This is a genomic window from Neobacillus rhizophilus (genome assembly GCF_018343535.1).
In the GTDB taxonomy this organism is placed as follows: domain Bacteria; phylum Bacillota; class Bacilli; order Bacillales; family Cytobacillaceae; genus Neobacillus; species Neobacillus rhizophilus.
Genome location: NZ_JAGYPF010000002.1, coordinates 1,068,516 through 1,124,359, shown reverse-complemented (window position 1 = coordinate 1,124,359; position 55,844 = coordinate 1,068,516). Strand labels below are relative to the sequence as shown.

68 protein-coding genes and 1 pseudogene (1 of these 69 only partly in view) are annotated in these 55,844 nt (G+C 41.1%); 16 read left to right on the top strand and 53 right to left on the bottom strand.

The window, feature by feature from the left end:
- Positions 1-157, top strand: partial view of a nuclease-related domain-containing protein gene (locus tag KHA99_RS13240; protein ID WP_213117902.1) — the 3' end only. The gene continues 677 nt to the left of window position 1, outside the view; 157 of the gene's 834 nt are visible here — the last part of the coding sequence; the start codon falls outside the window, past its left edge; its stop codon occupies positions 155-157.
- 385 nt (positions 158-542) lie between these two features.
- Here KHA99_RS13240 and KHA99_RS13235 read toward each other — a convergent pair whose 3' ends face one another.
- From KHA99_RS13235 to KHA99_RS13200, 9 genes are all read right to left on the bottom strand, one after another.
- The gene (locus KHA99_RS13235) at positions 543-941 is read right to left on the bottom strand and encodes a cytosolic protein (RefSeq protein WP_213117901.1); all 399 of its coding nucleotides are present in this window, start codon (positions 939-941) and stop codon (positions 543-545) included.
- 59 nt (positions 942-1,000) lie between these two features.
- Positions 1,001-1,174, bottom strand: a complete 174-nt coding sequence (locus KHA99_RS13230; RefSeq protein WP_213117900.1) for a hypothetical protein — start codon at positions 1,172-1,174, stop codon at positions 1,001-1,003.
- A 74-nt stretch (positions 1,175-1,248) separates the two neighbouring features.
- Positions 1,249-1,401, bottom strand: coding sequence for a hypothetical protein (locus KHA99_RS13225; RefSeq protein ID WP_213117899.1), 153 nt, complete (start codon positions 1,399-1,401; stop codon positions 1,249-1,251).
- 19 nt (positions 1,402-1,420) lie between these two features.
- Positions 1,421-2,641: a tetratricopeptide repeat protein gene (locus KHA99_RS13220; protein WP_213117898.1), complete on the bottom strand. Its 1,221-nt coding sequence runs from the start codon at positions 2,639-2,641 to the stop codon at positions 1,421-1,423.
- 148 nt (positions 2,642-2,789) lie between these two features.
- Positions 2,790-4,049 carry a S8 family peptidase gene (locus KHA99_RS13215; RefSeq protein ID WP_213117897.1) on the bottom strand — a complete coding sequence of 420 codons (1,260 nt, stop codon included), beginning with the start codon at positions 4,047-4,049 and terminating at the stop codon, positions 2,790-2,792.
- Between the two features lie 212 nt (positions 4,050-4,261).
- On the bottom strand, positions 4,262-5,200 hold the full coding sequence (locus KHA99_RS13210) for a magnesium transporter CorA family protein (protein ID WP_213117896.1): 939 nt from the start codon (positions 5,198-5,200) through the stop codon (positions 4,262-4,264).
- An 18-nt stretch (positions 5,201-5,218) separates the two neighbouring features.
- Entirely contained in the window at positions 5,219-5,344 is a 126-nt protein-coding gene (locus KHA99_RS31200; RefSeq protein ID WP_261363791.1) for a hypothetical protein, read from the bottom strand.
- A 129-nt stretch (positions 5,345-5,473) separates the two neighbouring features.
- Positions 5,474-6,364 carry a cation diffusion facilitator family transporter gene (locus KHA99_RS13205; RefSeq protein ID WP_213117895.1) on the bottom strand — a complete coding sequence of 297 codons (891 nt, stop codon included), beginning with the start codon at positions 6,362-6,364 and terminating at the stop codon, positions 5,474-5,476.
- Between the two features lie 33 nt (positions 6,365-6,397).
- Positions 6,398-6,535: a hypothetical protein gene (locus tag KHA99_RS13200; RefSeq protein WP_213117894.1), complete on the bottom strand. Its 138-nt coding sequence runs from the start codon at positions 6,533-6,535 to the stop codon at positions 6,398-6,400.
- A gap of 139 nt (positions 6,536-6,674) precedes the next feature.
- On the opposite strand from KHA99_RS13200, the gene KHA99_RS13195 reads away from it, so the two are divergent.
- Entirely contained in the window at positions 6,675-6,884 is a 210-nt protein-coding gene (locus KHA99_RS13195; RefSeq protein ID WP_213117893.1) for a YozQ family protein, read from the top strand.
- Between the two features lie 62 nt (positions 6,885-6,946).
- Here the strand turns inward: KHA99_RS13195 and KHA99_RS13190 are convergent, their stop codons facing one another.
- Entirely contained in the window at positions 6,947-7,705 is a 759-nt protein-coding gene (locus tag KHA99_RS13190; protein WP_213117892.1) for a TraR/DksA C4-type zinc finger protein, read from the bottom strand.
- A gap of 231 nt (positions 7,706-7,936) precedes the next feature.
- Here KHA99_RS13190 and KHA99_RS13185 point away from each other — a divergent pair, with 231 nt between their 5' ends.
- Together KHA99_RS13185 and KHA99_RS13180 are read left to right on the top strand one after the other, a co-directional pair.
- Positions 7,937-8,098, top strand: coding sequence for a hypothetical protein (locus KHA99_RS13185; protein ID WP_213117891.1), 162 nt, complete (start codon positions 7,937-7,939; stop codon positions 8,096-8,098).
- Positions 8,099-8,132: 34 nt separating this feature from the next.
- Positions 8,133-9,497 carry an amino acid permease gene (locus KHA99_RS13180; RefSeq protein WP_213117890.1) on the top strand — a complete coding sequence of 455 codons (1,365 nt, stop codon included), beginning with the start codon at positions 8,133-8,135 and terminating at the stop codon, positions 9,495-9,497.
- A 43-nt stretch (positions 9,498-9,540) separates the two neighbouring features.
- Here KHA99_RS13180 and KHA99_RS13175 read toward each other — a convergent pair whose 3' ends face one another.
- From KHA99_RS13175 to yugI, 10 genes are all read right to left on the bottom strand, one after another.
- A complete protein-coding gene (locus tag KHA99_RS13175; RefSeq protein ID WP_213117889.1) occupies positions 9,541-10,164 on the bottom strand; it encodes a LysE family transporter in 624 nt (207 codons plus the stop codon).
- 91 nt (positions 10,165-10,255) lie between these two features.
- Entirely contained in the window at positions 10,256-11,275 is a 1,020-nt protein-coding gene (locus KHA99_RS13170) for a glycosyltransferase (protein ID WP_213117888.1), read from the bottom strand.
- Between the two features lie 18 nt (positions 11,276-11,293).
- Positions 11,294-12,967 (bottom strand): DUF6044 family protein, encoded by a 1,674-nt coding sequence (locus tag KHA99_RS13165; RefSeq protein ID WP_213117887.1) that lies wholly within the window; start codon positions 12,965-12,967, stop codon positions 11,294-11,296.
- 122 nt (positions 12,968-13,089) lie between these two features.
- The gene (locus KHA99_RS13160) at positions 13,090-13,248 is read right to left on the bottom strand and encodes an aspartyl-phosphate phosphatase Spo0E family protein (RefSeq protein ID WP_249366612.1); all 159 of its coding nucleotides are present in this window, start codon (positions 13,246-13,248) and stop codon (positions 13,090-13,092) included.
- 190 nt (positions 13,249-13,438) lie between these two features.
- Complete coding sequence (locus KHA99_RS13155) at positions 13,439-13,846, bottom strand: YugN-like family protein (RefSeq protein ID WP_213117886.1); 408 nt, start codon at positions 13,844-13,846, stop codon at positions 13,439-13,441.
- A gap of 99 nt (positions 13,847-13,945) precedes the next feature.
- Positions 13,946-15,295 (bottom strand): glucose-6-phosphate isomerase, encoded by a 1,350-nt coding sequence (locus tag KHA99_RS13150; RefSeq protein ID WP_213117885.1) that lies wholly within the window; start codon positions 15,293-15,295, stop codon positions 13,946-13,948.
- A 196-nt stretch (positions 15,296-15,491) separates the two neighbouring features.
- Positions 15,492-16,655 (bottom strand): iron-containing alcohol dehydrogenase, encoded by a 1,164-nt coding sequence (locus tag KHA99_RS13145; RefSeq protein ID WP_213117884.1) that lies wholly within the window; start codon positions 16,653-16,655, stop codon positions 15,492-15,494.
- Between the two features lie 123 nt (positions 16,656-16,778).
- The gene (locus KHA99_RS13140) at positions 16,779-18,050 is read right to left on the bottom strand and encodes a Glu/Leu/Phe/Val family dehydrogenase (RefSeq protein WP_213117883.1); all 1,272 of its coding nucleotides are present in this window, start codon (positions 18,048-18,050) and stop codon (positions 16,779-16,781) included.
- A 79-nt stretch (positions 18,051-18,129) separates the two neighbouring features.
- Complete coding sequence (locus tag KHA99_RS13135) at positions 18,130-19,329, bottom strand: ornithine--oxo-acid transaminase (protein ID WP_213117882.1); 1,200 nt, start codon at positions 19,327-19,329, stop codon at positions 18,130-18,132.
- A gap of 182 nt (positions 19,330-19,511) precedes the next feature.
- Positions 19,512-19,913, bottom strand: coding sequence for a S1 domain-containing post-transcriptional regulator GSP13 (gene yugI / locus KHA99_RS13130; protein WP_213117881.1), 402 nt, complete (start codon positions 19,911-19,913; stop codon positions 19,512-19,514).
- 229 nt (positions 19,914-20,142) lie between these two features.
- Between yugI and KHA99_RS13125 the strand changes: the two genes are divergently transcribed.
- On the top strand, positions 20,143-20,364 hold the full coding sequence (locus KHA99_RS13125; protein ID WP_213117880.1) for a helix-turn-helix domain-containing protein: 222 nt from the start codon (positions 20,143-20,145) through the stop codon (positions 20,362-20,364).
- A gap of 138 nt (positions 20,365-20,502) precedes the next feature.
- Here KHA99_RS13125 and KHA99_RS13120 read toward each other — a convergent pair whose 3' ends face one another.
- The gene (locus KHA99_RS13120) at positions 20,503-20,766 is read right to left on the bottom strand and encodes a DUF1871 family protein (protein WP_213117879.1); all 264 of its coding nucleotides are present in this window, start codon (positions 20,764-20,766) and stop codon (positions 20,503-20,505) included.
- Between the two features lie 92 nt (positions 20,767-20,858).
- Here KHA99_RS13120 and KHA99_RS13115 point away from each other — a divergent pair, with 92 nt between their 5' ends.
- Positions 20,859-22,022 carry a MalY/PatB family protein gene (locus tag KHA99_RS13115; RefSeq protein WP_213117878.1) on the top strand — a complete coding sequence of 388 codons (1,164 nt, stop codon included), beginning with the start codon at positions 20,859-20,861 and terminating at the stop codon, positions 22,020-22,022.
- A gap of 46 nt (positions 22,023-22,068) precedes the next feature.
- Here the strand turns inward: KHA99_RS13115 and KHA99_RS13110 are convergent, their stop codons facing one another.
- The 7 genes from KHA99_RS13110 to KHA99_RS13080 form a co-directional block, all read right to left on the bottom strand.
- Positions 22,069-22,446 carry a PH domain-containing protein gene (locus KHA99_RS13110; RefSeq protein WP_213117877.1) on the bottom strand — a complete coding sequence of 126 codons (378 nt, stop codon included), beginning with the start codon at positions 22,444-22,446 and terminating at the stop codon, positions 22,069-22,071.
- 73 nt (positions 22,447-22,519) lie between these two features.
- Positions 22,520-23,932 (bottom strand): NADP-dependent phosphogluconate dehydrogenase, encoded by a 1,413-nt coding sequence (gene gnd / locus KHA99_RS13105; RefSeq protein WP_213117876.1) that lies wholly within the window; start codon positions 23,930-23,932, stop codon positions 22,520-22,522.
- A 149-nt stretch (positions 23,933-24,081) separates the two neighbouring features.
- The gene (locus KHA99_RS13100; protein ID WP_372447600.1) at positions 24,082-25,284 is read right to left on the bottom strand and encodes an alanyl-tRNA editing protein; all 1,203 of its coding nucleotides are present in this window, start codon (positions 25,282-25,284) and stop codon (positions 24,082-24,084) included.
- A gap of 214 nt (positions 25,285-25,498) precedes the next feature.
- On the bottom strand, positions 25,499-25,837 hold the full coding sequence (locus KHA99_RS13095; RefSeq protein WP_213117874.1) for a hypothetical protein: 339 nt from the start codon (positions 25,835-25,837) through the stop codon (positions 25,499-25,501).
- 160 nt (positions 25,838-25,997) lie between these two features.
- The gene (locus tag KHA99_RS13090; protein ID WP_213117873.1) at positions 25,998-26,552 is read right to left on the bottom strand and encodes a superoxide dismutase family protein; all 555 of its coding nucleotides are present in this window, start codon (positions 26,550-26,552) and stop codon (positions 25,998-26,000) included.
- 96 nt (positions 26,553-26,648) lie between these two features.
- Positions 26,649-26,858 carry a hypothetical protein gene (locus tag KHA99_RS13085; RefSeq protein ID WP_213117872.1) on the bottom strand — a complete coding sequence of 70 codons (210 nt, stop codon included), beginning with the start codon at positions 26,856-26,858 and terminating at the stop codon, positions 26,649-26,651.
- Between the two features lie 81 nt (positions 26,859-26,939).
- Complete coding sequence (locus tag KHA99_RS13080; RefSeq protein ID WP_213117871.1) at positions 26,940-27,680, bottom strand: peptidylprolyl isomerase; 741 nt, start codon at positions 27,678-27,680, stop codon at positions 26,940-26,942.
- Between the two features lie 126 nt (positions 27,681-27,806).
- Here KHA99_RS13080 and kapB point away from each other — a divergent pair, with 126 nt between their 5' ends.
- Positions 27,807-28,187, top strand: a complete 381-nt coding sequence (gene kapB / locus KHA99_RS13075) for a kinase-associated lipoprotein KapB (protein ID WP_213117870.1) — start codon at positions 27,807-27,809, stop codon at positions 28,185-28,187.
- 36 nt (positions 28,188-28,223) lie between these two features.
- Here kapB and kapD read toward each other — a convergent pair whose 3' ends face one another.
- The 10 genes from kapD to KHA99_RS13025 all read right to left on the bottom strand — a co-directional run bounded on the left by kapD (position 28,224) and on the right by KHA99_RS13025 (position 35,269).
- On the bottom strand, positions 28,224-28,847 hold the full coding sequence (gene kapD, locus KHA99_RS13070; protein ID WP_213118006.1) for a 3'-5' exonuclease KapD: 624 nt from the start codon (positions 28,845-28,847) through the stop codon (positions 28,224-28,226).
- A 171-nt stretch (positions 28,848-29,018) separates the two neighbouring features.
- Complete coding sequence (locus KHA99_RS13065) at positions 29,019-29,399, bottom strand: hotdog fold thioesterase (protein ID WP_213117869.1); 381 nt, start codon at positions 29,397-29,399, stop codon at positions 29,019-29,021.
- A gap of 116 nt (positions 29,400-29,515) precedes the next feature.
- Positions 29,516-29,746 carry a hypothetical protein gene (locus KHA99_RS13060; RefSeq protein WP_213117868.1) on the bottom strand — a complete coding sequence of 77 codons (231 nt, stop codon included), beginning with the start codon at positions 29,744-29,746 and terminating at the stop codon, positions 29,516-29,518.
- Positions 29,747-29,847: 101 nt separating this feature from the next.
- Entirely contained in the window at positions 29,848-31,356 is a 1,509-nt protein-coding gene (locus KHA99_RS13055) for a leucyl aminopeptidase (protein WP_213117867.1), read from the bottom strand.
- 65 nt (positions 31,357-31,421) lie between these two features.
- Positions 31,422-31,799, bottom strand: coding sequence for a DUF309 domain-containing protein (locus tag KHA99_RS13050; protein ID WP_213117866.1), 378 nt, complete (start codon positions 31,797-31,799; stop codon positions 31,422-31,424).
- 89 nt (positions 31,800-31,888) lie between these two features.
- Positions 31,889-32,497, bottom strand: coding sequence for a stationary phase survival protein SpsC (gene spsC / locus KHA99_RS13045; RefSeq protein WP_213117865.1), 609 nt, complete (start codon positions 32,495-32,497; stop codon positions 31,889-31,891).
- Positions 32,498-32,616: 119 nt separating this feature from the next.
- Positions 32,617-32,940, bottom strand: a complete 324-nt coding sequence (locus KHA99_RS13040) for a YuiB family protein (protein ID WP_213117864.1) — start codon at positions 32,938-32,940, stop codon at positions 32,617-32,619.
- A 134-nt stretch (positions 32,941-33,074) separates the two neighbouring features.
- Positions 33,075-33,203 carry a YuiA family protein gene (locus tag KHA99_RS13035; RefSeq protein ID WP_213117863.1) on the bottom strand — a complete coding sequence of 43 codons (129 nt, stop codon included), beginning with the start codon at positions 33,201-33,203 and terminating at the stop codon, positions 33,075-33,077.
- A 154-nt stretch (positions 33,204-33,357) separates the two neighbouring features.
- Complete coding sequence (locus tag KHA99_RS13030; RefSeq protein ID WP_213117862.1) at positions 33,358-33,849, bottom strand: NUDIX domain-containing protein; 492 nt, start codon at positions 33,847-33,849, stop codon at positions 33,358-33,360.
- Between the two features lie 202 nt (positions 33,850-34,051).
- Entirely contained in the window at positions 34,052-35,269 is a 1,218-nt protein-coding gene (locus KHA99_RS13025) for an NAD(P)/FAD-dependent oxidoreductase (protein ID WP_213117861.1), read from the bottom strand.
- Positions 35,270-35,710: 441 nt separating this feature from the next.
- Between KHA99_RS13025 and KHA99_RS13020 the strand changes: the two genes are divergently transcribed.
- Complete coding sequence (locus KHA99_RS13020) at positions 35,711-36,706, top strand: NAD(P)/FAD-dependent oxidoreductase (RefSeq protein WP_213117860.1); 996 nt, start codon at positions 35,711-35,713, stop codon at positions 36,704-36,706.
- A 49-nt stretch (positions 36,707-36,755) separates the two neighbouring features.
- Here KHA99_RS13020 and KHA99_RS13015 read toward each other — a convergent pair whose 3' ends face one another.
- Positions 36,756-37,823, bottom strand: a complete 1,068-nt coding sequence (locus KHA99_RS13015; protein WP_213117859.1) for an NAD(P)/FAD-dependent oxidoreductase — start codon at positions 37,821-37,823, stop codon at positions 36,756-36,758.
- 261 nt (positions 37,824-38,084) lie between these two features.
- Here KHA99_RS13015 and KHA99_RS13010 point away from each other — a divergent pair, with 261 nt between their 5' ends.
- Together KHA99_RS13010 and KHA99_RS13005 are read left to right on the top strand one after the other, a co-directional pair.
- Complete coding sequence (locus KHA99_RS13010) at positions 38,085-38,324, top strand: YuzB family protein (RefSeq protein WP_213117858.1); 240 nt, start codon at positions 38,085-38,087, stop codon at positions 38,322-38,324.
- A gap of 136 nt (positions 38,325-38,460) precedes the next feature.
- A complete protein-coding gene (locus KHA99_RS13005) occupies positions 38,461-38,826 on the top strand; it encodes a HesB/IscA family protein (RefSeq protein ID WP_213117857.1) in 366 nt (121 codons plus the stop codon).
- A gap of 50 nt (positions 38,827-38,876) precedes the next feature.
- Here KHA99_RS13005 and KHA99_RS13000 read toward each other — a convergent pair whose 3' ends face one another.
- On the bottom strand, positions 38,877-39,203 hold the full coding sequence (locus KHA99_RS13000) for a YuzD family protein (protein ID WP_213117856.1): 327 nt from the start codon (positions 39,201-39,203) through the stop codon (positions 38,877-38,879).
- A 256-nt stretch (positions 39,204-39,459) separates the two neighbouring features.
- On the opposite strand from KHA99_RS13000, the gene KHA99_RS12995 reads away from it, so the two are divergent.
- The gene (locus KHA99_RS12995; protein WP_249366610.1) at positions 39,460-39,702 is read left to right on the top strand and encodes a NifU family protein; all 243 of its coding nucleotides are present in this window, start codon (positions 39,460-39,462) and stop codon (positions 39,700-39,702) included.
- Positions 39,703-39,777: 75 nt separating this feature from the next.
- On the opposite strand, the gene yutH is transcribed toward KHA99_RS12995, so the two are convergent.
- Complete coding sequence (gene yutH, locus KHA99_RS12990) at positions 39,778-40,788, bottom strand: spore coat putative kinase YutH (RefSeq protein WP_213117854.1); 1,011 nt, start codon at positions 40,786-40,788, stop codon at positions 39,778-39,780.
- Positions 40,789-41,084: 296 nt separating this feature from the next.
- On the opposite strand from yutH, the gene KHA99_RS12985 reads away from it, so the two are divergent.
- Positions 41,085-41,585 carry a phosphatidylglycerophosphatase A family protein gene (locus tag KHA99_RS12985; RefSeq protein ID WP_213117853.1) on the top strand — a complete coding sequence of 167 codons (501 nt, stop codon included), beginning with the start codon at positions 41,085-41,087 and terminating at the stop codon, positions 41,583-41,585.
- A gap of 155 nt (positions 41,586-41,740) precedes the next feature.
- On the opposite strand, the gene KHA99_RS12980 is transcribed toward KHA99_RS12985, so the two are convergent.
- The 3 genes from KHA99_RS12980 to KHA99_RS12970 form a co-directional block, all read right to left on the bottom strand.
- Positions 41,741-42,505 carry a TIGR01457 family HAD-type hydrolase gene (locus KHA99_RS12980; protein WP_213117852.1) on the bottom strand — a complete coding sequence of 255 codons (765 nt, stop codon included), beginning with the start codon at positions 42,503-42,505 and terminating at the stop codon, positions 41,741-41,743.
- 65 nt (positions 42,506-42,570) lie between these two features.
- Positions 42,571-43,008, bottom strand: coding sequence for a DUF86 domain-containing protein (locus tag KHA99_RS12975; RefSeq protein WP_213117851.1), 438 nt, complete (start codon positions 43,006-43,008; stop codon positions 42,571-42,573).
- Between the two features lie 27 nt (positions 43,009-43,035).
- Positions 43,036-44,337, bottom strand: a complete 1,302-nt coding sequence (locus KHA99_RS12970) for an EAL domain-containing protein (RefSeq protein ID WP_249366609.1) — start codon at positions 44,335-44,337, stop codon at positions 43,036-43,038.
- Positions 44,338-44,510: 173 nt separating this feature from the next.
- On the opposite strand from KHA99_RS12970, the gene KHA99_RS12965 reads away from it, so the two are divergent.
- Positions 44,511-44,777, top strand: a complete 267-nt coding sequence (locus tag KHA99_RS12965; RefSeq protein ID WP_213117850.1) for a DUF3055 domain-containing protein — start codon at positions 44,511-44,513, stop codon at positions 44,775-44,777.
- Between the two features lie 58 nt (positions 44,778-44,835).
- Positions 44,836-45,129, top strand: a complete 294-nt coding sequence (locus KHA99_RS12960; RefSeq protein WP_213117849.1) for a cytosolic protein — start codon at positions 44,836-44,838, stop codon at positions 45,127-45,129.
- Between the two features lie 109 nt (positions 45,130-45,238).
- Here the strand turns inward: KHA99_RS12960 and KHA99_RS12955 are convergent, their stop codons facing one another.
- Positions 45,239-45,514 (bottom strand): YutD family protein, encoded by a 276-nt coding sequence (locus tag KHA99_RS12955; RefSeq protein WP_213117848.1) that lies wholly within the window; start codon positions 45,512-45,514, stop codon positions 45,239-45,241.
- Positions 45,515-45,626: 112 nt separating this feature from the next.
- On the opposite strand from KHA99_RS12955, the gene KHA99_RS12950 reads away from it, so the two are divergent.
- Positions 45,627-46,268 carry a YhcN/YlaJ family sporulation lipoprotein gene (locus KHA99_RS12950; RefSeq protein ID WP_284036256.1) on the top strand — a complete coding sequence of 214 codons (642 nt, stop codon included), beginning with the start codon at positions 45,627-45,629 and terminating at the stop codon, positions 46,266-46,268.
- 47 nt (positions 46,269-46,315) lie between these two features.
- Here the strand turns inward: KHA99_RS12950 and lipA are convergent, their stop codons facing one another.
- A complete protein-coding gene (gene lipA, locus KHA99_RS12945) occupies positions 46,316-47,236 on the bottom strand; it encodes a lipoyl synthase (protein WP_213117846.1) in 921 nt (306 codons plus the stop codon).
- Positions 47,237-47,413: 177 nt separating this feature from the next.
- Here lipA and KHA99_RS12940 point away from each other — a divergent pair, with 177 nt between their 5' ends.
- The gene (locus KHA99_RS12940) at positions 47,414-48,397 is read left to right on the top strand and encodes a M23 family metallopeptidase (protein ID WP_213117845.1); all 984 of its coding nucleotides are present in this window, start codon (positions 47,414-47,416) and stop codon (positions 48,395-48,397) included.
- Positions 48,398-48,425: 28 nt separating this feature from the next.
- Here the strand turns inward: KHA99_RS12940 and yunB are convergent, their stop codons facing one another.
- The 7 genes and pseudogenes from yunB to KHA99_RS30795 all read right to left on the bottom strand — a co-directional run bounded on the left by yunB (position 48,426) and on the right by KHA99_RS30795 (position 55,048).
- A complete protein-coding gene (gene yunB / locus KHA99_RS12935) occupies positions 48,426-49,211 on the bottom strand; it encodes a sporulation protein YunB (RefSeq protein WP_213117844.1) in 786 nt (261 codons plus the stop codon).
- Positions 49,212-49,303: 92 nt separating this feature from the next.
- Positions 49,304-49,606: a YunC family protein gene (locus tag KHA99_RS12930; protein ID WP_213117843.1), complete on the bottom strand. Its 303-nt coding sequence runs from the start codon at positions 49,604-49,606 to the stop codon at positions 49,304-49,306.
- 67 nt (positions 49,607-49,673) lie between these two features.
- Positions 49,674-51,023, bottom strand: a complete 1,350-nt coding sequence (locus KHA99_RS12925; RefSeq protein WP_213117842.1) for a bifunctional metallophosphatase/5'-nucleotidase — start codon at positions 51,021-51,023, stop codon at positions 49,674-49,676.
- 10 nt (positions 51,024-51,033) lie between these two features.
- Positions 51,034-51,855 (bottom strand): sulfite exporter TauE/SafE family protein, encoded by an 822-nt coding sequence (locus KHA99_RS12920; RefSeq protein ID WP_213117841.1) that lies wholly within the window; start codon positions 51,853-51,855, stop codon positions 51,034-51,036.
- A gap of 36 nt (positions 51,856-51,891) precedes the next feature.
- Complete coding sequence (locus KHA99_RS12915; protein WP_213117840.1) at positions 51,892-52,737, bottom strand: DUF72 domain-containing protein; 846 nt, start codon at positions 52,735-52,737, stop codon at positions 51,892-51,894.
- A gap of 372 nt (positions 52,738-53,109) precedes the next feature.
- A protein-coding gene (locus KHA99_RS12910) for an IS3 family transposase (RefSeq protein WP_213117572.1) occupies positions 53,110-54,272 on the bottom strand; the annotation gives its coding sequence in 2 pieces (ribosomal slippage) (positions 53,110-53,993 and positions 53,993-54,272; 1,164 coding nt in all).
- Positions 54,273-54,391: 119 nt separating this feature from the next.
- Positions 54,392-55,048 (bottom strand): annotated as a pseudogene (locus KHA99_RS30795) (N-acetylmuramoyl-L-alanine amidase).
- Positions 55,049-55,844: the final 796 nt, after the last annotated feature.

Below are 55,844 nucleotides of genomic sequence, written 5' to 3'. Positions count from 1 at the left end.
TCAAAGGTCAGATCTACTAACCGGGGTTCAGTGCCCTTATTGCGGTTATCTTCCACTAATCCGTAAAAAACAAAAATGGTGGTGCCCTCGCTGCGACAAATATTCAGCTGATGCCCATATGAATGCATTGATGGACTATTTTTGCTTTATGATATGAAAATTACTAGTAAAGAATTTCGTGCGTTTACACATTTAAAATCAATTCATACCGCGAAAAGACTTCTTCATTCTGAAAAACTAAATCATACTGGAGAAAACAGGTATAGAATTTATTTTCCTAAATCATTCCCATGGTAAGAATTCAATTCGCCAATAGAAGTGTCGGATTCGCCAATAGGATCTTATAATTCGCCAATTGAAGTCCTTAATTCGCCAATAGACTCGAAAAATTCTCCAATAGAAATTTTTTAGAAGGAAATTTCCCTTTTTTAAGTGCTAAAATTTATAATTTTTCAAAGAAAAATACCCTTTTCAAAGACTAATAAACAAGTTTTAGACCAAAAACATCAAAAGGACGCCAAAAAATCGGCGTCCTTTTAATGTTAAACCTCCAAATCCCTGCCTTCACCCGCAATATGAAATAGTAAATGCGCTAAATGATGAACCGGGCCGTATGCTTCTTCGTCCTCTTCATCTTGTTCATCATTAAATTCAAAATCATTCAGGTAGAGGGCCATAAATTCGTAAAAATCCTTAAGCTGGAAGGAGTAGCAGGCAACTGGATCCTCGTTGTCTTCTTCATACTGGAGCACCATGTAGGAGATGTCCCCGTCTTTGTCTGCTCCATCGAAAAAAATGAACAAGCCAATGTTTGTGTCCAGTTCAAATAGATGTCTTGTACCGCCTTCTGTCGCTTTTTCAAATTCCTCTTGATTTAATTTTTGAACCTGCATCGTATCAACATTATCTTCTTGATGAAAACTTACCACAAAAGATTTCATTAAAATACCTCCTAAATAACTACCAAAAATTTAAACACATATGAATAGCATAACCATTTTTATTGGTTTTCTTTCGAGTCTTCCTGATAGTGTTCATTCAGGAAGGGATTTTCTGTCGTGGCAAAATTCACAGATAATAAGCTCATTTCCGGATCTAATCCGTAAAGCCCTTTAACAGACTTGTCTTCTGCCTTTCCGCTTTGAAACTGCGGCTCTTTGTTCCTATTGGTCATAAGAAACACCTCTTCAAAAAATTTATTACTTATTATGCACAAAAAAAACCCCTGATTAATCAGGGATTTTCCTATCAACCGATTGGCGGTTGGATTGGAGGTGGTGAAGACATGTAAGTAGAAATTGCTACATCATTGCTAGTCTTTTGAACTTTCCCATTGTCAGAAAATGTGAAGAGCCCTAACACCGAAACGGATAGAACAAATCCAATAATAAACTTCTTCATAAATTTGCCTCCTCTTTTTCTATGTAATTTTATTTAAATAATTGACAGCTTCCAAAACCATATCCTTTTCAAAATAATAATCAGCAAGCATTTTATAATAATGGGTAAGGTCCTCTTGGGAATCATTTTCCTCTTCTAAAAAAGGTATTACTTTTGATTCCAAGTATTTATAGCCCTTTATCGGAGAAGACATAAGCTGCAGATAATATTCGCTTAAAAGTCTAAATTTCTTTACCCCTAGATCCTTTGCAAGAGAATTTACTTCTTGAAAGCATTCTATCGATTTTTCCTTTGCCCCTAAAAAGTAATTAATTTCTCCAATGGAATATAAAGTAACGAGGTAGTGCTGATTAATATTCGGCTGCAGTTCCAAACTTTTTTCATAATAGAACAGCGACTCATTAAGATGCTTCATTTTAAATTGCAAATGCCCCATATTATGGTAAATTTGCGGAAGTAACTGTTCTTCTTTTAGTAATTTGGCATTTCGGATAATATGTTGGAAACATTCTTCCGCTTCTTCATATATATTTGAGTTAGTATAATTGATCCCTAACAGCATAAGGGTATGAAGAATCCGGATAAAGTTATGTTGATTCATAAACATTTGCAGCGCAAGTTTACCAAAATGAATGGCATGGCCCGACTGCTCAAGAGAACTCTTTACCAGAGCCCGATGATAAAGGAATTCCCCATCCGATGCCTGATAGTTATTTTCAGTATGAAGGGTATCAAATATGTCATCAGCATTTTTATATTGACCCTTCCACATTAAAAATACCGCATTATAATAACGAAATAAATACTCTTCATGTTGGGAAAAATTTTTCTTTTGCTTATACAATAAATCTTTTTGGTGTTCGGCTTCGTCCATTTTTCCCTTAAATAATAGATACCTATATTTATATAAACCCCAAATGTGGATATACTTAGAAAACGGAATTAAATGTTCTATCTGTTTTAGTTTCTGATAAGTTTCCTCTATTTCTTCTTTTAAATAAAAGTTAATCCTGTTACTAAATTCCCGAATAAGGATTTTTATTTTTTCCTCATTTTCCTCCATCTCTTCCATGCTTATATCCAGTCGTTCAAGCAGAAGGGCGATGGTCTCCTCGTTTGCTTCTTTGGAGTTGTTCTCTATTTTACTTAAATGGGGAACCGAGCATATCCCTTTAGCAAGCTCTGCCTGGGTGATTCCTCTCTGGGTACGATAGTATTTGATCAGTGCTCCAAATTCCATTATGTCACCAGCTTGCCTCTCTTTTTTACACTATTTTACATCAATAATTTCCATTCTGAAATATATTTTTTCAGACTATTATTAAATAACAAAAAACATGGTCTTCACAGTATCAAAGCGGCGGGGACCTGAGCCCCCGCCACTATTATTATTTTACTCTAGGGAATCCGAAGCCTGATGCATAATCGTCGCCCGTTGCGGAACCAGAGCCGCCTTTAATATCATATAATTTTGCCCGGTTTTGCAGTTCAGCGCGAAGCTGGGTATGGGACCAGGATGGGTTTGCCGCCCATAGCTTCGCTGCAAGCCCGGAAACATGCGGAGTTGCCATTGATGTTCCGCTAATCGTGTTATAGCCGCCATCCTTCCACGTCGATTCAATCGCTCTTCCCGGCGCAGAAACTTCGACATCGCGTTCCTGAATGATATAATCACCTGCTGTTACAGGATTTCCGCGTGATGAGAAGTCCGCGACGCGATAGGTGCCATTTTCCTGAACATTTTCCAAGGCAGCAACAGCCACCGCATTTACAAGAGCGCCTGGGTAACCGATGGTGTTTGAACCAGGTCCATCATTTCCGGCGGCGGCGACAACAAGCACTCCTTTGCCATATGCATAATTAACCGCATCCTCAATAAGGGTGCTCTTTGTACTTGAGCCGAGCGACATCGAAATAATGACCTTTGAACCAAGACGAACCCCTTCATCAGCTGCCTTGCGAATGGCTCCGGCAATATCATCCGAATACCCCGATCCGCGGTCACTTAACACCTTATAAGCCCACAGCTTGGAATCTGGGGCAACTCCATAGATCCCTGTGCCATTACTGCCCCCGTTAGCGAGGATAGTCCCGGCGACATGGGTTCCATGCCCGTTGCCATCATTACAGCTTCCCTCAACTAGAGGGGACTTATTTTGCGAAAAGTCCTTGCATTGTTCAATATTAGCCGCCAAATCGTTATGATTAATAACCCCTGTATCTAGTACCGCTACCTTTATTCCACTTCCGCCGGATGTCGCTAAAATAGTGGCATCATTATAAATTGCCTCTATTCCCCATGGCGTCCTGTCACTTGGACCCGTGGCAATCCCTCCTCCCGGTTTTGCCTTAGCCTCCGGTTTATCTGCGAGCTGAATTTCTGGAAGATTTTCAATCGTTAAGTTTTTATTTTTTAAAAGCGCTTGGTATTGCTGGGAATTAACTGTTGTCGTAAAGCCCTCCACTCCAAAATCCCAGCGGGCACCATAATTGGCTTTGGCTTGTGCCTTTTCCGCTGCCGGGCCTTGAATGAATACCCGATAAGACTCCTGACTGCTTGTTTGCTGTCCAAAGGCACCTGAAGCAAACGTCGAAATTCCCATGACTGCACTGAGTAGAACAGTCCCCAATAATCGTCTTTTTTTCATCCAGAAACTCCCCTCGAAAAGTATGTACAGCGTTTAGCGCTGATACAAAAAAACTATTCGGGGAAATCACAACCGATAACAGGTAGTCAAGCCATCTCATGTTGGGAAAATTTTTTATTTTTTTAAAAATTAACAGTAAAAAATTACAGTCTTATTAACAGTTAGCTCTTACAACATAAAACCGCCCATCTTCCAAGGGGCGGTTTTGTCTTTTAAAAATATTTCTTTTTCCAAAAAATATAGGCCGTTAAACAGGCTAAACATGCCGAGAGGATCAATGGAATTGCAAATGCATAGGTGTTTTTCTCGAATGGAAGCTCTACGTTCATCCCGTAAAAACTCGCCACCATCGTCGGCAGTGCGAGAATAATAGTGATGGATGTTAAAAACTTCATAACGATGTTCAGGTTATTTGAAATAATTGAAGCAAATGCATTCATCATTCCCGATAAGATAGAATGATAGGTTTCCGCCATCTCAATCGCCTGCGTTTTTTCAATAATCACGTCTTCTAATAAATCCTTATCTTCCTCATACATTTTCAAATAATTAAAGCGCAAAATTTTATCCATAACGACCTTGTTTGACTTTAGAGAAGTAGTGAAATAAACCAAGCTTTTTTCCAACGCAAGAAATGCGTAAAGTTCTTTATTTTTCAAGGATTGATGAACAACCCGCTCAATCTCATTGGTTTTCTTATTGATTTGCTTTAAATATCGAAGATAATAAGATGAAATGACAAATAATATCTGCAGGGCAAAACGTGTTTTTTTGAAGGTGTAAAATTCCTTTACCCTGTTTTTCCGGAATTCATCAATAATTGGAGAATCCTTCAAAGAAACGGTAATAATATTATCATCGGTCAGAATAATGCCGATTGGGATTGTCTCGTAAACGGCAAGACCTGATTCATCATGGACGATATAAGGAAAGTCGACGATAATGTAGATTCTGCCATCGTCACGCTCAATCCTTGGGCGCTCTTCATCGTCCAGCGCGTCTTTGATAATGTCGATGTCGACCTGTGCGTCATTTGAAACTTTGGCTATTTCTTCTGCTGTCGGGGCGTACATATTTACCCAGCAGCCCTTTGAAATGGCATCCACCTTTTCTAACATTCTTGTTTCAGTGCTTTTAAAAATTTCCAACATGCCAAAACCTCCTCACTCTCATTTTTGAGGAAGCCAACCGCCTTTTTTTAGAGTTGATATTCTTGCAGCAGCCAATTTCATCAATTCAAAAAACACATTGACTTCCCCGTTCCTTTCAGGGTCCGGGTCTATGGAATAACTCAAAAATATCAACTCCTTCTCTGTAGTTATCTTTATTTTTTAAGGGTACCGCAAGATGCAGCACCCTATACCAATCCTATCATAAACCCAAATTTCCGAAAGTACAAATCAGTTTTTTTTGGTAAATTATTTTTATTCCGGAAAATAAGGGTTTAAATGAATAAGCACTTCTTCGATATTGTCATGCTGATCCATCAGCTTTACCTTGATGGATCTGGCAAGATCATGCCCTTCCTTAATGGTTTTATAATGGTCAATGGAAATCCGTAAATCAACCAAAATGTAATGACCGAGTTCTCTAGCCCTAATTCGGTCAATCCTCCTCACATCGGAAAATTCATGGATAATAGCAATATATTCTTGAATGGTTTCATTGTTAATATTCCGCTCCAGTAAAATATCGAATGCTTCAGTTAACATTTCTTTGGCAATTTTAAAAATGAGATAGGCGACAAAAATACTTGCTACCTTATCACCGTACTGCAGGAGATGAATCGAAAAGCGTTCACCGATGATGGACAGCAGAACACCAATGGCAGCCGCAAGCGAAGCAACAATATCGGCTTTGTGATCAAACGCAATTGCTTCAATCGCTTTTGAATTATTCTGTTTGGCCACGTTCATGGAACTTCTATATAAAACCACTTTTGCAACGTAAGAAAATACCGCCACCCACATCGCCAAAAGGCTCGGTGATTCGACTTCCTTGAAGAAACCTGTAATCCCTTCGTATACAAGATAAATAGACACAAGTAACAATAAAATACCCACAATTCCTGAAACAATGACCTCTGCTTTCCCATGTCCATATGGGTGCTCCTCATCGGCAGGTTTATTGGCAATTTTGATGACCAGCAGAACAATAACGGATGCAAAAACATCGGCAGCTGAATGGATTCCATCGGCAAATACGGCATCACTATGGCCATACCAGCCTATTATCATTTTTCCTAAAGTAAGGATAATATTACTTATTACACTTATCCAGGCAATTTTTTTTGCCAAAGCTTCTCTTGATCCCATAACAACCCCCTAAAACAATCCCAAGCTGTTCCTCTACTCTTCATGCACGTCTTTTTCTTTTTTAATCATTTCGATTTCTTCGATTACCGAGATTCTGTTAATTTCATCATGCAAAAAGTGAAATGCCTGATCCAATTGTTCCTGCGATGGAAATTCAGTTCTCTTCTTCATATATAGTGCCCCTTCCATGGATTTATTTTATAGGAGTAAGACTAAAATAAAAAGAAACAATACAGATGTAACACGAAAAGCGAATGCGCCTTGATCAGGCGCTGCAGCTAGACAATTATAACAAAAAGGAGAGAGATACATGGTGAAAAAAGACCCAAAAAAAGGAACTGAAGTGGCGGGCAGCTTCTTTCATGCAAGTTATTATCAAAATAGCGATCCACTTTCCTCCGGTTTTGCCACGACACATGAGCAGGTTAGCGATGTCTATGCTGAGGGTGAAATCGGTGCCGTCGTCGAAAATGAAGACGGTGCAGACATTCCGCTGAATAATAACAATAAATCAGAGTAAATATCAGAGAAAACAGCTCTCGTTTGAAAGCTGTTTTCTTTTTTTAAGAATCAGGTCCTTTGCTATCTATCGTCCCGATCCACATACGGGTCATGTTCGTAAGCCGGTAAATCCCCGAAACTTGTCATGATCCCTTCTTCATCAAGTGAGTCCTCATATTTTTCATGCTGTGGATTCGGATAAACGGTGATATTTTTTCCATACATATCATTGCCGACAAAATTTTCATAATCCTCGACATAGCCGATATTTTCATCTGCCTCAACATACACGTCCTGATAATTATCCTGCGGGAAGGCCAGGTCGGATGGCGTGTCCGACGTTCCCCATTGTGCAACAGTCTGCCAGGAATCCTCCGCATCAAAGGCAACGCTCTCGTCCTTTTCATCCATATCAAATTTACCAAATGGAGGCATGAGGACACCTTCTTCGACAGGACGTTTATGAGAGGTCACCTGATCCGGGCTATGCTCAATGCAGTACGTAGTGTTCGGCAATGCTTCCAAACGCTCAAGCGGAATCTCCTTATCGCATACTTCACATTTACCGTATGACCCATTTTCCATCGCCTCTAAAGCCTTGTTAACATTGTAGAGCTCTAATTTATAATGTTCCAGTAAAGCATTATCTTTTTCCCGCTCATATAGCTCCGTTGCTTCATCAGCCGGATGATTGTCGTAGGAGGACAATTCGCCCGTTGATTCATGAGCATGGCCTCTTTCTAAACCTAAGTGGTCATTTTGCTCCAAATGTGCCTCCAGCCCACTCTTTTCCTCTAATAATTGCAAGCGCAAACCAGCCAGCTTTTCTGTCGATAACATCCAAATCTACCCCTTTCATTAGAAAAGCGTTTGTTATAAAAAATCTATATCATGCCTGATGTGTCCAGTTTTGTCTAGTTCCTCTTTAGTTTCATTTGTTTCGCGGCGGTTTATGTAATAAAAATTTAATTCCATAAAAAAACAAACTGAACATCCTTTGAAGATTGAATAAGAAACAAGCAAGAGTATATCTTAAGAAATATATTTGAGCATTAGAAAAGAGGGATTAATTTGGTAAATGAAAACTTTGATAAGTTTAAAAAGGCGCAAGAAAAACACCAGGGAGAGTATTTAGGGTCGGATAGAAGACAAATGCCTGGCCTAAATGATGAAGACTATAATAACCAAAGCATTACTGGCAAATCACCAGGTGCCACTGGGCGCAACGTATAGCCGGGGCCAAGATCAGTATAAAAGGAGATATTATATGGGTAAGTCAACGTCTGGCTCAAAGGAAACTACTTTGCGCTGGTGGCAGCTTTCCTTGTTTGGGATTGGCTGTACAATCGGGACAGGTTTTTTCCTGGGCTCGAGCTTGGCAATTAAGATGGCGGGACCGTCCATTTTAATTGCCTATTTAATCGCTGCGCTTGGCACCTATTTAGTATTTGATGCCCTATCAAAAATGACCGCCAAAGAGCCGCTTGAGGGCGGCTTTCGGTCTTATGCCAAAAAGGCTTACGGCAGATGGGCTGGGTTTAGCAGCGGCTGGGTATATTGGTGTTCAGAAGTTTTGATTATGGGGAGCCAAATGACCGCTCTATCTATTTTTTCGCGATTCTGGTTCCCAAACATTCCCCTCTGGGTATTTGCTGCCGTTTACGCCATCCTCGGATTGGCCGTCATTCTTATTGGTGTGGGCATTTTAAATAAGCTGGAAAATGTTCTTGCTGTCTTAAAGGTGGCAGCCATTTTAATGTTTATCATTATTGCCCTGTTGGCCATATTTGGCGTGATTGATGGTGACCGTCCGATTCAGTATCCTAACAGCAAAAAGGATTTCTTTCCGGGCGGAATGAAAGGACTGTGGTCTGCTGTTATTTTTGCCTATTATGCCTTTGGTGGCATTGAAATTCTAGGTTTAATGGCAACTAAATTAAAAGACCCTAAGGAAGCTCCAAAGGCCGGCAGGGTTATGCTCTTTTCCCTAATGGTCATCTATGCCCTATCGATAGGGATTGCCGTCACCATGGTCAATTGGCAGCAATTCAACGCCAAGGAAAGCCCGTTTGTTATTGCATTGGATGCTTACAACCTTTCGTTTGTGCCGCATATCTTTAACGGTGCTTTAATAATTGCCGGCTTTTCCACCATGGCTGCTTCACTTTATGGAGTTACCAGTGTTTTAGTTACCCTTGCAAAAGAAGGGGATGCTCCGGCAAGCTTTGCAAAGGAAGGAAAGCTAAAGATTCCGCTGCCTACACTAATTCTTACAATGATCGGCATTACTGCATCTGTCTTGTCAGCATTACTGATGCCAAATCGAATCTATGAATATATAACGACTGCAGCCGGATTGATGCTGCTTTATAATTGGATGTTTATTCTTGCTTCACCAAGAAAAATTCTTAAAATAACTGCTAAAGATAAAATAAAATATTTTCTTGGAATCCTGTTGATTCTAATTGCGGTAAGCGGCACCTTATTCCATACCTCAAGCAGACCTGGTTTCTTCATCAGCATTGCTTTTGTTGGAGTGATCGGTGCAATTACCTTAATCATGAGAGTGAAATGGAAAAGAAGTGAGAAGAACAAAAAGAAAACCATCCTTAAACCATGGCCGACAGCTTAATCCGTCAAAAAGGCGGCAAAATGCCGCCTTTTCCCTAAAGTGATTAAAATAAAATACTTATCGCCTGAAAACCAAAATACATGCCGAACGCTATTAAAGATAGACCTGAAAGTATCGAAATTACCACAAGAAGCCTTGATGTTAAAAAATTTCGAAAGCTGCTGGCCACACTCGCCATCATAATGTCCCAAATCAACAGCCCAATAAAAATGGCGCTGCTGTACAATACAAGCCTCCCCGCATCATAAGAAGCGGCCGTTTTCGCAAGAACAGAGCCGTAAATTCCCAACCAAAATAGAATCGTTAAAGGATTGGAGATTGACATAAAAAAACCGGTAAAAAAGGATTTTAAAAGTGGCTCCTTTCCACGATAATGATTCATATGGATTTTCCCAACATTAAGGATCGTTTCCACCCCCGTATAAATGAGCACAAAAAAGCCAAAAAGCCACAGAAAGGTCTGCATAAACTCGGTATCGAGGAACTTTACTACTCCTATGTAAACGACTAGCATATATACGCCATCGGCAACTACCGCACCTACTCCAATCAGCCATGAGTGCATAAAACCGCTCCGGATTCCCCTGTCAATTTGCGCTGCATTAATCGGACCAATGGGAGCAGCCAGTGATAGCCCTAGTAAAATATAACTTAAAAATACATTCATTTGATCTTCTCCCCCCAAAAAGCCTGTCTATAACATATGTATTCAAGGGAGGGAGGTTGTACGACAAAAAAAAAGAGGGTAGGCCCTCCTCTTATTTTAGGTTTACAGGAAATAGTTCTTCATCATTGGTGGTGTTCAGTAAATGACGCCGGGGAATCGGCAGATTTAACGTATCGATATCAACAATGTATTTAGGGCGCTGCTTCGTTTCCTTATATATTTTTCCAATATATTCCCCGATTAGACCAATCGCAATTAACTGCAGCCCGCCAATTAACCAGATGGAGGTAATCAGCGAAGTCCAGCCTGTTTCGGTATTGCCTAAAAATTTTAGAGTCAAGAAATAGCCGCCAAAGATTATACTCATCAGAAAAGAAACAAAGCCAATTACCAGCACAAAGCGGATCGGCGAAACAGAAAAGGAGGTAATCCCATCAAAGGCAAATGCCAGCATTTTTTTTAACGGATATTTAGTCTCTCCTGCCTGCCTTTCGAGCCTGTCATAATACACCACATCCGTGTGAAACCCGAGAAGCGGCACGATTCCTCTCAGGAATAAATTCACCTCTTTAAAACGCTCCAGTTCATGTAGGGCCCGTTTACTCATCAGCCTGAAATCAGCATGGTTATAAACAAGGTCAACACCTAATTTTCTCATCATTTTATAAAAGCCTTGGGCCGTGCTTCGCTTAAAAAATGTGTCCGTTTCTCGGCCTTTTCGTACACCGTAGACAATCTCGCTGCCTTCATTAAATTTCATAACAAATTCGCGGATGGCTCGAATGTCATCTTGAAGGTCCGCATCAATCGAAATGACGCAATCAGAAAAATCTTTGGCCGCATGGAGCCCAGCCACAAGTGCGTTTTGGTGACCGACATTGCGGGCCAATTTTAAGCCGCGGACATATTTATTTCGCAGCCCCTCTTTATAAATCAGTTCCCATGTTTGATCCTTACTTCCGTCATCTACAAACAAAAGCTTGCTTTGCTTTGAAACAAGCGAATCGGCAATCAGCTCCTCAAGTTGCTGCTGAAGCTTCACCATTGTTTCCGGCAAAACTTCCTCCTCGTTATAGCACGGTACAACAATAGTAAGGATTGGTTCCATCATCTGCTAATACCCCCGATGTTAAAATGTCTTATACAAGTAAATTTTCCAGGCAGACGTTTTGGTGACAAACACCTTTTCAAGTGTCAGCTGATTTTTAGCAGCATTATCGATCGGGATAGCTGAAAAAATATAACGCCCGCCCATTTCCTTAAAAACAGCCGTGTTTAATTCCAAGTTTTTTAGATGCCGCTTGGAATCTTTTTTTATCATATATCTCTTTCCAAGCTGTGCCGTATAAATATAGCAGCGCCCGCCCCATTGGTCGAAATACTTTTGAATGGTTTTATTTTTAGCCAATTCCTTTTCAATTATTTTCCTAAATTGATGTTTGTAGCTTAATGGATAAAAATTATTATAGGTATCAAGTGTGTAAAACCCATTAAACTGGGCGATTGCCGGATGGATGCCAATACTTGCGACCCGATACTCCTCCTGGGGCAGCGCAATATAATCTTTAATTTCCGCGAATAAATCCTCGGCATAAAACTGCTTCACTGTCGGTTTGTCGCGGTAAATGATTTCATCATTGAATAGTCCCAGCACCAGAAGCTGCATTATCGCTAAACACTGGGCTGTTTTCGCCCAATTGACTCCCTGCATGGTGATGATTTTAAGGGCTAACGCAAAGCTTGCATAGATCACCATCGGCCGTAAAAAATGATAACGGGCGAAATTAAAGGTATCCATAAAGTGGAATTTTTTTGTCAAAGGCAGCCAGCCCTCATAAAACCAGAACGCATACCATAACGACAAGAAGAAATTTAGGGCAAATAAAAAAACAAAGATTCTTTCCTGCCTCCACAGCTTTTTTGAAACAATAAAATAAAAGGCGAAAAAAGTAGCTGGCAGGATGATTAAAGTATGAACCGTCATTACATGGGTGTGTCCCAGTAGATAATTTTTAAAGGTGAGCCGGACAGCACGCCAAAAGGGCAGTTGCGCATGGAAATATTCGTCGCGGCTATTCGGTTCTCCTTTAAATAAAAAAGAATAGACTAAACGATACTCAACAATTGCAAAAACAAATGTCATATAAACAATCGCAAACAAGAAGCGAAGGTTCCAGCCCTTTTTACGAAGACAATCTACTAGCCAAAAAACCCCCATCGCACTTAAAAAAAAGAAAAATCCCAATACGATGCTGGCGTAAAAAGGCAGGAAGGTTAACACCGCATAATCCTTTAAAGACCCTTCACCGCTGCGGATATTTAAAAACGCCCACAAGGCCAGCGGCATGCCTAATGTACTTAACATCCCAGATGGCCAGAACGGCGTCATCGCAAAGGCCAGGGCTGCGGAAATGTTTAATAGAAGCCAGCGTCCATCAGGAAGAAAATGATTTTTTAACAGCAAATACATCCCGAAAAATGCCGTGACTCTCGTTAATGCCTGACTTAATGCATAGGCCGTCATCGTTGGCAGCAATGAATGTAGCCAAACAATGACACTGTACTCCGTTCCAAAGGCATTCCTCGAAAGGAGCCCATTAATAATTTGCGGAACTGCCCCCTCAACACCGCCGAATATTTCGCCGCTCCTTGCCAAGACCTTATACCAGGCGATGTTGGAGTCCAAATTATCGTGAACCCGAATATGGGCATTTTCCTGCAGAATAAATAACGGAGAAAGATAGACTGCTAAAACAAGCAAGGCAAAGATGATATATCTTTGCTCTTTTTTTGTTTCTATCATCACTTTTTGCACCTCAAAAACATGGTTGTAATTTGTTTTCAATTTTCCCTTTTAAACTTTGCATTTTGGCTGGAAATTATTCCATAAAAAAAACCTTCCGGCAAATGGAAGGCTTTTTTGTATTAATGTTTTACACTTTTCCTGTCATATGTATTTAAAAGTTGGTCCAGTTGCTGACTGCATTGGACTACATTTGGATTGGAGTACCCATAAAGATGCGCTAATTCAATCATTTCCTGTCTCGTTTTTTCAATAATGGATAACAAAGAATTCTCCCTCATCATCATGCTCCAACCCTCAATTTCATAATATAACAATAGTATTAAACATAATTTACAAGTTTTCCTAGATATATACAAGTACCTTAATGCAAAGAAAATAGTTTATTTTGTGAAGATTTTGTGAATGTAAATTCTTATGAATAAGGAGAGAGGCAATTGTGCTCCTCTTCTCCTCATTAAGCGAATCAACCTAATCTGATAGCAATAATGATTCCAGTTCCGCTACAAGTGATTCCCCAGCGTTCAAGGCATGATCTGAAAGACTGGCATCTTTATCGGTCGGCTCTTGAAACTGATTAAAGGAACCGGAAAATGTGCCGGAAGTTCCTTGTTCATCAATTCCTTCCTCATATTGGTGGGAGAGCAGAAACGGCCTGCCAAGTTCAACCGTGCAGCCATTTCTATCGAGGTTGCCATCAACCGCTGTAAATGGCAGCCTTAAAAATTGATAGCCATCTTGATCATCTATTTTGTAATCAAAGGAACCATGGTCATAATCCCAATTCCCGCCAATAGAATAGCCGATAGGTTTTAATTTTTGTTCAAGCTTATACAAATCAAACTGTTTTCCTTCAACTTTAGACGGCAATTCCTTCAAAACATATCACCCCTTTTAGACATTAAGGTTAGTATTCCCTTTGCTAATAAATTCATAAAAAAGAGTGCCGATTTTTATCAGCACTCTATACTTTAATTATTATTTTAAACGTTTTTCCAACTCTGCCTTTTTCTTTTCAAATCCAGGCTTGCCTAAAAGAGCAAACATATTCACTTTATAGGCTTCCACACCAGGCTGATCAAATGGGTTGACGCCAAGCAGGTAACCGCTCATGGCACATGCCTTTTCAAAGAAATAGACAAGATAGCCAAATGTATACTCATCCATTGCCGGAATCGACACAATTAAATTTGGAACGCCTCCATCGGTATGGGCAAGCATGGTTCCTTCAAATGCCTTGTTATTAACGAAATCAACAGTTTGACCTGCTAAATAATTAAGTCCATCAAGGTCGTTATCAAATTTCTCAATAGTCAGCTCATGACGAGGATTTTCTACCTTGATGATGGTTTCAAATAGGTCACGGCGCCCTTCCTGCACATATTGACCAAGGGAATGAAGATCCGTTGAAAAATTAGCCGATGATGGATAGATGCCCTTTTGGTCTTTTCCTTCACTTTCTCCGAACAACTGCTTCCACCATTCTGAGAAATATTGCAGCCCTGGCTCATAATTTATCAGCATTTCAATGGACTTACCTTTATTATAAAGAATGTTTCTGACGGCTGCATATTGATAAGCCTGGTTGTCCTCAAGCTCTGAATGGCTATAGTCCTCCTCAGCTTTGGCAGCGCCATCCATCATTTTCACAATATCCGCTCCGCTCGCAGCGATTGGCAGCAAGCCCACAGCTGTTAACACTGAATAGCGGCCACCGACATCATCAGGAATGACAAAGGTTTCATAGCCTTCTTCGTTCGAAAGTGTTTTCAAAGCTCCTCTCGCTTTATCGGTTGTCGCATAAATTCGTTTGCGTGCTTCATCCACACCGTATTTTTCTTCGAGTAGTTTACGGAAAATACGGAAAGCAATCGCCGGCTCTGTGGTTGTTCCGGATTTGGAGATCACGTTAATCGAGAAATCCTTATTTTCAAGAAGGTCCATAATATCCCGCATATAAGAAGAGCTGATATTATTGCCGGTAAAAATAATTTGCGGGGTCTTCCGCTTATCTTTTGGCAGGGCATTGTAAAAGCTGTGCTGAAGCATTTCAACTGCAGCTCTTGCTCCTAAATAAGAGCCGCCAATCCCGATAACAAGGAGAACATCGGAATCTGTCTTGATTTTTTTAGCTGCTTTTTGGATCCGTGCAAATTCCTCTTTGTCATAGTTAGTTGGTAGGTCAATCCACCCTAAAAAGTCACTGCCAGCTCCGGTTTTTTCATGAAGGGAATGGTGGGCCACTTTAACGGCATCCCTTAAGTATGTAAGTTCATGTTCTCCAAAGAAGGAGAGAGCTTTTGAGTAATCAAAACGAACATGTGTCATGCATGATCCTCCATTATTTTATATTTCATAAATCACTTTATCGAATAAGGGGTGGATTAGCAAGGAAAGCCCCCTGTTGTAAGCGTACCCAATTTTGATGATTTTTTTACAAAATTGGACATTTTTCGTCTTTTGCTTTTATTTTTGCGTTTTGCCCGCAGAAAAAGGCCCGGGCAGTAAGCCCGAGCCACTCTTCTTATAATGCTGCACGATAAATCGCCAAGCAATCTTCTCTATTCAATTTTGTAAAGTTGCCAAATTCCCCGTTGGCCATGGCACGGTCTGCCATCAAGTCAAGCTTGCTTTCATCGATGTCATAATCAGCTAAACGAGCAGGGGCACCGATGCTATTCCAGTACTCCCGCAGCTTACGAATACCTTCAAGGCCTGCTTCCTCAGCGCTTTTCCCTTCAGAATTAACGCCAAGAACTCGTTCGGCAAGCTGCTTGAAACGCTCAGGCTTGACTTTGAGATTGTGCTCCATCCAATGCGGGAAAAGAATCGCAAGGCCGCCGCCATGCGGAATGTCATAAACTGCCGACACTGCGTGCTCTAAATTATGGGTTGCCCAATCGCCGCGGTAGCCCATATTTAAAATACCGTTTAAGGCCATGGTGCCGCAATAAAGAATGGTTGCCCGGTGATCATAATTCTCGAGGTCTTCCAGCAATTTTGGTGCTGTTTCCATAACTGTAATCAACAGAGATTCGCACATGCGGTCCTGAAAATCCGTTTCCTCAGTAAGATGGAAATAATGTTCAAGAACGTGGGACATCATGTCAACAATTCCGTAAATGGTTTGATTTTTTGGAACGGAATAAGTATGAACTGGATCAAGAATAGAGAATTTCGGAAATGTTACCGCACTTCCCCAGCCGTATTTTTCATTTGTTTCCCAATTTGTAATGACGGAACCCGCATTCATTTCCGAACCGGTTGCAGCCAGTGTCAGCACGGTGCCGAACGGAAGCGCTTCCTTAGCAAATGCTTTTTTAATGACTATATCCCAGGCATCGCCGTCATATTTCGCTCCGGCAGCAATTAATTTGCTGCAATCAATTACACTTCCGCCGCCTACTGCCAAAATGAAGTCTATTCCTTCTGTTTTGCAGATTTCTACCCCTTTTCGGGCCGTTGTTATACGTGGGTTGGGTTCTACTCCAGGAAGTTCAAATACCTCTGCCCCAATCTCATTTAGAATTGTCACGACCTTGTCATATAGACCAGTACGCTTGATGCTTCCGCCCCCATAAACAAGCAGGACCTTTTTCCCATAGCGCGGAACTTCTACTTTTAGCTGTTGAAGCTGATCTTTCCCAAAAATTAATTTGGTTGGATTTTGAAAAATAAAATTATCCATTTTTTTGAACACTCCCTTCCATTTTTATTATTATGGATATTAAGTTTTTTTGCAAAATTGGCGCCCAGCATATCCCTGGAGACAAACGAAATACCCGCCAGCAGGCGGGCATTCCTTTCTTCATTAAACCCATCCTCTATAAAGAGATGCCTCGGCCATTTTTTGGATCCCCGTCATACAGGCAGCCAAACGCATATTAATATTTCGGCTTTGCGACAAGTCATAGACCGTGTTAAACGATTGGACAATCTTTTCTCGCAGTTTATCTAAGATTTCTTCTCTGCCCCAATAGTATCCTTGTTTATTTTGAACCCATTCAAAATAAGATACAATTACACCCCCGGCCCCAGTTAAAACATCGGGCACCAGAAAAATGCCGCGCTCAGTAAGGATTCTGGTTGCCTTAATGGTCGTTGGGCCGTTTGCCACTTCAGCCACAATCCTTGCTTTTATGGCATGTGCATTTTGGGCCGTAATTTGATTGGAGACAGCAGCAGGAATCAATATATCACAGTCCTGCTCTAGTAGTTCTTCATTTGTGATGACACCGTCAAAAAGAGTTGATATCGTGCCAAAGCTGTCACGTCGTTTAAGAAGGTACTCTATATTTAAGCCGTCCGGTTCATATAGGGCACCATATACATCCGAAATGCCGATTATATCTGCTCCTGCTTCATGCAGAAACTTGGCAATAAAACCGCCGGCATTGCCGAACCCTTGAATGATGACCCGGGCTCCCTTAAGTCTTATCCCCTGCTTTTCGGCTGCTTCTTCAATGCAGATCGCTGCCCCCAATGCTCCGGCTATATCACGGCCTTCTGAACCCCCGAGCACGAGCGGCTTCCCAGTAATGAATGCAGATGAACCATACTGTTTAAGCTTGCTGTATTCATCAAGCATCCATGCCATAATTTGGGCATTCGTGTAAATATCCGGGGCCGGAATATCTTTGGTCGGCCCGACAATTTGGCTGATTGCGCGCACATAACCCCGGCTTAACCGTTCAAGTTCTCCCATTGACATGGTTCTTGGGTTACAAAGGACTCCCCCTTTTCCTCCTCCGAAGGGGAGACCTGCAATCCCGCATTTTAGACTCATCCAAATTGCCAATGACTTTATATCATCTTCACAAACGCGGGGATGAAACCGAATTCCCCCAATTGTTGGCCCAAGGGCATCATTATGCTGGGCTCGGTAGCCTGTGAAAATTTTTGTCGATCCATCATCCATCCTCACTGGAATTCTTACAATGAGCGACTTCATTGGCTCAGACAGCAAATCAAACATCTCCGATTTAAACCCTAGTTTATCTAATACTTCTCGAAAGACCATTTGTGTAGATGTAAGCAGGCTTAATGTTTCTTTTTCTTTTCCATCTCCAACCGTATTCCCCATAACTGCACCCCTACTATATCAAAAAGTCCCCATATGATCAGCGGGGGGTAAAGCCCCACTGCTTTCATGCATGATGTCGTTATCCTAATATTTTTTGAATTCGTTCAATTGCCCAGTCGAGTTCTTCTTTTGTAATGACCAGTGGTGGAGCAAAGCGAATGACGTTGTCATGGGTTTCTTTACACAATAGACCCTCGTCTTTTAATTGCTCACAATATTTTCTAGCAGGTTCAGAGAGTTCCATACCAATAAACAGGCCGCGCCCGCGAATTTCCTTAATTTTTGGATTCTGGATTTCCCTTAGTTTCTTAACGAAATATTCTCCTAGCTCCAATGACTTTTCCGCTAGTTTCTCTTCTTGAAGAACGTCGAGTGCTGCGATTGATACTGCGCATGCCATCGGATTCCCGCCAAAAGTCGATCCGTGTGAGCCCGGATTGAAGACTCCTAAAATCTCGTTATTGGCTACAACACAGGAGATTGGGAATACACCTCCGCCAAGTGCTTTTCCGAGTATATACATATCCGGTTCAATGCCTTCCCATTCACAGGCAAACATTTTTCCTGTCCGTGCCAGACCTGCTTGAATTTCGTCGGCAATGAACAGAACATTATTTTCCTTACAAAGGTCATATGCTGCCTTGATATATCCTTCAGGAGGAATAATAATACCCGCTTCACCTTGAATTGGTTCAATTAAGAAAGCAGCAGTGTTAGGTGTAATCGCCGACTTTAAAGCCTCAATATCGCCGTATGGAACTAGTTTAATCCCCGGAAGCATTGGGCCAAAACCACGTTTGTATTCGTCGTCAGAAGACAAAGAAACTGCCAGCATCGTTCTGCCATGGAAGTTTCCAACGCAGCCGATGATTTCAGCTTGAGTATCAGGAATCTTTTTGACATCATAGCCCCAGCGCCTTGCTGCTTTTACAGCGGTTTCCACTGCTTCAGCACCAGTATTCATTGGGAGAGCCATTTCTTTGTTTGTCATTTTACAAATTTTTTCGTACCAAGGTCCAAGCTGATCGTTATGGAAAGCACGGGAAGTCAGCGTTACCCTATCCGCCTGTTCCTTTAACGCTTGAATAATTTTGGGGTGGCGGTGGCCTTGATTGACCGCTGAATAAGCGCTAAGCATATCCATAAATTTATTGCCTTCCGGGTCTTCCACCCAAACTCCTTCAGCCTTATGAATCACGATCGGCAGGGGATGATAATTATGTGCGCCATACTTCTCGGTTTTTTTAATAATTTCTTGCGAATTTATATTTGCAGGCATTTATTAATCCTCCGTTTTCAGGCAATTTTAGTTACATACATCTTTATTGTAGCCCAGCACGATAAAAGAATGAATTTGTTCACAAAAATTTTTATAATCTTCTTTAACTGACTCAATAGCGACGGTTAACAGAAAAAATAAAGCCTAGACCCGTTATATGCTGAGTCTAGGCTTTAAAAATACTATTTTTTAATTTCTTCTCGTTGAGATTGGTCAATCCATTCCTGGAGCTTTTCTTTTAATGTGTTGAATCCTTGCTGTCCATCGCCTTCTTGGATAATGGCAGCAGCAGCCTGGCGCTTACGCGGCTTTTTAGGGCGTGCCGCTTGTTGAATAGGTGCTTCTTCTGTAGCTTTGATGGACAGGCCAATTTTTCCAGCCCCTTCATCTACCGACAAAACTTTAACCTTTATTTCGTCGCCTACTTTTAAATGGTCGTTTATATCCTTCACATATCCGTGCGTGATTTCAGAAATATGAACAAGACCCTGTGTATTTCCGTCCAAAGCAACAAATGCCCCATATGGTTGAATACCTGTTACTTTACCTGTTATAATACTACCGGTTTCAATTTTTCCTGACATGAAAACACTCCTAAGTAAATAAATTATATATCCCTTTTATACGCATTATAAAATTATACCACATCAGCTAGTCATAATCAAAAACTAATTTCCAAAAAATAAACAAATTCTTCAATATTTTCAAATTGTCAGAATATCGTAACATCATTTTGCAATGAGATTAAAAAAAAGAATAGTTACCATGATATAATAATAGACAGCAAACTATCCAAAAATAGGGGTGAACAGTATGAATTCAATCGGTCATATTATTAAAAAGGCCCGTGAAAGACGCCACATGACCCAGGAGGAACTGGCACAAAAGGTTAGAGTAGGGATTCAAACGATTGAGAATTATGAGTCAGGGGAACAAATTCCAAGCTCTCAAACGATTTTAAAACTATCTACTGTTCTCGATATTCCGGCTGCAGAGCTTTTAAAAAACCATAAAGAACCATCTGTTAATGAATGACGAAAAAAAGCGGAAATTTCCGCTTTTTTTATTTTTTGAAGTATATATTGGGGAAAATGTGGAAATTATGATAACATAAGCTTTCTAGTATTCCCCCCTTTTTGAGCGGACCGCCTAACAGTTGGTCCGCTTTTTTTGTTAGATCGAACATGAATCATTGGATTTAATGGTTAAAAGTTCTTCCGCCATTTTCAAGCAGTTCTCCAACGGAATGATTCTCTCAAAAGAAAATTCATATATGCTTTGGATTCTCCTTGCCAGCTTGGCAGGATCATCTAATTCATGGACAGCCTGAATCACATCCGCGATCTCTGTTTCATAACTAGCGTTTGTCAACTGAAATGGGTTCCATTCATTCAATAAATCAACGATTTTCAAATTTGTTTGAATCTCTTTTCTCATCGTAAAAATCTCCTATTAATTTTCCATTTTGCTTAAAATATTTTATCATAAGAGATAGGCACTATAAAAATATTTCGGGTGGTGGGACAAAGATGTCAATATTTAATGAAAGAATTGACCGGAGGAATACCTCCTCAGTTAAATGGGAGGCAACAAAGCATCTTTTTGGAGAAGAGGACCTGTGGCCGATGTGGGTTGCAGATATGGATTTCAAGCCGCCACAGGCTGTCATCACGGCAATAAAGGAGCGGGTAGAGCACGGTATTTTCGGCTATACATTTGTACCTCCCTCCACATCTCAAGCGATAGCAGAATGGCTTTTGAAAAGACATCAGTGGAGTATTGAGCCGAATTGGCTTCTGTATTGCGGCGGCGTGGTACAGGCAATCAGCACGGCTATCCAAACGTTTACCGAAGAGGGCGATCATGTACTGCTCCAATCACCAGTGTATACACCTTTTTTCGATATGATAGAAAAAAACAATCGAAAGATTATCAATGCTCCGCTTATTCTTGACGAAGATAAGTACAGGATTGACTTTACCGCCTTTGAAAATGCTTTAAAGCAAGGCTGCAAGCTCTTTTTGCTGTGCAGTCCGCATAACCCTGGAGGAAGAGTTTGGATCAAGGAAGAGCTGGAGAAAATTGCTGAACTCTGTTTAAAGTATAACTGCCTGATTCTTTCTGATGAAATACATTCCGATCTCGTCTATAAAAAGCATAAGCATATTCCGATTGCGTCACTAAATGAGGAAATAGCTGAAAAGGTGATTACTTTTATTGCCCCCAGCAAAACTTTCAATCTTGCTGGTCTGCACGCTTCCGCTGTCGTAATCAAAAATGAAACCTTGCGTACTCAATTCCAGGAAACGATGAGGCGACAGGGGTCCTTTTCACTGAATACTTTTGGCATCACCGGGATGGAGGCTGCCTATCGTGAGGGCGAGGCTTGGCTCGAGGATTTGCTTGATTATCTTCAGAAAAATAAAGATTTCGCAATTTCCTATCTTAAGGAGCATCTGCCTGAAATTACTTGCATCGACTCGGAAGGAACCTATCTGCTTTGGCTGGATTGCCGAAAGCTTGGACTTAGCGATAAGGAACTTCGGCAGCGCCTCCTCCAAAAAGGAAAACTGGCGCTCGAGCCCGGCCCAAAATACGGGCCAGGCGGCGAAGGCTTCGTCCGCATGAACATCGCCTGCCCCATGGATGATTTAATCGAAGGATTGAAGCGGCTGAAAAAAGCATTTGAATAAAAGAAATCCTGACCCCACACGTAAATCAGCAGGGGGCAGGATTTTTTTATTTTAATACATATTCAGCCAGTACGCTTTGCAGTTCATAGATATTTAAATTTTTGTTAAATTGTTTTTGCAGTGGCAGGGCACTGCCGGAAACCCAAATTTTTAGTTCTGCATCCAAATCGAAATTCCCGGCCGTTTCAATGCTAAAATGAGTAATACTCTTATAAGGAATCGAATGATACTCGACTTTCTTTCCTGTTAAACCTTGCTTGTCCACTAAAATCAAGCGCTTGTTTGTAAAGAGGAACAAATCGCGAATCAGCTTATACGCTTTCTCAATTTGTTCATTCGGCGCCAGCACCTTTGCAAATTCCCTTTGAATTTCCGCAACATTTACTTCCGAAGCATTACCCATTAAGCCATCCAAAAATCCCATCAATACTCCTCCATTCTTCCAACTTTTCTCATTTAAGTATACTAGAAAACTCACAGAGATACTGTGAGTTTTTCTAGATTTCCAGCCATTCGGTATGGAAGGTCCCTTCCTTATCGACTCGCTGATAGGTGTGGGCTCCAAAATAATCCCTTTGCGCCTGCAGCAGGTTGGCAGGCAATACTGCTGAACGGTAGCTATCATAGTAGGCAACGGCACTTGACAAGCCTGGAACTGGAATTCCTATTTTTACGGCAGTTGCCACCACTTCCCTAGCAGACTCTTGATAATCAGCGGTAATCGACTGAAAATAAGAATCCAACAATAAATTTTCCAAATGCGGATCGCGGTCATAAGCATCCATGATATTTTGCAGAAATGCCGCTCGAATAATGCAGCCTCCCCGGAAAATTTTTGCAATTTCACCTGGCTTCAGGTCCCATTTATACTCCTTGGAGGCTGATTGATATTGACTGAATCCTTGTGCATAGGAAATGATTTTACTAAAATATAAAGTTTTTCTGATATGCTCAATAAAATCCTGCTTGTTTCCAATAAACTTATTGTCGCGCGGCCCACTTAAAATTTTGCTTGCTTTCAAACGTTCATCCTTCATAGCTGAGATAAACCGTGCAAAGACAGATTCGGTAATCGTTGATAATGGCACACCTAATTCAAGCGCACTTTGACTGGTCCATTTTCCCGTTCCCTTTTGTCCGGCCGTATCAAGAATGACGTCAACTAAAGGCTTGCCGGTATCAGTGTCGATTTTTGTAAAAATATCCGCAGTAATTTCAATCAGGTAGCTGTCTAGCTCACCTTGGTTCCATTCGTGAAAAACTTCATGAAGTTCTTTTGCGGATAAGCCCAGCATTGATTTCATAAGATGGTAAGTTTCACAAATAAGCTGGATATCCCCATACTCGATGCCATTGTGTACCATTTTGACAAAGTGTCCCGCTCCATCTGGTCCTATGTATGTACAGCATGGCTCACCATCTACCTGTGCAGAAATTGCTGTAAGCAGCGGCCCGACGTGCTCGTATGCTTCTTTTTGGCCGCTCGGCATGATGGAAGGACCCGTTAATGCCCCTTCTTCTCCTCCTGAAACTCCGGCACCAATGAAAAGAATCCCTTTGTCCGCAAGCGCCGCATTCCTGCGAATCGTATCCTGATAGTAGCTGTTCCCACCATCAATAAGGATATCTCCTTGCTCCAAATGTGGAACGAGTGATTCAATTGCCTTATCCGTAATCACACCGGCATTCACCATCAACAAAATCTTCCGGGGTGTTTCCAGCGATTGGATAAATTCCACAATGTTTGTGGTCCCAGTAATGTTTTTATCTTTATGCTGCTCTAATATTTCGTTTACCTTCTCGGCAGATAGGTCGTAGACGGACACGGAGAAACCTTTGCTTTCAAAATTCAATGCCAAACTTCTCCCCATCACTCCGACTCCTACAACGCCCACTTGTTGTTTAGCCAATCTAAATCATCCCTTCAAGATGTTTAAAAAATATTTCACCATTTTTTATTATAAACGAAAAAATATTTCAAACAACTCTAATACACTAATTTAGAAAATTCAATTTTAGTATTCACTGGGAAGGGATGTTCATCCAATTTTTTTTACGTTTATGTTGATGCCACTTTTAGTGAATCTAGTATATGCTGCAAAAGCACTTCGCTTGAAACGTGCGGGGTACCGCCGCCTTGGGCAAAGGAGTCATTGCCCCCGCCTTTGCCGTTAATGAGTTCCAGTCCACTTTGAATCAACTTATTCATCTTTTCGGTTCGGGACGCACCCCTAGCACATACTAACTGGAGCCGGTCTTCATTTTCTGCTGCCAGCACAACCACCGTTGCAGCATTTTCGCCAGTCACAAGCCTTGCCAGCTTTTGCAGTTCCTGAATCGAACGGTTTTGAAATACTTTACCAATAACACCAGCGGATGAGGACTTGCCCAGAAGCTCTTTCACTTCATATTTTAGTAGGAGCTCTTGCTGCTGCTCCAGTTCCTTCTCCAGTACCTTCCTACCTTCGATAAGCCGAATGGCTGCTTGTTCTATCTCTAGTTCTGGTGTATTAAGAAGTTTTGTTAAGCCAAGCAGCACCTTTTGTTTCTGAGAAAACTGATTCAGGACACGTTCACCACAGACAAATTGAAGGCGGACCTTTTTCTTCTGTCTTTCCCAATCTAAAATCCTAATTGCCCTTATCTCACCTGTTCCTTTCGGATGCGTCCCGCCGCAGCCGTTATAATCAAAATCCGGAATGATGACGAGGCGGATATTTTCCTTAACCTTAGTCTCTTTTCGTAAAGGATATTGAGATAATTCCTTCTCGGTCACCCATTTTGTTTCAATCGGTCTATTTTCTAAAATAATTTGATTGGCCAGTTCCTCGGCTTTTTCTGCTTCTATTTCGGTTAATTGTTCAGTATCCAAGTCAATCGTGACGGTTTCATTACCTAGGTGAAAACCAACAGTTTTATACTCAAATAAATGCTCAAACGCCGCGGACAATATATGTTGGCCGGCATGCTGCTGCATATGGTCAAACCGCCGCTCCCAATCAAGTTTCCCGCATACCTCTTTTTTCTCCGAGGGTAATGGGATCTCAAGGTAATGGCGAATTTCACCATCGACTTCCTCCACATTAACCACTTTGACTCCTTCTATCAAGCCTGTATCAAATGGCTGCCCGCCGCCGGTCGGGTAAAAGGAAGTCTGCGATAACACCACGAACCAATTGCCTGAAGAATCCTGATCCTGCTTTACAACTTCCGCTGTAAAGGATTTTATGTACGAGTCAGTATAGTACAATTTATTTTCCATCATAAATGCTCGCCTCCGAAGTATTTCACTATACCCATTGTGGAAAAAAATAATCAATTAATCAAGTTAAATGAAAACTCGCCGATTGGCGAGTCCGATAGGACGGTTCATGAGGCGTAGTTGAATTTATACTTTCCTATTAGCCAGAGAAAAACCTGCTCCCGCGAAAGGAACAGGTAAAATTGATTAAAGTCGTATTAATTTCATTGAGGGATTATTTTTTTTCTGTTCTTGGGCCAGTAGGAGTGGTCATCTGTGGAAAACCGCCCATTTGCGGGAATCCTTGCTGTGGAAAACCGCCCATTTGCGGGAATCCTTGCTGTGGAAAACCGCCCATTTGTGGATAGCCGTGGTAACCGCCCATTTGTGGATAGCCATGGTAACCGCCCATCATATGCGGGTATTGCTGTGGAAAACCGCCCATTTGTGGATAGCCGCCCATTTGTGGGAATCCTTGCTGTGGAACACCGCCCATTTGTGGAAATCCTGTCATTTGCGGGGACCCCATTTGTCCAAACTGCCCTGGAAATCCGCCCATTTGTCTTTTGCTCATCCTTTATCCCTCCTAAACTATTTCATGGTAGTGTATGTACAACTAGTGGGATAAGCGTAGATAGATACCTATTCTTTGAAAAAAGGGCTTTCTTCATTGGATGATGACAGCCCCGATTTGCATCTTTTAGTTTTAGGAGCAATGGACATTACAACCATTGTTATCGTTTTTCATCCTGAGCTTTCTTTTGGCCCGGTTTCTGTTTATTATTGGAAACCTCCCCGCAGGCCACTCTTTTTCCTGAATTACCTGCCGGCTGCGTCATACCATCATCTTTTTTCTCAGTGACAACAATGGAAGTACCTTCCTTTGTGAACAAGGATTTCTTCCCATCCTTTAACGTTGCATTCGGGGCCATCAGGTCGACTTTCGCAGATCCGTCATCCTCAACAATTAAATTCGGCAAATCGCCGGCATGGGCACCTTTTGGATGAAGGAGGCCATGTTCTTTGCTTTCCGGATTAAAATGGTTCCCTGCCGATTTAAAATCGGGTGCTTTGCATGTGCCTTTTTCATGGATATGAATGGCGTGTACACCCGGCGTCAGGCCCTTTAGGCTTCCAGTCAATTTCACCCCGCTTGACTGCTCAGCCAATTCAAGCGTTCCCAGCGAATCTCCTGAAGCATTATGCATATCTACATTCACCTTTGTAATCGTCTTTTCCATACATCCCGACAGAAACAGGAGCGGAATGAACAGGCAAAGTTTTTTCATATTTATAGATCCCCCCACAATAGACAATTTGCGATTAGTATGAACAATCGAATATTGTCCTATTCCCGCTGTGCCAAAAAGAAAAAGAACAGCCTTTTAGCTGTTCTTTTGTGAAGTATTATTTCGTTCAAGCTGTTTCTCTAATTCTTTTGCCTTCAGGGCTTCCCGCTTTGAAATTTTTATGATAAAGCGAAACGTAAGAATGGCTGCCACAAAGAAAATCGCAAAGCTGATGACAGCCGGGATATATTCTGATTTATCTTCCGGGAAGTATAAAAACAAGGATAGAATAAATGGCTGAAACATATTAATCTCCCTTTCTACAGAGACCTGTGTCTAAAGCCTAATTATACAATAAATGATGTTTCAGACCAATTTTTTATTCTCCTATTTTAGGACCTTGATATGCTTAATCACAACATCTGTTTCCGGCTTGTCCTTTGCATCAACCTTTATGTCAGTAATTTTGTCAACAATATCCATTCCCTCGACTACTTGGCCAAAAACAGTGTGCCGGAAGTCAAGCCATGGAGTCCCGCCATTCTCAGCATATGCCTCGATAATTTCTTTTGGATATCCTGCCTTTTCCAATTGCGACTTCATGGATGGGTCAAGCTTGGTGCTTTGAACGATAAAGAACTGACTTCCGTTCGTATTGGCACCTGCGTTTGCCATTGACAACGCCCCGCGCAAATTAAACAGGTTTTTCGAGAACTCATCTTCAAACGGCTTGCCCCAAATACTTTGGCCGCCTGTACCATTCCCGTTCGGGTCCCCGCCTTGGATCATGAAATCCTTAATGACTCTGTGAAAAATTAGGCCGTCATAATAACCATCCTCGCTATGTTTCACAAAATTTTCTACTGCTTTTGGAGCGTACTCTGGAAATAATTTGATTTTGATATTCCCCATTGAAGTTTCCATCTCCACAAGCTGTTCATTCTCAGCCACCTCTGTTGTAAGCTGTGGATAAACTGTATTTCCCACTTGCTGCTCTCCTTTCTTCTGCACAGTTTTTGGCGCGGCAGTGTCCGACTTACTTTCTTCCGTCTTACTGCTTGTCCCACATGCTGCCAATAGAACAACCATGATTAAAAAAGAAATAAAGATATGTACATTCCTTCTCATACTAGCTTCCCTCCATTCTCTCGCTTTAAACGAGATAATTTTTTGCATCATGTTTTTAATTTATTATTTTTCATAATAAAATGGAAGAAGTAAAGGAATGAATTTTAGAGTTAGGAGTGTTTTATTGTGTCAGAATTAGAAATAGGAACGATTGTAACGGGGATTTATAAGACTGGAAAATATATCGGGGAAATCACGGATATAAGACCCCAAGCCTATTTGGTAAGGGTTTTGGCGGTTGCCAAACACCCGATGCAGGGGGATTTACATAATCCTAAGGATGCTGATGTTATGATTTTTCATGAAAGACGGGCCCTGGCCCATCGGGAACAGGCGAATATTCCGAAACAAATGGTCAAACCATTCGAAGGAGACGTACCTGAATATTTATCATCACTGAAGGAAGCATATGGAAAAATGAGACACGAACTGGAGGAGATGCAAACCAAATGGGCCGAAATGAGCCTAAACATGTTGGATTCCCTTGAAAAGGATTATTTTAAGTAATAGTAAAGGCCAAATCCATTAAAGTGATTTGGCCTTTTATGCGAATTCATTTAAGAACTTTGAAAAATCAATACGATCACCAATGGTCGTTGGTTGTGGCTTCTCTAAATAACGTTTATCCTTTTCTACCAACTTGAATATATTATAGGTAGTCAACGCATCATCTAGAGCCCGGTGGTGCCTGCCTGTCCCTTCCTTCCCATATTCCTGGACCGCTTTCCAAAGCCCGGTTTGATTTTGGTCACCGAAGAATCGTTTATACTCCATCGATAAATCTAATTCTGCAGCATGGAATGGAAACGCAACTCCTGCCGCTAAACAATTCTGGCGAAGTACCTTCATATCCATATTTCCCCACGTAACAATGGTGGTATCCAATTTGTTTTTATTAAATTCCTCGAGCTTTCGGATAAACTCAAAAAAGGATAACCCCGTGTCCACTTGCTGCTGCGTAATATGTAAGAAGGACTTGCAGCGTTCGGTTAATTTTGGAAATTTAAGCGGCGTAACAAAAGAGGAAAACTGCTCGGTAATATGATCATCCACAACCGCAACAATTCCAACCTCAATAATTTCCGCAAAAAAGTCCCTCACTCGAACATTCCGTTCAGGCATCGTAAATTCAAAATCAATAAACAAATGCTGCCGCGCTGCCTTCATCACTTTTCACCCGCCTTTCCATTAAAGTCGTCTTATTACATTATATAATCATACCTGTACAAAAAATTGTGCTCATTTCTTACATTATAGCATGAATTTGAAGTAAATTTTTTAAATTTTTGTACAATATGGTAAAAAAGGACGGGAAATATCTCCCATCCCAACTCATGACTATTTCTTTTTAATGACGGCCATCGTGCATCTTGATACGCAAATGAGGCGGTCCTGTTCATCAGTTAGTTTAATATCCCAAACCTGTGTCGTTCTCCCTTGGTGAAGGACAGTTCCAACAGCCGTAACCACTCCCTCATGTTTGGAACGTACATGATTGGCATTAATTTCAAGACCAGCGACAACCTCAGTCTCCTGGTCAACTAACTCATATGCACCGACACTTGCCACTGTTTCCGCCAAGGCAACCGATGCCCCGCCGTGCAAAATTCCAAATGGCTGACGAGTGCGTTCATCAACCGGCATACTGGCAATTACCTTTCCCTTTTCAAGGTGGGTGACTTCAATTCCTAGTGCTTGAAGCAATGTATTTTCTATCATGTATGTTCCCTCCGATATGTAATTGGTCCTCTTTAATCTATTCTCGTTTTTTGAACAATTTCCTTTATATTTTTTAAAAAGAAAAAACAGCCCGAGCTGAGCTGCTTTTTCAAATATTAATAATAAGGTGCTCCAAAACCAGGGTATCCGATGCCTGGATAGCCAAAGCCAGGGTATCCAAAACCGCCATAGAACGGCGGTCTAACAGCCCAAGAAGCCCCTAATCCACCACCGATCAATCCGCCTAAAAAGCTAAGCCCGCCAATTGCCAACGGCAAGCCCCATCCCCATCCTCCAATAAATCTTTGATCTTGGATCGGGTATGGACTTCGATAATATGGGTACATGAAGGCCTTTCCTCCTTTTCCTTTATACTTGCCTATACTATTTCATATGCAGGGATAACTGGTTTGGAGTGGGCGGGCTTAGTCTATGGCAAGCCCCTTTCCTATTTTTCAATAGGTTCGAACCGTTCAACAAAAAGGGCGAGCGTTCTCGTCATGACGCCTGTTGCACCAGCAGGACCAAGGTCATGGGATTTTGATGTCGTCGCTGTCCCTGCAATATCCAAATGAACCCAAGGTGTATTTTCAGCAAATTCGCCGATAAATGCCCCGGCGACAACGGCATGACCTTCGCTGCCTGGGGAGTTGTTAAGGTCAGCCACTTTACTGTTCCTGACCCGTTCCTTTTCACTTTCAAACAGTGGCAGCTGCCACATCTGCTCTCCTGCTTCCATGGCAGCTTCCAATACCTGCTCATATAATGTCTCGTGATTTGTCATAGCGCCTGTGGTGTTTAAACCAAGGGCAGTAATAACGCCTCCAGTCAGGGTAGCAACATCGACCAAGTATTCGGCTCCATGATGCTTTGCATAGGTTACTGCGTCAGCAAGGACAAGCCGGCCTTCCGCATCTGTATTTAAAACCTCAATTGTTTTCCCGCTCATAGAAGTAATTACATCGTCAGGCTTAAAGGCATTTCCGCTAATCATATTGTCCGTTGATGGGATAACAGCCACTACATTCTGCTCTGGTCTAAGCCCGCCAATAATTTCCATGGCACCGAGGACAGCGGCAGCACCGCCCATGTCAGATTTCATTCCAACGATACCTGCTTTCGTTTTAATGGAGTAGCCTCCGGTATCAAAGGTGATCCCTTTTCCGACAAGGCCGATGACATCCTTCCATTCTTCTTTACCTTGATATTTTAAAACAATCATTTTCGGTGGCTCTACAGACCCTTTATTGACAGCGAGGAAAGCCCCCATACCCAATTTTTCAATCTCAGCTTTATCGAGGATTTCTGCCTCAAAATCGTACTTTTTAGCGAGTTCAGCCGCATAGTCAGCCATATTAGTAGCAGTCAGCATATTACCTGGAGTGTTAACGAGCGTACGGGCTGAATTGGTTCCCTTGCCAAAGGCATATCCTACCGTTAGCGAGGCGTGGATTTCCTCCTCATCGGCGGTATTACAATAAATCGTTAGATGGTCAAGCTTCTTCTCAGGTTCATTTGATTTTTGCTTATAGCCATCGAACTGATAAGTGGCTAGAGTATATGCCTCACTTAGCGCATGAGCAGCATCCTGCCCATCCACCTTTTCGCTTATGAAAGAATCCAAATATACGGACGCTTCCGTCTGCTTGCCTTCCTTTAACTCTTTGAATAGCCGTCCAAAAGCCTTCCTCAATTTATCAAAGGATAGTTCCTTTTCTTTGCCCAGTCCGACAATCCAAAGCCGCTTAGAACCGATTTTGCCAAAACTATGTACTTTGTTAATTTTATTTAGCTTTGCCGAGATATCCCCAGCTTTGACGAGTTCTGTCAACTGCCCATCAAAAGCCTCATCCAATTTGGCCAGCAGTCCGGAAAACTTTTCCGGTTTATCCAACAGACCAATAACTAAGCTTTCATGCTTTGCTGATAAATCGAATTCTTTTTTTACATCAAACATTTTGATCGACCTCCGCTTTTTGATTCGAATCCATTATACCGAATTGGGCAATTTATTTCGATACTCTAAACATCCTCCAAATACAAAAACAACTGAGGCAGCTTTGGCAATTCCCCCACCTGTTCAAATGGGACACTGTCTATGTCTTGAGGAAATAGAGCCAAGCATTGTTCAATAAATGGATAGACTTTTTCCAAGTCCAGCCCCCAAAACTTGGGACGGTATGCCTGCAGGTAGCGGTGGGCTGTTGCCATCATAGGCCTGGCTCCCTTCACATTTCCGTACTCATAGTGATAAATGGCCACACTCATTTGCAATAATCCTTTTAAAAAAAGATTATCCCTATCAATCAGCCACATTTCCTCGAGCAGGTCGTGGCAAGTGTAATAATCCCCTTCATTAAAACTGACAAAAAACTCATAATACTCGATTGGATAATCCATAAAACTACCTGCCATTCTGCCTTTTTATTCAATTTTATTAGATAGGCATTCAGAATTCCATTAAAAAACAAAAACAGGCACAGGGCCTGTTATTTTTTTTCTGAACTTATATATTGCTGCCTGAAGACCTGCAGGGATTTATCTTCATTTAATGCTTGCAACTGTTCCTCAGACAGTTTTCCATTTCCTTTTTGAACGATATATACATCGACCGTTTTCTTGCCCCAATGGCTGTAAACATCCTCAACTGTTTCATAATAAAGGTCCAAACGATTTCCCTTAATGGCACCGCCTTTGTCAGCGACCACTCCATACCCATACCCTGGAATAAAGAGGACGGTTCCAATTGGAAAAACAGTTAGGTCTGCTGCAATGGTTGAAAACAAATCACGCTTAACTTTAACACCGGAATAGGTGATTCCATATTCGGGGTGGCCCTGATTTTTCCCGGTGGATTCCGCCCCAGCCGTATAGCCGGTTGCTGTAACGGTATGTTTAGGGTATTGGGACCAATCAATGGAATTCTCCAGTGTTTGGGCAGGCGCAGTGACTGCCTCGCTTACTGAAATGGCTTTAACTAAATGAAAAAACATGGTCTGCACAGGTAAACCTGAAATAGATTGGAACGTCGCGAATAATGCCAAAAAGAACAAAATAATCATAGCAAATCGTTTCGTCCAATTTTTCATTTTATTCATTCTTGTTTTCACTCCTCCCAAAATATTCATTCCCAAGTAGGAATGAATTATTCAAAAAAGGAGTAAAAAAATTACCAATAAAGTTTTATATTAAAAAAGACTTTCATAAAAGTGAAGGTCTAAAACATTTGGTATCCATTTTTTCGTAAGAATTTAATGGTAAGACCTGCGGCAATTGCTCCTGCCAGACCACTAGATAAAATAAGAACATCCGCAGTCGCTAAGGAGCCAAGTCTGTGCCCTAAGTCTAAAAAGGCAGCTTTGCTATTCGTAAAATATTCAATAAACGAGACTTTATCTATGATAAAAATGGCGACAAACGGATAAATGACAGCCATAATCCATGACATTCTTAAAAGCATATTCAGAATAAAGCCAATTCCAAAAAACAACACAAAAAACAGTACAATTGAAATAATCAAGACAACAATGCTCATCTGCATTGAAACTCCCCCTTTGCATCAACATATAGTGTACTCAATGTCCATGTGGGAGTCAATATTAACAGCATTTTAACGCAAAAAAATAGCCCTTCGAGTCTTCGAAGAACTGGGTTTTCCTTTTTTCCTAGGAACGGTTATTTTTCAACTTTCTTGCCAGTGCCGCCGCAGCTTGCGCAGGTTTCGGTTCCGCCGAGAACCAATTGAAAATAGCCGTTTCCTGAACAATAATCACAGTTTTTTGTGTCAACACTTTGAACTGTCATTAAAATCACCTCTTCTTATTAACTTAATTTTCTGATAATATACCAAGTATTTAAATAAAAAGAAAGAGCGAAATTCAGGCAATTTGGACGGAAGAAAACGGATACACCTACCGTTTTCTTTCATTTACTAAGCGTGACGTAAATTTTCTAAATATTAAAAAAATAATTTATAAGCGGTATAGCCAAACTGGTCACCAGGATTTACGCCGTCGATAACAGGCTTCTCAAGCAAATCCTTTCGCCCAATCAGATACTCTAAAAGAATCGATGCTTCCTTTTCCTTTAGCAGTTCTTCCGGCGCCATAAATCTAGCTTCATACAATTCATATTCCTGATGGGTAATATCCATTTTCCCGGCTGGTTCAAGTAAAAACAGCAGCATGTTATCACTAATTTCACTTTTAATTACACCCGTACGCAGCCCAATCAGTCCTTTAACCGTACAAGCAATTCCCGTTTCTTCCTTCACCTCTCGAAGCACGGCTTCATCTGCCGTCTCACCTTCTTCGACAAAGCCTGCAGGGAGGGACCACTTGCCTTTTAACCCGCCATACCTCTTTTTAACTACCAGCCATTCACCCGCATCAGATTGAACCAACCCGGAAACAGCCAGCCAGACCTTCCCGCGTTTTTCCCGACTGCTCATAATTTTCCCCCTATCTGTAGCTTTTAAAACTATTCTAATAAATGGAAACTCGCCGATTGGCTAGTCCGACAGAACTAAGACAGAGGCGTAGTTGAATTTATGCGTTAAGAAAGTATAAAGCTTTCGACAGAAAGTTTATACTTTCTTATTAGCCAAAAAAAGAACAGGCTGTGCCCTGTCCTTTTTTTGTTACGGATATTTATTAAAAGATATTAAATTTACCTTTTTTCAATACGAGGCCAGCCCCGCCAATCATGTAAAGAGAACGGTTATCGACTACTTTCTTCATGAAAGAAGCACTTGCCCCTGTTATTTTCTTACCAAAAACAACTCCAATTGCGTCATCCTCACCAAGAGAGCAGACAGTACCTTTATTATCAAACTTGAATTCTTCAAGATCCTGCTTATTACGCACAAGTGCAGCAATATTACGGGCACACACTTCACCCTGCTGCATCGCAATCTGTGCAGTCGGCGGGTACGGGCGGTTGATTTCTTCATTAATAACCAGCGAGCTGTCGCCAAGAATGAAGACATCATTGAAACCAGGAACTCTTAAATCAGGCTGAACTTTGACACGCCCTCTCATTGCTTCAAAACCGGACTTTTCAATAACGGAGTTACCACGGACACCGGCCGCCCAAACAACAGTACCTGCTTTGATTTCACGAGGCTCATCTTCACCTTTTGCAACAAAAATCCCTTCAGGCGTGCACTCCTTAATTGCCGTTCCGATTAAGAATTCTACACCCTTACGCTCTAATTGCGATACTGCATACTTGACTAATTCAGGGTCAAATCCAGGCAGTACAGTTGGGGCAGCTTCCACACAGATAATTTTCACTTTATGCTGATCCACATCGTATTCATGACATAATTCCGGAACACGATTGGTCAATTCTCCAAGAAACTCAATTCCTGTGAAACCAGCGCCGCCGACAACAATTGTCAAGCGTGTATCATCCTTTTCCTCTTCCATATTGTAAGTGGCAAATTGATATTCCATATGCTCACGAAGCAAACGGGAGGAATTTACATTCGTAATACCGAAAGCATATTCCTTCAAGCCTTTGATGCCGAAGGTTTCAGGCTCCCCACCAAGTGCAATCACAAGATAATCATATTCAACTTCGCCGCTCTCTAAAATAACCCTCTTTTCATCCTTCTTAATCTCAACAACGGTACTTTGAATAAAGTCAACCTTGCTGCGATCAATGACATCGCGAATATCATAACGAACCTTGTCGTGGTGCAATGTACCAGCCGAAGCCTCATGCAGCCAAGTGGTTTCATAGTGGTAATCATTTTTGTTCACTAAGACAATATCCGCTTCGTTAACACCAAGGTGCTTTTGCAAGCGTACAGTCGTCATCAGCCCGCCGTAGCCCGCTCCGAGAATAACAATTTTAGGCTTTCTCAACGCAATCACTTCCACCCTTATAAAATATTTTAAATAAATCCTCTTCTTTTTCTTATCTTCCACAGCTTTGTCGATTATTATTTTGGTTTACTGGAAAATGTATGTGATATAATTCACGAACGAGGATAAAAATAAAGAACCTAGCAAAACATAAAGTTTTGGAATCCAAACAAATGCCATTTTGTGAAAAACAGAGCAAGACATTTCATAAAAAATTGTACCAGTTTTGTCACAGAATCTTAACAATATATCCACAATACATCATATGCTACTTCTATCCGAAATTCAAGCAATTTATTGAATATATTTATCGCAAAAATAGTATAAATTTTCACAAATTATTATTCATTGTCATAATTTTCTCAACAAAAATATGAGGATTTACATATTTTATGTTATGATAAGGAGTGGAATCGTAACTACTAGTTGGGGGGATACGGAGTGCAAGAACAAAAGGTATATGATATCACCATCATTGGAGGAGGCCCCGTTGGTCTTTTTACTGCCTTTTATGGGGGAATGAGACAAGCATCCGTTAAAATTATTGAAAGCTTGCCTCAGTTGGGCGGTCAATTATCTGCGCTTTATCCGGAAAAATATATTTATGATGTTGCCGGATTCCCAAAAGTCCGTGCACAGGAATTAATAAATAACTTAAAGGAGCAAATGGCCAAATTTGAGCCTACTGTTGCTCTGGAGCAATCTGTTGAAAAGCTTGAAAAGCAGGATGATGGAACCTTTAAATTAACAACAAACAAAGATGTCCACTATTCTAAAACCGTTATTATCACTGCAGGAAATGGTGCATTCCAGCCTCGTCGTTTGGAGCTTGAAAGCGCTGCCCAGTATGATAGTAAAAACCTATATTACTTTATCGATGATTTGAATCAATTTGCCGGACAAAAGGTTGTTGTATTTGGCGGCGGCGATTCTGCGGTTGACTGGGCATTAATGCTCGAGCCAATTGCTGAAAAAGTGACGATTGTTCACCGCCGTGACAAGTTCCGCGCCCATGAACACAGCGTAGAAAACTTAATGAATTCCAAAGTAGATGTGAAAACCCCATATGTCCCTGCAGAATTAATCGGTGATGAAACTGGGATTAAACAGGTCGTTCTTGAAACCGTAAACGGAGAGACAAAAGAAACTGTTGACGTTGACGCCATTATTTGCAACTATGGCTTCGTTTCCTCCCTCGGACCTATTAAAGAGTGGGGCCTTGAAATTGAAAAGAATTCCATTACGGTAAATTCTAAAATGGAAACCAATATCCCTGGAATTTACGCTGCTGGAGATATATGCACCTATGATGGAAAAGTAAAATTAATTGCCTGCGGCTTCGGTGAAGCACCTACTGCTGTTAATAATGCAAAGGCATTTATGGATCCTAAAGCGAAAATCCAACCACTCCACAGTTCTTCCATGTTCGATAAATAATTTATTAACTAATACGAAAGGCGTCCAGATTTGGACGCCTTTTTTTATGTTATCCATTATGAAATTTGTACATCCACAATACCCCTGATTTTAGCAGACGGGCAACGCGGCCGGTTAGAGGGCGATCAGCGAGCATGGCAAAGCCGTGCTTTTTCCCCAATGAACCAAGTACTCCCTTTAATTTAATAGGCGGGAACGAATCAGGCAGTTCTTCGCCGTTCCAGCGCTTTTTTAAAACTTCGACAATCTGTTCGGCCTGTCCTTCTGCTAGCTGTGCACTTGGAGCATGCGGCAGACTTGCACAATCACCGAGAACAAAAACATGCTCATCATTAGGTAAGAAGTGCTGCGGGGTTAACACCATTCTTCCTGAGCTATCCTTTTCCCCTTCCATTTCACGAATCACTTTATTCGCCTGGATCCCGGCTGTCCATACAATTACATCACAAGTAATGGACTTGTCATGGTTATAAAGGGTATTTTCCTCTATTTTGGTGATATTGGAATTATTAATGATTTCAACGTTATGCTTTACAAACCAGTTCTCTACATATTTGCTCAACCTGTCAGGAAAGGCGGAGAGAATATGCTTCCCGCGGTCAAATAATTTAATTTGCAAATCATCGCGGCTTTCGCTTAATTCGCTGGCAAGCTCCACCCCGGATAGGCCTGCCCCGACAATCCCAACGACTGAACCAGGAGGTAAATTATTCAGAACAGAATAGGTTTCCCGTGATTTACCGATACTTTGAATGCTATAGGTATATTGATCAGCACCCGGCACACCATGGTACTTATCCTCACAGCCCAAGCCGATAACGAGGTCATCATAGCTAATTGGCTGAGCGTCTTTTAACAGGACATTTTTTTCTTCTCTGTCAATCCCGATGACTTCCCCAAAAACTACCTCAAGTCTAGCATGCTCCGGGAAGGAAACGCGTATTTCTTTATCTGAAATCGTCCCAGCAGCTAAAGCATAGTATTCTGTTTTTAAACAATGGTAAGGAACACGATCCACAAGTGTGATGGTCACGTCCTCCGGCAGGTTATTAGGAAGAAGTTCGGAGAGAATCTTCATGCCCCCATAACCGCCTCCAAGAATGACTAATTTTTTCATGCTTATTTCCCCTTTGTCATAACTGTACTATAGATTTTCTATTTTTTTATTTTGTTCAGAAAGACATTATTTCAATTGAAATTACGAGTGGGATTTTATTGAAATAGATATTCCGTCCATTTAACACACAAATATGAGTATATCGAAAATATGGCTAAATAACAACACATTTAAGACATCTTGACAGGCTTGCCAAGAACATGATAATTGACGAAGCAGTCTAAAAGCGGTAGGATAAATAGTTGTGGAGAGGTGAAGGTAATGATTAAGCCGATCATTGAGTTTTGCGTCAGCAATCTTGCAAGCGGTGCTCAGAAAGCCCTTGAAATATTAGAAAAAGATCCAAATTTGGATATCATTGAATATGGATGCCTCGGCTATTGTGGTAAATGCGCATCCACTCTCTATGCGCTTGTGAATGGAGAAGTTGTTACGGGTAAAACCCCTGAAGATTTGGTGGATAATATTTATCAGTATCTCGAAGAAAATCCTATGTTCTAAATATAAAGGGGGCTTACCGCTCCCTTTTTTATATTGACAGCATATCCTGTTACTAGAAATCGTATTAGTTGAGTAGTTTTCAGCTAGTGTATATACTAATTTTATAAGCCTCAAATTTTTAAGGAGGGGTCATTTTATGAGCAAAGATATTGTTATTTTAACAGAAGCAGCATCACTGCAAATTAAAGATATGATGAAACATAATGAAGAGGAAGGCGCCTTTTTGCGCGTCAGTGTAAAAGGCGGCGGCTGCAGCGGCTTATCTTACGGCATGGGTTTCGAGCACGAAGTTAAGGAAGATGACCATCAATTTGAACAATTTGGCATAAAGGTTCTTGTCGATAAAGAGAGTGCACCAATCTTAAATGGAACGAAAATCGATTACAAGCAATCGATGATGGGCGGCGGGTTTACGATTGATAACCCTAACGCGATAGCATCTTGCGGCTGCGGTTCATCATTCCGTACTGCAACAGCCGCTGGAACACCTGAGGAGTGTTAAGACTTTGTTTAAAGATCAGAGGCTGTCTTTCGAGACAGCCTCTTTCCTTCTTATATCGCCTTGTACCCGTACTTTTCCAATTCGGAAAAAATCGTTTTTAGACGAGGATTTCCTTCGCCAACCACTTTATCCTTAATAACCACAACCGGATAAAACATATCCTCTTCAATTACCCTCTGGGCAAATTGCAATTTATCGCTATCTTCAGGCGGCTGAAAAATATCTACATAGGTCATTTTAACAGGCTGCTCCGGGAATTTTCTCGCAATCGCTGCTTCCAGCCATTCAAAGGTTTCCTTCGAGGATGGAAGATTCACACAGCTTGGACAGAGTACTGCCGCGCCATATAGGACAATTTCCACTTCCGTAAATTCCATAAAACCATTCCTTACGTTTTTCTTTTATTTTACAATATGGCCCCTTCAAAACCTAAGAAAATGACTTCTTTTGGCTAATAGTAAAGGATAAAATTTTTTCCAAAATTTATCCTTTATTAACGCATAAGTGCAAATACGTCTCTGTCTTCGCCCTTAGGGGCTTGCCAATCGGCGAGTTTTCTTTATACATTTCGCCAGTTTCTGAGAATGGATTTTTCCTCGCTGCGACAGTATAATATAATTAGGAAAGGAGTCGATGAAAGTGTCAGAACAGGAAATGTTTGAACAAGTACAAGAAGTATTAGATAAATTACGCCCATTTCTTCTTCGCGATGGCGGAGACTGCGAACTAGTTGATGTGGAGGAAGGCATTGTTAAGCTTCGCTTACTTGGCGCTTGCGGATCTTGCCCAAGTTCTACCATCACACTAAAAGCAGGTATCGAACGGGCTTTACTAGAAGAAGTACCTGGTATTGTTGAAGTTGAACAAGTGTTTTAAAAAATAATATTAATAATAATAATAAAGCGATTGCCTAAAGACGCAATCGCTTTTTTGTATTCAGTTTAAAGTTCATTAAGAATATAACCAATCCAGCTGCGGCAAGCTTAGGTGTTTCACCGGCGCCCCTGAGATATGGAAAAAGCCTGCCAGAAAGCGTTCATATTCGGAGGACTGCCGCAAAATTTTTCCTAAAGTATCCTCCGACAGCTTTTTTTCCTGTTCCGAGCGGGTAATATAATAATTTTCTACACATTCAAAATAATGGAGCGGAAAAATTAAGCGAGCATATAAAAGCCGCCATGAAAAAGAGGACAATGGGGATATCCTCTGATATTCATCGTAAAACTGTTTTAACTCCATATCATATGTCTGGATATTATGAAAATATTGTTCCCTTGTCCACTCAGCCAAGTCACGGCTCCGGTGGTCGAACACCCATTCAAATGGATTTCTGATCATATATTGGCCGCCCCACGTTTTTTTCGTGAAACGTTCATGGCAAACCGTCCCGCTGTCTGTTTCTAAAGGGGAATCATCAATCTCCGTATCCACTAAATATTGGATAGCATTCTCTGTTAATCCCATATAATACGGAAAGGACTCAATAAACAATTTTTCAAATTCATCCTCGGGTGTTTGAAAAAGCAGTCCACTCCACACTTTTTCCATCTGTTCCAGCCGTTTTTCCCAAATCCCCTTCCATTGTCCGACTCTGCTTGACCGCTGAATCTGAAAAGGCACCCTTCTGCCCCTCTCATGAAATTTTGCCAGTTTCCGCCCCATTCTCGATATTCGTTGCTGCTGGTCCATCTGCCGGTTTACTAATACGCAAAATTTGTTTTGTTCCCAGTTTGTAATATAGCTGCCATCCTTAGTCTGCATGAATGCAGGGACATTTTTGTCACCTGTCTGGCGCATATGCTCAGCCAGGCTTGCTAGTTCCTGCATATCCTCCTCCTCTCTGCCCCCAGGACTTACAATCAAATATAGCCAGCCGTTTCCTCTTAGCGCATCAAAAGCATCTATTTTAACCTGTTCATCAGCCTTGATTCCATATTGATCCTCCAGCATTTTTCGCAGCATCTCTCCACCCCTTCTTCTTTTCACCTCTAAGTCATATATATGAGTAAAGCCAGGAAAACTTGTTGTCTTCCTTTTTGTAAATGAAAACTCGCCGATTGGCAGTCCGTTAGGACGGTTCATGAGGCGTAGTTGAATTTATGCGTTAAGAAAATACAAAATTTGAAAAAAGTTTTATATTTTCTTATTAGCTAAAACCCAGCAGTAAAGTTATTTTATTTGATTCTTGAAAGGATAATTGCATATCATAAGTTAATAGAGCAATTATAGAAAAATTCACAGAAAAGGTGATATAAGGGATGGCAGAACAAAAAAAGCCCAATGTTGTTCAGGAAACGGCTCGCAGGTTATTGAAAGAAAGAGGGGTAGAAATTCAAGATATTGCAAATTTGGTTTTTTATCTTCAGGAAAAATATCATAAAAACCTGCAAATGGAAGACTGTATTGCGAATGTGGAAAAAGTGCTTACTAAAAGGGAAGTCCAAAATGCCATTATTACCGGAATCCAGCTTGATGTTTTAGCTGAAAAAGGTATGCTTGAGGAGCCGCTTCAATCGATTATCGCAACAGACGAAAGTCTTTACGGGGTGGATGAGATTCTGGCTTTTTCCATCGTGAATGTATACGGTTCGATCGGTTTTACTAATTATGGTTATATCGATAAACAAAAGCCCGGCATTTTAGCTCATTTAAATGATAAATCAACAGGTCAATGCCATACCTTTTTAGATGATATCGTTGGCGCCATTGCCGCTGCCGCCTCAAGCAGACTGGCACACGCTGCGGCCAATTGTGAATAAAATCAACAATAAAGAAAACTCGCCGATTGGCGAGCCCCCTAAGGGCGAAGACAGAGGCGTAGTTGCACTTATGCGTTAAGAAAGTATAAAGCTTTCGACAGAAAGTTTATACTTTCTTATTAGCTGGTAAAAGGATGGCTATTTCAGCCATCCTTTTATGGTTCCCAGTGGTCCAGTGTATCGATTGTATATGTAGGATGAATAGTATATCCTTTTAATAGTTCCTTCGTGGTGACGCCCGTATGAACGAGCAAAGTGTCTATCCCTGCATTTATTCCCGCTAGAATATCGGTATCATAATTATCGCCAACCATCAGCGTATCTTCTTTGGCCACACCTAAAACCTTTAACGCCTGCTCCATAATAATTGCTTCCGGCTTTCCGATAAAAATCGGCTTTGTTTGTGTTGATACTGCTATAACCGATGTTATCGAGCCATTGCCCGGTACTAGCCCTCTTTCAGTTGGCAGGGCGATATCGCCATTTGTCGAAATGAATGTGGCTCCGTTTCGGACAGCCAGACAGGCAATTGTCAGCTTTTCATAATTAATCAAACGGTCAAGGCCCACTACGACAACATCGGCATCTTCCCCGGCAAACCGAAAGCCCTTTTCCTCAAGTACTGTGCGAATTCCTTCTTCACCAATAACATAGACGGAGGCATCTTTTTTCAGTTCTTCGATATAATTGGCGGTTGCCTGACTTGTGGTAAAAACCCTATCTTCCGTTGTTGGAATATCAAAGCTGTTTAATTTCTCTGCCACCTGTGCCGGGGTCCGGGTAGAATTATTTGTCACAAATAAATAGGGTATTTCCTTTTTCTTAAGGTTCTTAATAAAATCTGAAGCCGCTTCTATCCTCTCCGTGCCTTTGTACATCGTTCCATCTAAATCAATTAAATATCCTTTATATTTCTTCAATCATCCCACTCCTTAATTGATCTTGTCCTCCTCTTTATTAAAAAGAAAAAGACCGATTGGCGGTCTTAGTTTTTAAATGCTGAAACTGGTCCCAATTCATTCGTAAGATAGTCCCGAACATTCACTGAAAAAATAGTCAGTGCAGGCAGATGTTTTGAAAATTCCTGGGTTAATTCACTATGGTCAATTTCCGTATAATACTGCACCAGTTTTTTCCGAAAACTGATAAGAGCTTTCAGGCTGCTTCCTGTTTCTTCAGTAACGACCTTTTCATCCATTAAAATATCTATAATGTCTTCATAGCTTCCTGGATCACGCATGATAAAGCCATCAATCATGTCATTGCCGACATCCAATACCGACTCGAGCATCATTTGCGTAAGCCGTTCTAATGCCGCCTTTTCAATGGGGGTCGACCATACCTGCTGGGTAGAGAAATGAGTGATCTGTGTTTCCAAATAAATTAATGTCGTTTCAATTTTATCCCGGTCAACAAAGTACATGAACTCCACTTCCTTCTATTTTCTGTTCTAAGTTGCCATCTCCATGTTTAGTACAGTAGGCGGAGCGTAGAAATATCCTTGTGCCAAATCGACCTTGTTTCTTGTGAGGACAGATGCCTCATCCTCATTTTCGATTCCCTCCGCGACAACCAGTGAACCTGCCTCCCGCGCGACTAGGAGAATCCCCTTTAACATCGATTCCTTAAGCGAGTTTTTATCGATATTTTGAATAAGAGATCGGTCAATTTTTATAATATCTGGCATAATTTCACTAATAGTACTTAAATTGGAGTATCCCGCGCCTGTATCATCAATGGCAATTCGAAACCCCATTAATCGTAACATTTTTATATTATAAATGAAATTCTTTAAACCTTCGATTGAATCGTTTTCTGTAATTTCAATTGTTATTTGTTTTGGTGATATACCAGTGAATCTTTGCAATAAATTCTTTATATCCCTTGTGAAACGAATATTTCCAAGGGTTAACGGAGTACAATTGATAAAAATATCCTGTCTGCATTTTGCTTTCTTAATTTGTTCAAACGCTTTTTCCAATACCAGCATTTCGAGTGCATATAATGTCCCTGTCTGCCTTGCAACCGAGAATAACGGCAAAGGATTTTCTACTGCCGTACCTTTAGGCCCCCGTGTCAAGAGCTCCCATGCACGGATTTCATTTGTTGCCACATCAATAATGGGCTGGGCCAGCAGACGGATATTTTTATTAGCAATAATTTGATTGATCATATAATCTATATCATCATATTTTACTGCAAGTCTTTTTTCAGCCATCGCAATGGCCTGTCGATGGGCTTTTTGGATGGAATCAGAAATGGAGAAATGTTTCTTGTCAATAAACATATATCCGGTTTCAAAGTGAATTTGCTGTGAAGGATAATGTTTTTGGAGACTGCCCTCAACATAATAAAGCAATCCGTTTATGACATGGTCCATATCAGACAAAGTGTTTTTATCAACATCCACCTTCATGATCAAGGTCACCATATCACCATAAAAATCATGCAGCGAAATGATCTCCTCTTCTTTCAGTTCCTCTTGGACAGCATGGCGAAAATACTTTTTTAACTGCTTCATGAAATAACCTTGCTGTGATTTGCCTTGTAAAACCGACAATTCATTCATATTTTGCAAATGAAAAACAATAACAGCTGCCTCCAAGCCTGATTGAAAGGCGGCTGTTACACCCTCTAATACAGGGTTGCGCAATATAAATTGAGGCGGATAAAAGCGCAAGGAAGCAGCAGGAAGCAAAATCTTCCCCCATTCCATTGCCCCTTTTAGCTTATTCATGATGCGACGAGCCATACATTCATCCCTCACAACCAGTTTTGGCTTACAGATTTAGTTATATTATAACATATTTTTACATTATCCGTATTTTTCGAAAAAAAATATTCCTATTTAATCCTTCTCCCATCCACTGCAGGAATTTGTTACTATAGATAATGTGAGAGTATTTTTTTAAAAGGAGATATAAAATGAGCGAGCGTTTTTTTTTATATGATGATACCGAAAATACCAAAACAAGGTTTGTCAGCTTTGTCGGGGAAAATCAACGTTATGATTTGGCAATCGTAAAAACGGACCGGCACTACGGCAAATCCCTTGTAATGAATATGCAAGGAAATCGATTTGCCATCATTGGGCATGATGACCTCGAGGAAGAAGGATATTTAGAATATGCTTTTAACATAAATGAAGCAGAAGCTGAAGAGCTAAAATCCTTCTTACAGGAGATTATTTAAAGGTTCATTCATGTTTTTCACTCGGAATGAAATAATAAAAGAAAAAGGAGTGAGGAACATGGCAAAAAAGGATTCCGATCAATACGGGGACTTCTCGAATGTGGAAGTACAGCGGAACTATCTTACCGCGGAAGAATTTCCGGAGGGGCCTTTAGGTTCTCCAATTCGAAAAGAAGACCCTGTCGAACTAAAGAGTACCCCGTGGGAAGAGGGGCAGCGCCGGCACAGTGCATTTAACTATGAATTTAAGGCCCTGCATCAGGATTTGCCAAGAGAATACCCGGGGGCACATCCACCGCATGATGATAAAGAAACCGGTGAACTGGCCCCGTATAACAATAACGAACCGTAAACTTAAATGAAAACTCGCCGATTGACGGGTCCGAAGGACGAAGACAGAGGCGTAGTTGAATTTATACTTTCTTATTAGCTAAAAACGAAGGGGATTAATCGCCCTTCGTTTATTTTTTTACCTTTTTCAATACAAAATAAGCACAGCCAAAATTGCAGTATTCATACAGATACTCACTTAATGTGCTAATTTTTGTATCAAAGGTTGCTTTTTGATTTTGGTCCTCAAAGAAGCCTTTTAATCGGAGCTGGCCATAGCCCCAATCCCCCACAATATAATCATATCTGGATAAGATGTCACTATATCTAGCCTTTAGAGCTTCCTCATTAAAACCATCCCGAAATTCCTGTACAAGTTCGTAAGTAGTGTTATTAATAAGAATCATGGTTTTCACCTCAAATTTTGCCAGCTATTCTTTATCCCATTATAACCGATTCACCATCAATTACTAAGAAAAAAAATAAGTGCTTTGGAAAATCTAATAAAAGGAGGTGTTAATGTTGAAAAAATTAGGCATAATCATTGGGTTATGTGCATTAACTGCAGTCACAGGCTGTTCTAAGGATATGGGTAAAAACGATGTATATGAAGAATCCGGCAATACCATTAATGTGAACAATAAACGGCATGAGCTCTACCGTGAAGGTGCCAGCAAGGATATCCGTAACGCCAACAATGACTATGGCTTTGTACGTCACCAGAAAAGTCCACTGATGAACGATAATAACACGAATGATGGCTACACGGCCCTTGACCGTGAACAAGTAGCCCATGTCATCAGTCGCTTAAGCGCCAATATTCCAAACGTCCATGATGTGGCTACATTAGTAACGGACAGAGAAGTCTTAGTGGCGTACCGGACCGATTCGAAGGACAGAAATTTAACGGCTGACCAAGTGAAGAAAACAGCATTATCCGTTGTCCCAAGGTACTACCATGCATACGTCAGTGATAATAAAGTCCATATCCAAGATATCCAAAACCTGGCGAATTTGGATTCCCTAAGCGGCAAATCACGTGACCAGGTAAATTATGTAATCAAGCAAATGAAAACATCTCCACAAGGAACAAGACTGAACGATCATGAAGATGAAAACGGCCTGACAAAGGACGATATGAATTATAATCACCAACGCTAATAAAAAGAGTTCAGACCTTTAAGGGCTGAACTCTTTTTAAATTCAAGTTATTTAGCTTCCTGCGCACTTTGTTCGCCAAGTAATTGCTTATGCTTTGCAGCAGCATTTACTTGTTCGTCAGCGTGATAAGAAGAACGCACAAGCGGTCCCGCTTCGCAATGGCTGAACCCCTTACTTATGGCAATTTCGCGGAATTCATTAAACTCATCAGGGCTATAGTATTTAATAACCTTTAGGTGGCTTTTGGTCGGCTGCAAATACTGGCCAATCGTCATGATATCAACATGATTTGCCCGCAAATCATCCATAACCTCAATAATTTCTTCCTTTGTTTCACCAAGGCCAATCATTAAGCTTGATTTCGTCGGAATACTCGGATTCATTTCCTTTGCCCGGCGCAGGAACTCTAGTGACCGGTCATATTTTGCACGGGCTCTGACTCTCGGTGTCAGGCGTCTGACCGTTTCGATATTATGGTTTAAAATATCTGGCTTCGCATCCATCAATGTTCGCAGGTTTTCTTCTTTTCCGCCCATATCAGACGGCAAGACCTCGATGCTTGTAAACGGGTTTTTCCGGCGGATGGCCCGAACGGTTTCCGCAAAAACAGCAGCACCGCCATCCTTTAAATCATCTCTGGCAACTGCGGTTACAACGACATGCTTCAGGTTCATAAGTTGAACAGAATCGGCGACTCTTTCCGGTTCCTGCCAATCCAGTTCTGTTGGCAGACCCGTTTTTACTGCACAAAAGCGGCATGCCCTGGTACAGGTATCACCGAGAATCATAAAAGTAGCCGTTCGCCGTACTGCCCAGCATTCATGGATATTCGGGCAGCGCGCCTCTTCACAAACGGTGTGAAGATTCTTTTCCCGCATCAATTTCTTTAATCCCGTATATGATTCATTTGTATTAAGCTTTATTTTTAACCAATCAGGTTTTCTCAGAACTTCCTCTTTCTTGCTCATCATGCACCCCCGACTATGTATAAACACTCCTGTTGTCACTTTAACATACTGGGTCGACATCGACAAGAAGTCAGCATCTGCCGCAAAGATTTTCCCGATTTCCAATTATTGACCATAATGAAATGTTCTAGAATTCATAAACTAACCTTGTACAATAAATGGGAAGGGAGATTTCCTATGCGGGCTGTGCTGATAATAGCAGCTTTCCTCTTGTTATTTACCTCAAGTATAGGGGCAAAAGCTGCGGAAGCCGATCCATACCAGGAACGAATGAAGCTTTATAAGAAGGTTGAAACCATCACCCAAATTCCTTGGTATTATTTAGCTGCGGTTGACCAATATGAACGAAATGTCCGCTTGTCACGCCGCGATTTGCCAAAACCAGAGAGCCTGATTGGCATTTATTTTCGCCCTGAACAATGGGCCGGGCTGACTAATCCTAATCCATCAGAAGAGAATCCTGCAATTATCCAGTTTTTTAATGGAGTCGGAGTTGATGGGGATGGAGATGGAAATGCCAGCCTGAAAAATGATGAAGATGTATTATATTCCTTTGCTCATTATCTGCTTTCTTACGGAGTAGATGAAGATAATATTAAAATCGGTTTATGGGATTATTACCACCGTGATCGAACGGTTGGCAGCATCGTCAGCTATGCCAAAATCTACCGTCATTTTGGGCGGCTGAATTTGGATTCAAATGTTTTCCCGGTTCCGTTAAGAAGCAATCATAGCTATCGCAGCACCTGGGGGGATGCCCGGGGCTGGGGCGGCCGAAGAATTCATGAGGGCACTGACATTTTTGCCGGCTATGGTGTTCCGGTAAGAGCTACCGGTTACGGGATTGTGGAAATGAAGGGCTGGAACAAATTTGGCGGTTGGAGAATAGGCATCCGGGATATAAATAACACATATCATTACTTTGCCCATCTCAGCGGGTTTGCCAAAGACTTGCAGGTCGGGCAAATTGTTAAACCCGGGATGGTGATCGGCGGAGTAGGAAGCTCAGGCTACGGCCCTCCAGGCACATCAGGAAAATTCCCTCCGCATCTCCATTACGGCATGTATAAAGATAATGGGATTACCGAATGGTCATTTGACCCCTATCCGTATTTAGCAAAGTGGAAACGGATTGAACGGATGAATGTTCGCAAAAAATAAGGACTGTCCATGATGGATAGTCCTTTTGTTAATTTCCTGATTTTTTTGTATCCTGCTTTTTCTCGGGAACCTGAATGGATGGAATCGTGCCTCCTCCGCCGTTATAGAACTGCGGAACCGTTCCCTCAACAAGAGCACTTCCTACTGGAATACTTTGCTTCAGTTTCGTAATTTTCGTAGCAAATGGAGTAATAATTTGAACGGAGACCTCTATCTGAATAGAGACTTCCACCCATGTATTATTGATCCCCATTTCTTTCGTTTGGATATGCACATCCGGTTCCACTTCCCCAATGGCTTGAAATTTGACAGGGATTTTCGGACCAAGGTTCCCCAGCAGCGCTATATTGGTTGCCTGCCCTAATGGAACATACCAGGTGATCGAGTTCTCATCCTTCGTGTTCTCTGTCTCAATCTCCACATCTGTAATCTGTTCCAGCTGGGCAAGATTACCTTGTTTTGCCGCCTTCAAATTCTTTTGAATTTGTGCCGTTGTTTCAGCTAATACCCTGTTAATTAAATCCGTATTTAACTGAAAGTTTTGTTTCTCCCCATCGCTGCCTGGGATGATTTGCACGACTTGATTATTTTCTCCGACATTAGTGGTCCTTTTGGTAATAGCTCTATTTATCACAAGGGAAGCGATATTTCGAGTTTCGGATTCGGCATATCTCATTAAGGTAGGTTCAATCCCTTTGTTCACAAGCAACACACTGATTGCTGATGTCAACAGGAAAAAGACAAAAGTTAAAAGCATGACATATCGGAAAGGCAACGGACCTCTTCGCCGCCGGTACATGCGAAATTTTGCCAACAAAAATCACCCCTTCATCGTATGTGTATGCGTAAAAGGGGTGAACTAGCCCAATAAATAAATTGGAAAAAGCCTGCTACGAAAGCAGACTTTTATATCATTTTCAGCAAGGCATCCTTGCCAATCATGCCTTTTGAGATTCCTAATTCCTCCGCTCCAATTGTGACGGATTCCAGCGGCGCGTTCAACAGCTGGTCGATTGTTCTTACTCCGACTGCTCTCCCAGCGATAATGTTTCGGTCCTTTAGTTTATCATTTAATAAGCCGATATCCAACGCACCGCACATTATATATCCTTTATCGCTTGTCACAGCAAGCAAGGTCGTTTTTGGAAGTAATACAGAGACCGCAAGAAACGTATGGCCGTCAATTTCAATTGGTGAAAGATCAATCATAAGGATTCCACACTCCTTTCCCTACTATCACATTATGTAGGAAAAGGAAAAAGCGTGTGTCCCAGGATTAAGACTGGGTCTTTAGTTTCCATTTTAGGATATCACGCAAAAATTCCGGCAGGAAATATTTCTTATTCTTATGAGGCAGAACTCCTTTGAAAAAATGTCCGAACGTAAACATATCCGGCAGTGCCAGTGTGTAGATTTTTTGCGGCTCCAGCTTTTCTCCATTAATAAAAATCTCACCGGAGTCAAACCTTATTCCGTCATAAACAAATAATCCTAATTCATTGCCTCTAAAACCAAGCCCTGTTATTTGTTTTTGATGGAGGCTCTTGTCCATCGATTCCCGTAATATTTCCGTTAATTCTTGGCCCGTAACCTCGACAACACACGGATTAATCGGGTGTGGGCAGATGTTTAGAAGATCAAATTCTGTCACATCGCCGGATAACGGACCGAGAAGGAGGCCGGCATTGAGCATCGCGCATTCGGTATGGCACCATTCTCGTAAAGCTTTGCATAGGAAAAGCGAGAACTCTGTTTCCTTAAACGGATCGCTTAAGAATGGCTTCGTTAGGGTCGTGACTCTTTCATTAAGCAGCTTTTTCCCTTTATCTAGAAAGGCCTCTGCTATCTGAGCCTCATTTAGAGCCGCCGGAAGCTCCTTTGTATCATAAAGAATAGCTTGTTTGTCTTGAATGCTATTTTTGCTGTCCAACACAATCGTAACATGGCCTACATAATAACCAAATTTTCCGGCGGCCGCCAAAAGCGTATTGTCTACAAGCTTTCCATTTTCCAAAAAATGATGAGTATGAGCACCCAGAATCACGTCAATCTCAGGAAATTCTGCTGCAATCCGTTCATCATCACGAAGGCCTAGGTGGGAAAGCAGAATAACCATGTCTGATTGTTCCTTTACGGCTGTGATCCATTTTTTAAGTTCGTTTAAAGGCTCGGTCAGGTTCCAACCCAATAATTCGTAAAGATGCGTGAAGTTGGCCGTTAAGCCGATAACGCCAAGGCGGATACCCGATTTGGTTCGATAAATTTGATAGGGCTTCACCCAGTCTGGATGCTGGTTATTTTTTTGAAAAAGATTCGCTGCTAGCACATCAAACTTTGAGGCGGCATAAAGCTGCTCCAACCCGTCATGCGGCAGGTTGATTCCTTCGTTATTGCCAATTGTGACGGCGGTATATTGGCATTCGTTTAAGAGTTCAATACTCGCTTTACCCATGGTCGCTTCTGTCAACGGATGCCAGCGGTCAATGAAATCACCAATATCAAATAGGAAAACCTCATCCTGATCTTGGTGCTGCTTCCTTTGCTGCTTTAAAAATTGCTCGATGCGCGGCCAATTTTCCAAGTGGCTGTGGATGTCGTTCGTATGGTATATATGTATTCTTTCCATTTGTATCTACCTACCCTGTTATTCCTTCATAGATTAACCGAACCCCTACGATGACAAGAACCGTTCTTAATATCCAGACAATCGTTTTGCTCTTTAATCTTGTATTTAAAAATACGCCAATGTTCGCCCCAATATAAGCCCCCGGCACAAGTGCCAAAGCATAAAGCCAGTTGACGTTTCCTAAGGAGATGTGCGTAATGGAGCTTAAAATTGAGGTTGGTAAAATCATAAACATCGATGTTGCTGTAGCCACATGCGGCGGGAAGAAAAAGATGAGAATCATCGTTGGAACCATCAGTGAGCCGCCGCCAACACCAAAAATACCTGATAAAAACCCGACAACAAACGAAACAATGACTGCAACAACGGGGCTGTAGCCATATTCAAAGGTTTTCCCCCTGTTATCCGTAAAGGTACGGGTAATGCCTCTGTCCTTCCGATATGGTATTGGCTTTAATTTATCTTTTACAAACAGGATAATCGAGACGAGAATAATAAATAGTCCAAAATATAAATTAAAAGCATGAAGGTTCATACTTTCAGTTACCCACGCCCCTAGAATACTCCCCGGGCCGCTGCCGATGAGAAAAATGAGCCCGCTCTTATAATCGACCACTTTATGTTTTGTATAAGCTAAGACTGAGGAAAGACCCGTAAAAATCATCGTAAAAAGCGATGTTCCTACGGCAACCTGCGGAGGTATATGGGCAAACCCGTTTATAGTCGCCAAATAGAGCAAGGCCGGCACAACGATGATTCCGCCGCCAAGGCCTATCAGCGATCCCAATGAGCTTGCGCATATACCGATGATAAGAAGGATAATCCATTCCATGGTTTCACTTTCTTTCTATGTATACTCTGGTTGTATTTAAAATAAGTCTAGCTGTCTTGGTGCTAATCCCTCATATTCAATATTTAAAATGTCCATCATCTGCTTGGCATTATCAGCCGCATCTCCGCCGGAATTGTTATTAAAAAGGAGGTATACATCGTCGCATTCCTTGGTAAGCTTTTGGATGTGTCCGGACCATTCTAGGAGTTCTTGCTCGTTATAGCGGTAAAGGTAGCGGACATCCCGCCAATTCTCGGCGTTTTTCTTTTGCCAGCCATGGACATTGCGGCCGTGGAATCTGACGAGAACCTTATGTTGGTTTGTTGATACAAGAACCGTCGGAACGGAACCCTCCCCGGATTGCGGTTCATCACATATGCTGTGAATCCAGTTTTCCTCTTTCATAAATTTCAGTGTCTGTTTGCGGTATTGCGGCGCAAACCAGGATTGGTGTCTAAATTCAAGTGCGCATGGAATATCCCCCATTTGCTGCTTGCACCATCTTAAGTAATCTACATTTTCCCGTTTGCAATCAAACCATGGCGGAAATTGAAATAAGACCATTGCAAGTTTATTTTTCTCAATATAGGGGTCTAATGATTCTATAAATGCATGAAACATTGCTTGTTTATTTTCAAAAGGTATTTCACCACGGAGATGGCCTGTCATGCCTTGATAGGCTTTGACGATAAATTGAAATTGAGGCGGCGTTTCATTGACCCATTTCAAGCCGTTCCTTTGGGGCTGTATCGCATAAAAGGCGGTGTCCACTTCCACGATTGGAAAATGTCCTGCGTATTCCTTTAATTTGTCTCTGGACGTGATTGGACCTGTATACAAACTGTCATGATCGCCCCAGCCTGTTACACCGATGTATATCAATGAGTTCACCTCCGCTTTTTATAATAGCATAACCTTTTTAGTTCGGAATAGTTGGACGACAGTTTGCGCACTTTATACGACAGTTGTGTGGACCTATAGAACGAGTGGTACACTTTATACCACAGTTGAGTCGGTTTCCGATAGTTGGACTGGACTATCCGACAGTTAGATAGGCTTATACGACAGTTGGAACACTTTATCTGACAGTTGGACCGGTTTATATGACAGTTGGAATGACCTATCCGACAGTAAGCTTCCTTTCCTGAGAGTATTCCGTCCTTATCAGAAAGTATCGAGAAAGATAATCAACCTTTTTAAGCCCCATCTCAAGTGAACTGACCTATTAAAATGAGACAACGAAAAAGCACCAATTTATGCTGCCTGTTCCCTAAACTCAATAGGGGACAGGTAGTTTAATTTTGCCTGAAGTCGTGTTTGATTATAATGATTGATGAACTTCTCAACTCTTTCGATTACAATAGAATTTGTAAGAAACTCTCTTCCTTGAGAGTAGAATTCTTCCGACTTTATGGTGGAGTGGAAGGATTCAATAACGGCATTATCCAAGCAATTGCCTTTCCTGGACATGCTTGTGGTAATGCCTTTTTCTTTTGCTATTCTTTGAAATGAATGGGACGTATACTGAGCTCCCTGATCGCTATGTAATATTAAGCCACTCGTATCACGGCCTTCTACAGCGTCTTTTAATGTGTTTACCACTAAAGACACATCTTGGCTGGTACTAATTCGGTATGCGATTATTTCATTATTAAATAAATCCATGATTGTACTTAAATACAACATAGATTGGCCGAATGGCAGATAAGTAATATCTGTAACCCATTTTTCATTTGGTTTAGAAGAAGTAAAATTTCTATTTAAATGGTTAGGGACTACTATCTTAATTTCTCCAGCTATATTATTCTTACGTTTAGGCTTCACCTGGCATTGGAGATTATATTTTTGCATAATACGTTGGACAGTATTTCGGTTAACTTTCCTTTTATAATCACGTAATAACCAGGCTTTAACTGTCCGATGACCAATTAAAAATTTATGACGTTTACAAATTTCAGTGATTTGTATTTCGAGTTCAGTTTTACCTTTTGGACCTTGATTCCTCCATCTATAGTAAGTTGATTTCGGGATACCTAGGCACCTACAAAGAAAGGTTACAGAATATTTTTCCTTTAATTTTTCAACTAAGGTAACTACAGCTTCTGGAACCAACTCCTCTCGATTTCTTGGTACTTTTTTAAAATTTCTAATTGTGCCTTTAAATACTCATTTTCTCTCTTTAATTTTTCCATATCAGATAATTCTTCGGGACCCTTCCCATAACTGTACTGTTTACCAATCCCCTGTGCCAAACGATATTTTTGTCCTTCACGATACCACTGCATCCACCTTTTGACCTGAGTAACATTTGTTATTCCAAATTTGTCCATAATCTCACGGTTTGAATACTCACCACTTAATTTCATCTCAATAACAGCCATTTTAACTTCTTCTGAGTAAGCATTTTTCTTCCCCATAAGAAAACACCTCCTGAGTTACGTATTATTTAAATACGATCCAGGGGGTGCTTTTTCCTTTGTCTTATTTAACTAGGTCTCTTCACAAGTGAGAAGGGGCTTTTTCATTTAATATTTCTTTACGTATGCATATCCTCTCTGGTTAACCAATTTTCAAAGCGAATCGCAGCTTCGGATCCTTCTCCGAATAAACCCACAGTAAACATAATATCACCAGCAGAGTTTTTCTCCATGGTAAAATCCCATTTATTCGCTTTGAGGTATTCGTGTATTTCCAAAAGTGCCGCGCCGGAATACCCACCTGTATAAAAGGAAAAGCGTTTTGTTTGTTTTGGTTTTTCAGGCAACTCCAAAAACTTAGCTACTCCCCTTGCATGAGCCTCGCCAACTGCTTTCAAAAATGCCTCATCTTTTAATCGGTTGCCATCATTGCTTTCTATAAACAGACTTTCCGTTAATATGGACGGCATATTGGTTGTCCTTAACACAGCAAAATTTGCGCGTTTTTTACCACGATCTGAAGTAGATCCGTGTTGCTGCATAGCTTCTAAAACCTCAGCATGGATAATGTTCTACAAAGAAATGGAGGAAGCTCCAGCACCGTTATATACATAACTTTCAAAACCGGTTCCCCCACCAGCATTAATGTGAACTGAAACAAAAACATCGGCCGGCCATATATTCGGGCCATCATCGCGTTCTGTTAGTCCCTCGGTTGTATCGCTTAATCGTGTAGCTCGTTGTTCAAAACCATAATAAGATGCTAAGTAATTCATGGCATACTGAACGATTTTTAGGGTTAAGTCCGCTTCTCTTAAGCCGTTCCCCGATTGCACCGGTGTCAGAACCACCATGACCGGGGTCCCACCCAATCTTTTTAACCATTACTTATCCTCTCCTTTGTAATATTAAATGAATTAAGTGGGTCATTTGCGAGTTACTAAAGTGCTAGGAAACAGGAATCGTTTTTTCCTTATTTTTTCGCTATCCCTTTCTATACTGTAATGGTTCTAGATTGCTTTAGGAACCTTTACCCATTTACGTCCCCTAACAAATAGGTTTGGCAATATCTAAGTGCTCAAAATAAAAAGAGCCCTAAAAGGACTCTAAAAAAATTTACCAATCTTTTACTTACAATCAAAAATTGGTTAACAAATGGGGTATATAATTTGGTTAACAAGGTATTTTCCCATGAAAAGGAGTAATCTCATGAAAAAATATGAATTATTAATCCTTACTGGACTTTTCTTATTGCTTTGCACATCTACAGTCTTCTTTATCACTAGTTTAGATGACATTTTCACAAGAATATTTACTTTATAATATTCACTATTTCAATAAAGCGCCCCATTAACTTAGTTATGTGAAGGAACCTTTTCTCTAAGTTTTAATACAATTAGACTTAAATTACTGCAAACGCCCCCCGTAAGTTAGATCGAGTTACGTCTAAATTTCTCCCAATTGTGAAACATGTTAAATTCATTATTTTGCCTCAAAATCCGACACGTTCCCCCAATAACTATCTTCCAATACATTCTTACTTAGATGGGTGGTGATTGAAAAACCGCTCGA

Coding starts and splice junctions, on each gene's coding strand:
- KHA99_RS13225 (WP_213117899.1), bottom strand. CDS start 1,401: ATGAAGAAGTTTATTATTGGATTTGTTCTATCCGTTTCGGTGTTAGGG.
- KHA99_RS12960 (WP_213117849.1), top strand. CDS start 44,836: ATGGCAAAAAAGGATTCCGATCAATACGGGGACTTCTCGAATGTGGAA.
- KHA99_RS13165 (WP_213117887.1), bottom strand. CDS start 12,967: ATGATAGAAACAAAAAAAGAGCAAAGATATATCATCTTTGCCTTGCTT.
- KHA99_RS13145 (WP_213117884.1), bottom strand. CDS start 16,655: ATGGATAATTTTATTTTTCAAAATCCAACCAAATTAATTTTTGGGAAA.
- KHA99_RS13175 (WP_213117889.1), bottom strand. CDS start 10,164: ATGAATGTATTTTTAAGTTATATTTTACTAGGGCTATCACTGGCTGCT.
- KHA99_RS13215 (WP_213117897.1), bottom strand. CDS start 4,049: ATGAAAAAAAGACGATTATTGGGGACTGTTCTACTCAGTGCAGTCATG.
- KHA99_RS13100 (WP_372447600.1), bottom strand. CDS start 25,284: ATGGAAAATAAATTGTACTATACTGACTCGTACATAAAATCCTTTACA.
- KHA99_RS13120 (WP_213117879.1), bottom strand. CDS start 20,766: ATGAGAAAAGAGATTCAAACAAATTTGAAAATCGTTGATTTATTGAAT.
- KHA99_RS13170 (WP_213117888.1), bottom strand. CDS start 11,275: ATGATGGAACCAATCCTTACTATTGTTGTACCGTGCTATAACGAGGAG.
- KHA99_RS12995 (WP_249366610.1), top strand. CDS start 39,460: ATGAAAGTGTCAGAACAGGAAATGTTTGAACAAGTACAAGAAGTATTA.
- KHA99_RS12920 (WP_213117841.1), bottom strand. CDS start 51,855: ATGGAATGGATTATCCTTCTTATCATCGGTATATGCGCAAGCTCATTG.
- KHA99_RS13065 (WP_213117869.1), bottom strand. CDS start 29,399: ATGATAGAAAATACATTGCTTCAAGCACTAGGAATTGAAGTCACCCAC.
- KHA99_RS13000 (WP_213117856.1), bottom strand. CDS start 39,203: ATGGAATTTACGGAAGTGGAAATTGTCCTATATGGCGCGGCAGTACTC.
- KHA99_RS13115 (WP_213117878.1), top strand. CDS start 20,859: ATGTCAATATTTAATGAAAGAATTGACCGGAGGAATACCTCCTCAGTT.
- kapD (WP_213118006.1), bottom strand. CDS start 28,847: ATGAAGGCAGCGCGGCAGCATTTGTTTATTGATTTTGAATTTACGATG.
- KHA99_RS13195 (WP_213117893.1), top strand. CDS start 6,675: ATGGTGAAAAAAGACCCAAAAAAAGGAACTGAAGTGGCGGGCAGCTTC.
- yutH (WP_213117854.1), bottom strand. CDS start 40,788: ATGCTGCGAAAAATGCTGGAGGATCAATATGGAATCAAGGCTGATGAA.
- KHA99_RS13015 (WP_213117859.1), bottom strand. CDS start 37,823: ATGAAAAAATTAGTCATTCTTGGAGGCGGTTATGGGGGCATGAAGATT.
- KHA99_RS12925 (WP_213117842.1), bottom strand. CDS start 51,023: ATGGAAAGAATACATATATACCATACGAACGACATCCACAGCCACTTG.
- KHA99_RS12985 (WP_213117853.1), top strand. CDS start 41,085: ATGGCAGAACAAAAAAAGCCCAATGTTGTTCAGGAAACGGCTCGCAGG.
- KHA99_RS12930 (WP_213117843.1), bottom strand. CDS start 49,606: ATGATTGATCTTTCACCAATTGAAATTGACGGCCATACGTTTCTTGCG.
- KHA99_RS13230 (WP_213117900.1), bottom strand. CDS start 1,174: ATGACCAATAGGAACAAAGAGCCGCAGTTTCAAAGCGGAAAGGCAGAA.
- KHA99_RS13220 (WP_213117898.1), bottom strand. CDS start 2,641: ATGGAATTTGGAGCACTGATCAAATACTATCGTACCCAGAGAGGAATC.
- KHA99_RS13080 (WP_213117871.1), bottom strand. CDS start 27,680: ATGAGAAGGAATGTACATATCTTTATTTCTTTTTTAATCATGGTTGTT.
- KHA99_RS13190 (WP_213117892.1), bottom strand. CDS start 7,705: ATGTTATCGACAGAAAAGCTGGCTGGTTTGCGCTTGCAATTATTAGAG.
- spsC (WP_213117865.1), bottom strand. CDS start 32,497: ATGAATAAAATGAAAAATTGGACGAAACGATTTGCTATGATTATTTTG.
- KHA99_RS13005 (WP_213117857.1), top strand. CDS start 38,461: ATGAGCAAAGATATTGTTATTTTAACAGAAGCAGCATCACTGCAAATT.
- KHA99_RS13200 (WP_213117894.1), bottom strand. CDS start 6,535: ATGAAGAAGAGAACTGAATTTCCATCGCAGGAACAATTGGATCAGGCA.
- KHA99_RS13160 (WP_249366612.1), bottom strand. CDS start 13,248: ATGAGGGAGAATTCTTTGTTATCCATTATTGAAAAAACGAGACAGGAA.
- KHA99_RS12970 (WP_249366609.1), bottom strand. CDS start 44,337: ATGGCTCGTCGCATCATGAATAAGCTAAAAGGGGCAATGGAATGGGGG.
- KHA99_RS12975 (WP_213117851.1), bottom strand. CDS start 43,008: ATGTACTTTGTTGACCGGGATAAAATTGAAACGACATTAATTTATTTG.
- KHA99_RS12965 (WP_213117850.1), top strand. CDS start 44,511: ATGAGCGAGCGTTTTTTTTTATATGATGATACCGAAAATACCAAAACA.
- KHA99_RS12950 (WP_284036256.1), top strand. CDS start 45,627: ATGTTGAAAAAATTAGGCATAATCATTGGGTTATGTGCATTAACTGCA.
- KHA99_RS13205 (WP_213117895.1), bottom strand. CDS start 6,364: ATGGGATCAAGAGAAGCTTTGGCAAAAAAAATTGCCTGGATAAGTGTA.
- KHA99_RS13135 (WP_213117882.1), bottom strand. CDS start 19,329: ATGCCTGCAAATATAAATTCGCAAGAAATTATTAAAAAAACCGAGAAG.
- KHA99_RS13110 (WP_213117877.1), bottom strand. CDS start 22,446: ATGGGATTTTTGGATGGCTTAATGGGTAATGCTTCGGAAGTAAATGTT.
- lipA (WP_213117846.1), bottom strand. CDS start 47,236: ATGAGCAAGAAAGAGGAAGTTCTGAGAAAACCTGATTGGTTAAAAATA.
- KHA99_RS13010 (WP_213117858.1), top strand. CDS start 38,085: ATGATTAAGCCGATCATTGAGTTTTGCGTCAGCAATCTTGCAAGCGGT.
- KHA99_RS12940 (WP_213117845.1), top strand. CDS start 47,414: ATGCGGGCTGTGCTGATAATAGCAGCTTTCCTCTTGTTATTTACCTCA.
- KHA99_RS13090 (WP_213117873.1), bottom strand. CDS start 26,552: ATGAAAAAACTTTGCCTGTTCATTCCGCTCCTGTTTCTGTCGGGATGT.
- KHA99_RS13050 (WP_213117866.1), bottom strand. CDS start 31,799: ATGGATTATCCAATCGAGTATTATGAGTTTTTTGTCAGTTTTAATGAA.
- KHA99_RS13235 (WP_213117901.1), bottom strand. CDS start 941: ATGAAATCTTTTGTGGTAAGTTTTCATCAAGAAGATAATGTTGATACG.
- KHA99_RS13140 (WP_213117883.1), bottom strand. CDS start 18,050: ATGGGGAATACGGTTGGAGATGGAAAAGAAAAAGAAACATTAAGCCTG.
- KHA99_RS13095 (WP_213117874.1), bottom strand. CDS start 25,837: ATGAGCAAAAGACAAATGGGCGGATTTCCAGGGCAGTTTGGACAAATG.
- KHA99_RS13060 (WP_213117868.1), bottom strand. CDS start 29,746: ATGTACCCATATTATCGAAGTCCATACCCGATCCAAGATCAAAGATTT.
- KHA99_RS13030 (WP_213117862.1), bottom strand. CDS start 33,849: ATGAGCAGTCGGGAAAAACGCGGGAAGGTCTGGCTGGCTGTTTCCGGG.
- KHA99_RS13085 (WP_213117872.1), bottom strand. CDS start 26,858: ATGTTTCAGCCATTTATTCTATCCTTGTTTTTATACTTCCCGGAAGAT.
- KHA99_RS12955 (WP_213117848.1), bottom strand. CDS start 45,514: ATGATTCTTATTAATAACACTACTTACGAACTTGTACAGGAATTTCGG.
- KHA99_RS13055 (WP_213117867.1), bottom strand. CDS start 31,356: ATGTTTGATGTAAAAAAAGAATTCGATTTATCAGCAAAGCATGAAAGC.
- KHA99_RS13180 (WP_213117890.1), top strand. CDS start 8,133: ATGGGTAAGTCAACGTCTGGCTCAAAGGAAACTACTTTGCGCTGGTGG.
- KHA99_RS13125 (WP_213117880.1), top strand. CDS start 20,143: ATGAATTCAATCGGTCATATTATTAAAAAGGCCCGTGAAAGACGCCAC.
- KHA99_RS13210 (WP_213117896.1), bottom strand. CDS start 5,200: ATGTTGGAAATTTTTAAAAGCACTGAAACAAGAATGTTAGAAAAGGTG.
- KHA99_RS13040 (WP_213117864.1), bottom strand. CDS start 32,940: ATGCAGATGAGCATTGTTGTCTTGATTATTTCAATTGTACTGTTTTTT.
- KHA99_RS13150 (WP_213117885.1), bottom strand. CDS start 15,295: ATGACACATGTTCGTTTTGATTACTCAAAAGCTCTCTCCTTCTTTGGA.
- KHA99_RS13035 (WP_213117863.1), bottom strand. CDS start 33,203: ATGACAGTTCAAAGTGTTGACACAAAAAACTGTGATTATTGTTCAGGA.
- yugI (WP_213117881.1), bottom strand. CDS start 19,913: ATGTCAGGAAAAATTGAAACCGGTAGTATTATAACAGGTAAAGTAACA.